We start from the raw sequence: 57,671 nt of genomic DNA, 5'->3' as shown, positions 1-57,671 counted from the left end.
ACCGAAATAGAAGCGCTCGTTGATGGAAATTGCCATCTATTGCACGAATCTGGTAGTCTGTTGCCACTTTTTGTGCAAATTCTTGTCAACTTTTGTGCGAATTAGGCGATGAAAGTCTCATTCTTTCATCGCCCTGTTGTCAACTTTTGTGCGAACCGACAAGGCATATTGACAAATGCACTATAGTTATAAATTAGTACTTATATACCATAATCTATTTCCCCTAAAATCGTTCTATTGAAGATAGATGTGAGCGAAACAGAGATCCATCTATTAAGATGGGATTTTTATATGATTATCATTCTTACTAAACTTTTTTACGCGATAAGAGGTACTGACAAAAATCTATACATTGATACTCTGTCTCAACAGACAAACCTTCTCCTCATATCTTAAAAAGTATGATTTTGTCAATCTTTATTTAACAAAAAAACAGATTTACTTCTGCTAATTATCTAATAAATAATAAAATCAAAATATTTTTTTAAATAAAAATGCGTTTAGCATAAAAATAGGAAAATCAAATTCTATTTTTAATAGAAAATACAATATAACTAAACTACTCAGTATTAAGCCCTAGTAAAGCGGATATTTGGTTCTGATTTGCGGGAATTAATTATTAACAAACAAAACCTATATAATAGTTTTGATTAATGATATTAAAATTTTCTGTGAGAGGGTATGGCAAAAAGATGCGCACTTGCTCGAAGCAGCGCATAGTAGCTTGCAGGGGTACTATTGTACTGGACTAGAGTGAGAGCGATCGCCCATAGAGAGAGGCTAATTTTCGACTTAGCATTGGTTTAGAGTGAAGATGCTTGGCGAGAAAATTATATAATATAGTATCTAAGAAGAAATCAAGTATTTTTTACATAGGTGATACTATTAATACACATGACTAACGTAATTGAATTACCAGCAGTAAATACAGAGCAAAAGCCTAGTGCGATAGCATATTTTCTTCTTTTAATAGTCGCTTGCATCTATGGTCTAGCCCCAATACTTATTCGCATCTGTGAACAGGAAGTCTCTCCCAATGCTATAGTGTTTGATCGTTTTTGGATGACAGCTGCTATCATTGGGGTTTGGGAAGTTATAGTAAAAATTTATACTTGTGCATCTGATTCAGCGTCTGAGTCTGCTGAACCCTTAACTCTTACTGATGTTGGACTGTTTTTTCTTGCCGCTGGTTTCGGTGCATCTAATATAGCAGTTTGGACTTGGTCGCTAACTCAGACGAATATTGCCACTGCAAATTTACTCCATAATCTCACCCCATTTTTTGCAACCATAGGAGCCTGGTTTTTTTTTGGTCAACGTTTTGACAGAAAGTTTTTCCTCGGCTTAGTGTTAAGCTTAACAGGAGCAATTACCATTGGCATTGATGATTTTCAAATATCTGCAGATAACCTCATAGGTGATGGTCTAGCCTTACTCTCCGCTATCTTCTACGCTGGTACTGTGTTATGTGGGGAAAAACTAAGAGCGAAGTTTTCCACAACCAAAATTATGTTTTGGAGCTGTTTGTTGAGGAGTTTGTGGATGCTCCCAATCGTTTGTCTTTTTAAGATCAACATTTTCCCAATCTCAGTAAATGGGTGGTTGGCACTGATTTCCTTGGTAGTTTTATCTCAAGTAGTTGGTCTAGCAATTTTGCTTTACTATCTGAAACGCTTCTCGGCAGGGTTTGTCTCTCTTTTCTTGTTGTTTGATCCAATCCTTGCTGCAATCTTAGCTTGGCTCATATTTGGCGAGAAGTTAAGCATGATCAACTGGTTTGCTTTAGTTATTGTTTTACTCGGTGTATACTTAGCCAAGTCTAGTCAAGGACATGAGAAAACAACGAACGCAGCAGATCATAGAGCAGTGAATGAAACAGTAAGTGAGTCTTGATTTCTGTAATTAGAAGGATAAACTTGTTCTCTTTAAAAGTGAGTGGGTAGATCCCACAGTGCTTTACCCACTCACTTTTAGGATTTGGGTACAGTCTTCCTACACCAAAAGAAGAAGTCGAAAATATTACATAGCAGTTTCAGAGGGAATTCGACCATCCTCAACAGGCTCTTTATGGTGAGGAGGACGACGAGGGTTAAAGCGATCGCGAATCGTGTTAATTACAATATAGAGAATTGGCACGATAAACAAGCTTAAAAAAGTAGAAACAATCATTCCTCCAAAGACAGCCGTACCGAGAGACTGACTACTAGATGCACCTGCACCTTCAGCAGTTACCAATGGCCAAATACCTAAAATAAAAGCAAAGGAAGTCATAAGAATTGGTCGCAACCGTTCTTCTGCTGCTTGTATAGCTGCTTTAGTAATTGAAAATCCTCTCTCTCTTAGTTGGTTAGCAAATTCTACGATCAGAATCGCATTCTTACTAGCCAAACCAATCAGCATCACCAAACCCACTTGGCAAAATACATTGTTGGGAAAACCTCTCAAAGATTGCGCTACCAGTGCTCCAAAGATAGCCAACGGAACAGCAAGCATAATAATTAACGGGTCAACGTAGTTCTCGTACTGAGCAGCAAGTACCAAGAAAACAAACACAAGACCCAACCCAAAAATTAAAGGTGCTTGACCTCCAGATGCTAGTTCTTCAGCAGCAATTCCTGACCATTCGTAGTCAAAACTTGCTGGTAAAACTTGTTTTGCCAGTTGTTCCATTGCTTTAATTGCTTGTCCTGAACTCGTACCAGGAGCTGCAGAACCATTAATTTCTATAGAGCGGAAAAGGTTGTAATGGTTGATTGTTTGCGCAGCAGTAGTAGGAGTTACTTTTACTAAACTACTCAGGGGAATCATTTGATTATCGGCAGAACGAACATATAATCGGCCAATATCCGACGGATTAGAACGAAATTGTTGATCTGCTTGAACATAAACTCGGTAAGTTCGCCGCAAGAAATTAAAGTCGTTAACGTATTTTGAACCTAAGTAATTTTGTAAAGTGATCAAGATATCGTTTATGGAAACTTGCAAAGCCTTAGCTTTAGTGCGGTCTATTTCAATCAGATTTTGAGGCGTATTTGCTGTAAACGTGCTAAATACAGCTTGCAATCCTGGTGTTTGATTACCCCGTACCATTAATTCACCCATGATTTGCAGCATGGTATTTAATTCGTTGTTACCAGCTCTATCTTGCAGTTCAAATTGAAAGCCACTGAAACTACCTAAACCTTGAATCGCTGGTGGATTGACTGGGAACACATTGGCTTCTGTAATTGCTGATAGCTTCATTCTCAACTTTTTAATGATTTCCTGTGCTGACTGGCTGGAATCATGGCGCTGTTGCCAAGGTTTAAGGGTTGTAAAAATAGCACCACTATTAACAGTGTTACCACTAAAACCAAAGCCCCCAATAGCAAATGTACCCTCAACTTCAGGCAATTTGAGAATTTCTTTTTCTACTTGACTCATGACCTTACTGGTATAGTTAAGGGAAACACCATCAGGGCCTTTAATAATGGTGATGAAATAGCCTTGGTCTTCATCAGGTAAAAATGCTGTTGGTATGATCATGTAAAGCCATGCTGTCAGACCTAAGGACACGATAAACAGCAGAACTACGAAAACTTTTACGCGATTCAAGCTGATAAGCGATCGCTCGTATTGCCTGCGTGTCCAATTAATAGTCCGGTTAATGACTCTAAAAATCGATCCCAACCAACCACGTGGTTTCTGACCCCGACGCAGCATCAAAGCTCCTAAAGCAGGAGTGAGCGTTAGAGCAAGAAAAGTAGAAATTGCTACAGAAAAAGCAATTGTGAGAGCAAATTGTCGATAGATTTGTCCTGTAGAACCTGGAAAGAATGCTACTGGGACAAACACCGCCATTAACACTAGTGAGATCGCAATTACCGCCCCAGATAGTTCCCGCATTGACTCAGATGCTGCTTGCTGAGGTGGCATTTGTTCATCCTCAATTAAGCGAGCAATATTCTCAATAACGATGATCGCGTCATCAACCACCAGTCCAGTAGCTAAAGTCAGACCAAACATGGTCAAGGTATTGATCGAAAAACCGAAAACCTTAATAAAAGCAAAAGTCCCAATTAATGCTAGGGGAATGACAATAACAGGAATTATAGTAGTTCGCCAGTCTTGTAAGAAGATAAAAATCACAAATACGACAAGGGCGATCGCTTCAAACAACGTCTTGAGCACCTCTAAAAGAGATGCTCGGATAAATAGGGTCGTATCAAATGCTACCTGATAATTCATTCGTGGTGGAAAATTTTTCCGAAGTCGCAGCATTTCAGCTTTGACAGCCTTAGCAACATTTAAAGCATTACTTCCAGGAATAGGGAATATACCGATACCTACACCTTCCTGACCTCTAAATCTGAGAAAAGAAGTGTAATTTTCGGCTCCTAGTTCCGCCCGACCAACATCTTTTAGTTTAACAAGTGTACCATCACTACTGGTTTTGATTACAAGATTATTAAATTCATTAACACCCGTGATTCTACCCAAAACCTTCAAATCGATTTGATACATCTGATCTGATGGCCCTGGTGGTGTACCAATTTGCCCAGCGCCTACCTGGACGTTTTGTTCACTAACAGCATCAACAACATCCTGAGCAGTGAGGTTACGGCTAGCAAGGCGATTTGGATCGAGCCACAGACGCATAGCGTAACGGCGTGCACCAAAAATTTGTGCATCACTTACACCAGGAATCCTTTTGAGCGAATCTACTATATATAATTCCGCATAATTACTTAAAAAAGTGGTATCGTACTCTTGCTTTTCACTGTACAAACCCATTGCTAAGAGGATATTACTGTTCTGCTTAGTAACAGTAACCCCGTTTTTCTGTACAGGTTCTGGTAGCCTTGCTTGAGCTTGAGCAACACGATTTTGAACATCCGCTGCTGCAATATCTTTGTTACGTGATGCGTCAAATGTAATTGTAATTGTGCTTGTACCACTATTACTACTGCTCGAAGTCATATACTTTATGCCTTCGACACCGTTAATTTGCCGCTCTAAAATACTTGTGACTGTATCTTCTACAACTTCAGCACTAGCGCCAACGTAATTAGTAGTTACGTTAATTGTAGTGGGGCTAATTTCTGGATATTTATCTGTAGGTAATGTGGGGATACTAATTGCCCCTGCGATAAGAATAATAATGGCGCAAACACTGGTAAAAACAGGTCGCTTAATAAAGAAGTCAACGAACATAGAAACTATTTTCAGAGGGAACGGGGAACGGGGAACGGGGAACAGTGTGCTCGCATAACACATCTGTGGGATTGAAACAAGGACGCCGTTTTCAAAGCGCTACGCCAGAGCGAAAAACATCTTTTTCAAAAAGTGGTTAAGCCCACAACTGAAGTTTTTTCCTGTTCCCTGTTAAGAGTTCCCCGTTCCCTTTTTTTGTAACTAAGACTGAGGAACCACAGGAACACCATCTCTTAGATTAAGCAGACCTGAGACAATTATTTTCTCGCCGGTTTGTAATCCTTCAAGGACTTCATAATTATTACCTTGAATATTGCCTAATTTTACACGTTTTTGCTTAGCTAATATTTGGGGCTTTCCATCTGGAGATTGTTGTGTTTGGGTTACGTAAACAAAATTTTCTCCAGCAACACGTGTTACTGCTGTAGTTGGAATTAACACTCCTACACCTTGATGCCAAACCACTCTAGCATGTGCGAATTGATCTGCCCGCAGCTGATTTTTGGAGTTATTAAACAACGCTTTGATTAGTATAGATTGATTACTAGTATTGACACTTGGAGCAATAAAAAATACTTTACTAGTACCTAAGCTTTGGCCTTTTGCATCCATTATCTCTACTACCATTCCCTTACGCAATTCTGATGCTCGCTCCATTGGTACAGAAATATTCACTTCTAAGGGTTGGTTCTGAGTGAGGGTTGTTAGCGGTGTTGAAGTATTTACGAAATCACCTACTTTCACTGGTATCTCACCAACTGTACCACGAAACGGAGCAGTGATTTTGTAGTACTGAAGCTGAACTTGTTGTTGGTTAGTATTAGCCTGTGCTTGCTGTAAGGATTTTTCTGCCTGAGCAATGCTCGCTTGCTGTGCTTGAATCTTACCAACTGTTGCACGGAGTGCAGCCTCTGCTGTGGCGATTTTATTTGCGTACTGATCCCTAATCTCTTGAGATACAGCTCCTTGAGCAGCTAGACTAGAATACCTTTGGTATTGTTGCTGGTTCAATTTCACATCCGCTTCGTTAGATTTTTTGTCAGCTTCCAAAGAAGTAAGCTGAGCGCGAGCATTTGCCAGCTGTGCGCGAGACCCCTCAGCAGCAGCTAGATTACTATTAACTGATGCTTGCTGCTGTCTGGGGTCTATTAGCATAATCGGGTCTCCTTGTGCAACTTCAGTTCCTACTCGAACGAATATCTGAGAGACTTGACCCTGAATTCTCGGTTGTAGCTTGACTGATTGCCGAGACTCTAAACCAGCAATAAAATCTGAACTATCTTCAGTGGTAGCTGAACGGACTGTGGATAGTTTAACTTGCGCTGGTGGTGGACCACTAGCAGCAGACGGTGGTTTATTTCCAGGATTTAGAAACCGCCAAAGGAAAAATCCTCCTCCTGTTAGTAGTAGTAAAGCCAACAGCCACCAAAGCCAATTTTGCTGTCCATGTGGTTGCTCTACTACAGTTTCTGGTAAATTTTCTCCAAAGTCCGTTTCCGACTGAGACGATTTCATGGCTTACATAACAACTAACAAAAAACTAGGTCAAAGCAAAACAGGATTTTGCTTTGACATACTGACACACGACAAATTATTTATTCAGAATGAGGCTCATCCTCAAGTTGTGAATTAGCCTCATTTATAACTTGGTGTATAGAGAGTAAAAGATACTATATTGTGTTACTTATCCGAATCTACCTTAAGTGGAAGATTAAAATAAGCTTACAAATAAGATTGTTATCTTGTCTTTTCAATTCTTGCTAAAATTTTTCTAATCTTGCTCTTAATAGGGTGTAAAGTCTCCAAACTCTTTTAAAATTTAGGGATTCTGTCTTTTACTGACCTTCAAAATATAATTAGACAACTCACAAAATCCCTCCCCCTCTCTAGCTGAAGTTATAAAAGCAGGTTGATACTTTAGTTGATTCACGTAGTCTAGGACATTGGCTACACCTATCGATAGAGGGAAATGATTGTGATCGAACAAACTTTCATCATTGGGACTATCACCTACAGTCAAAACTTGCTCTGGTGAGTACTCGGGAAAGCTTTCACGCAAGACCTTTAACAACCCTACACCCTTATCTTGTCCTAAAGGTTTGATATGACACTGTACATTACTGTAAGTAAATCCCCAGTTCATTTGCTGGCAGAGATCACCAAGAATTTGTATTTCATTTATACTTAATCCTTGCACATCAAAAGTCCAATCAGTAATGCGAAAGCGATTATCAGCAGATTCCCGAAGATGAGGAAATTGAGTTTGTAATTCTTGAAAAGCAACAGCCAATTTTTGCCGATGGATAACTAAATGAGGAATGAGCGTCAAGCCTACTGGAATCTCACTACCAGATGGGTAAAATAAACCACCGTTTTCTGCTATGGCACCAGCAATTGATAGATAACTTACTAGTCCACTTACCCAGCCTGATGACCGACCAGTAACAATTAATACTTTAAACCCGGCAAGTGCTAAATCTGTTAAAGCTTGCAACAAAGCAGGGGTAAATTTTCCTTTCGTAGTCAGAGTTCCATCCATATCTGTAGCAATTAGACGAACATTGCTAAAGGAATTAGCCGATGAAACGTGAGATAAAGGTAGCAGTCTATTCATAGAGAAGAGGGGGTAGAGAGCAGAGAGCATCCCTGCTCCCTTTAATTTATCCGAGATCGAAAAGCAAAATTTCAGCACCGATGTCGGTGGTAATGGTCAGTTCTTCTTCACCAGTTAATTCTACTCCATCACCTGCTCTAAGTTCTTCTCCATTGAGAGTCGCAACTCCTTTAGCCATTTGCAACCAGGCATAGCGGTTAGCTGGAACGTGATAATTTATAATATTACCAGGTTCGAGAATAGATGTATATAAATCCACATCTTGATAAACAGTAACAGCACCATCACGTCCATCTTTAGCCGCAATTAAGCGCAGTTTTCCACGCCGTTCGTCTAGAGAAAAAGCTTTTTGTTCATACCTTGGTTTTAGTCCTTTTTGGTTAGGAAGAATCCAAATTTGTAATAGATGAAGTGGCTCGGTTGGAGAAGGATTAAATTCACTGTGCATTATGCCGGTACCAGCACTCATAATTTGTGCTTCCCCAGGACGGATTATCGACCCGTTACCCAAACTGTCTTTGTGTTCAACGGCTCCTTCCAACACATATGTTAAAATCTCCATGTCCTGATGACCGTGAGTAGGAAACCCAGCACCAGGAACAACGCGATCGTCATTAATCACCCTTAGAGACCGAAATCCCATGCGGGTTGGATCGTAAAAATTACTAAAAGAAAATGTGTGGTAACTATCGAGCCAGCCTGTCTTGCTATGACCACGCGCATTCCTATCATGAATCAAGTGAGTTTTAGTGTTGTTCACCATGGTTGATATTCCCCTTTAATGAAAATTCCTTAGTGGAAAGTGTGCAGCAAAGTATACGGACGACTCTCAAATTTATTTGCTGTTCTAAATTCTGTATGCTACGCTTTGCACAATTGAAAGTAATAATTTAGAACTGCTCTACATAAATCAATTGTAATGTTTGTTTGAATAAAAAGAAAAGTACGCACTAAAAAGTAACGTACTTACTAAAAAGATACTTTGATGATGGTGCGTATTTAGTTATCTGGCAACTGCCGGTTGTTGAGTCTTAGCAGTGGCAACCGCACCGTTTGTTGCTGATCCTTGTAAATGAGCTTCTAAGAACCAGAGCCGCTTATCTATGGTGCGAGAAACTTCGGTGTAAAGATCAGCTGTGTCAGCATCTCCTAGCTCATTGGTTTTGTCGATCGCTTCTCTAAGATGTTTGGCGTAGGGTGCAAAGCGGTCTGCTAGGGCTGTCACATGTTCTATTCCTGCTAAAATGTCAACAGGATACTCTGGCAGTATGGAATTAGCAACCGCCATGCGCGCAGTTCCCATGGCGTAACCGCCCAAAGCAGTAACCCGTTCAGCTACCAGATCAATAAACTCTTCAAGCTCACCAGCAATTTCATCAAATAGTTCATGCAACTGGTAAAAGTCAGTTCCTTTGACATTCCAATGCGCTTGCTTGACCTGAGTTTTGAGATCTAAAGTAGCCGCTAAAGTTTGGTTAAGAAGCACAACGATTTTAGAGCGTGCTTCAGATGGAATATCGATACGAGTTGGATAAAGGCGTGATGAAAGATTGCTTTCAGTCATAATCGTAGCTCATCAGGATGGCCAGACTTAGTATACAGATAGTCAGATATTGTTGGAAACCGTCTATCGGCAGATGGAATTATGGGATTGTTTAATTATAATTTCTATAATTATTGTTTCCTAACTGATATCATCAACCGCGTTAAAGAGTAAATTATATAAGCGCGATCGCTTATTCTGTCTTCCTTTTGATATTCCTTAAACCTAAAAGGGTGTAGCATTTTTTGGAAAATAGCAAGCACCGCGCTTCTCTTCTCAAGAGGGGAGATGCTTCTCGCTATTCGGAAAGGCTGCGCCCGACGCGCAGCTATGCCCGCAGGGCTTTACACGAACGAGACGCTTCACCATCTTTTTTATAGGTAAGATCCAATTTTAATATATAGTAACCAACTCTTTTTGGTAAGTTGGACTAAAGATGAAACTGAAAAAAATGGCTAGAGGAAGGGTTAATGCCAAAATCAACCGAGGTTAAAACAGAAACGTCCGCGCAAGAATTACCTAAACTTTCCGAGAAGGTTCCTCAAAAGGTTTCTGAGACTGAAAATAAGGTAGCAATTACAAATTCTCATTCTCCTGAACCAGTGGGGGCTATCCAGGATATAGATGATGTCTTGAACTCTCTAAAAACCTTACTCAGTAGTCTAGAAAAACTTCAAAAAGTTCGGCAAGAAGTCGGTAACATTAAACCTTTGCTTGGGCGGATACTTGATGGAGAACTACTTGCTGGAGAAGAACTTGAGCAAGTTAAGACTGGTGTAAGTGGTCTTGTTCGCCTTGTTCGTGCTTATAGTGACCATCAAACAGCATTAGAGAAAGCACAACCTGCAAGAAACCTTCTAGATCAAGTCCTCAAGGAGCATCAAGCTAATTAGCTGGCACACTAAAGATGAACCTGTTAGAGCCATAGTTGCAAATATAAAAGTATCAGTTTTCAGGGTTTTGAAAAATCAAAGCTATTTTACCGGCCATCCGATCCGTTTTTACGGATCGGATGGCCGCGTTCAATTAAAACTGTGTTTTAACTGCTGCTTCTAGGTGTAGTGTCTTCAGGTCCAGTAGTGACAATCACTAGTTTCTCTGGATGAATTAGCTCTTGAATTGCCTGTTGTACCTGAGCCATACTTACGGCTTCAATATGCTTAGGAAATTCTCGGATTTCTGCTGGAGAAAGCCCGTAGATAGCATTATTCAAAATTAGGCTGGCTACATCACTAGGACTGGATAAATCGACTGGGTAATTGCTAGTAATTGAGCGTTTCGCGTTATTCAATTCAGCTTCAGTGACTCCTTGTTCTCGCAACTGTCTAAGTAAAGCTAGGGTGCTAGAAATTGCCTTTTGCGCATCACCTGGAGAAGTTTGCATTTGAATTAAGAACGGACCAGGATAAACCCCAGCGGCAAAGGCGCTATAAATACCATAGGTTAGACCTTGGCGATCGCGCACCTCTGTACCCAAGCGACTAGATAAAGTATCGCCACCCAAAATCTGGTTTAGTACTAAAGCAGAATAAAAACGGGGGTCTTTACGTGATATACCGTTGTAGCCGATATATGTAACAGCCTCCGACTTACCAGGAATCACTTGGTTAGAACGTGTTGTAGTTTGTGGCAATGATACTGAAGGTACCTTAATAACTGGTGGCTTTCCTTTAGCCTCCCATTTGCCAAACGCTTGATTGAGTAAAGTTTTTACTTGAACTGGGTCAAAATCACCTACTAAAGCAAGCGTTGTTGTATCCGGACGGTAGTGTTCCTGATAAAAGCGAACTAAATCATCACGAGTAATGCTTTTTAAGCTTTGTTCTGTGGGAAAGCTATGGAACGGATGATTTACTGGGTAAATAGCTTGCTGGAATAATCGTCTTCCTAATGCACGAGGGTCGTCTAGCACTAATTTTAGGGAGATTAATGCCCTTTGACGGCTGAGTTCTAACTGATCTGTTGGGAATGTAGCATTTTGCATAACATCTGCTAGAGTTTTCACTAATCTTGGCAAGTTAGCAGACAGACTGTGTGCAGCAACACTAACTCCCTCACGACCAGCACTGAAGCCCAAGCCAATTCCTCGGTCTTCGAGACTTTTCGCTAAAGTCAAAGCATTTTGAGTTTGTGTCCCATTTATTAAGTTACCCGCCGTCAGACTCGCTAATCCAGCTTTTTGATTAGTATCAAATTCAGTACCAGCATCAATTTGTCCACTTAAATTAACTGTAGGAACACTGTGGTCAGCTAGCAGAAGAACTCGCAAGCCATTGTTAAGCTTAAATTCCTCTGGTAGCGTTTGTTTTGTAGAAACAGTGGATGTTGTTGCAGGTGGCAAGTATTTAGCAAGTTCTGCTGGATTGACAGGCTTACCAGGGCTGAAATTTTCGGCTGTGCGACCAGTACCAGCACTGGAACTTCCTGCTTTACCAGTTGCTTGGGTTGGTTCAAAGAAGCCGATAGTTTGTGATCGTGGATTAAGGTAAGTTTTTGCCACTCTCAGGACATCTGCTGGAGTAATTTTGGCAACTGCGTCTAAATAGCGTTCAGCATACCGATAATCTCCTGCAACAGTTTGATTAAACGCTAGTTGGGTTGCCTGACTAGCGATATCTTGGTTACTAAGTATAAAGGAAGCTTGTAGCTGGGTTTTCGCGCGATTTAGTTCCTCTGTCGTAACTTGTTCCTGTTGTAGTTTGCCTAAAGACTGTTGTATTACCTGGGCAACTGTCGACAAGGGTTTACCCGCAGCAGCAGTTGCACTAACGTCGTACCAACCTCCAGCCCTAAGTTCCGAGGCACTACCACCAACTGAACTTGCTAGCCCTGTTTCTACCAAAGCTTGGTAAAGCCTCGAACTACGTCCACCTGTAAGGATAGCATCCATTACATCAATTGCTGGGACATCGGGATGATTAATATCTGGTAAGGGATACACAACTTGCAATAGTGCTGCACTTCCCGGTTGTTTTAAAACAATAGGTGCTTTTTTCACACCGGAAGGAGCTTTTAGATCAGGAGAAATTGTGGACGACGAAGCTCCCGCTACAGCACTTGGTTTCTTATCTTGAGATACTTGGTTCTGTAATTTTCCAAAAATTCGGTTAATGCTTTTTAAAACTGGTTCAGTGGCAAAATCTCCTGTAATCACTAAAGTGGCATCTTTAGGGCTATAGTAGGTGCGGTAATAGTTGCGTACCTGCTCCAATGTAAATTTTTCTACATCTGCTTTTGTGCCTCCTACAGGTAAGCCATAGGGTTGGTTAGGGAACACTGATCGCATCACAGCCCGATTTAACCGATAGCCTGGTGAATTTTCGTATCCTTGTAGCTCTGAAATAACAACCCGCTTCTCACTTGCGAGTTGCTCAGGTTCAATCAAAGCACCCTGCATACGATCAGCTTCTAAAATTAACAGTGCTTCTAATTTATCGCGCTCTACTGTGTTAAAGTAGGCAGTCTCGTCATAACTCGTAAAAGCATTAAACTGGCTACCCAAAGCACTAAACAATCGCCCAAACTGCACTGGACGGTCATGAGTTCCTTTAAACATTAAATGTTCTAACTGGTGGGAGATTCCATTCACTCCTGGTCCTTCGTTGCGTGAACCAACTCGATACCATATTTGAACACTGACTACTGGTGCCGTGTGGACTTCTTTAGTTAGTACGGTTAAACCATTATCTAATACTGTTTTACGTACACCTTGAGTAAGAGTAAAACCAGAGACTGGTGTAACGGGTGTTGGGGTTGCAGCGTTGGTGAAATTACTTGGCAACAGCACCCCATTCAGGAAGAAGCTCAGTAATAAGCCTAAAAGAAGCGAACGACGCAACTTGAACAGAAAAGCCATGATAGGTTACAAAAAAAGCGTAAATATATAATGTACTATAGGGGATTGGGCATTGGGCATGAGGTCAGTAAACAGTTATCAGTGACCAAAGCCTATGATGCAGTGTTGCGCGTTACGATAAGCACAATATTCTTGACTGATAACTGAGTAACTGATAACTGATAACTGAAAATGCCCTGGACTCCCCTTCATGCGAAAATACACCGCACTATAAGATCGCGCCAACTATTTAGACGCGATCAACGGCTATTAGTTGCAGTTTCAGGTGGACAAGATTCTCTATGTTTAATTAGATTATTGTTAGACTTACAGCCGAAATGGGGATGGGATTTGGCAATTGCCCACTGTGATCATCGCTGGCGTTCTGATTCCCAAGCAAATGCTAATTACGTAGAAAATCTTGCTAAAAGTTGGGGAACATCCTTTTATCTACAGATAGCTAATACACCTTTAAATAGTGAAGCAGCTGGACGCGACTGGCGGTATCAAGCTTTGAGTGCGATCGCCGTTGAAAATCATTATGATTATGTTGTTACAGGTCACACGGCAAGCGATCGCGCAGAAACCCTACTTTACAACTTAATCCGTGGCACAGGTGCAGATGGTTTGCAAGCATTAAGTTGGCAACGTGAATTAACCAAGAGTATTGTGCTGGTGCGTCCGCTTTTAGAAGTCACTCGCTCACAAACAGGGCTTTTTTGTCAGGAGTCTGATCTACCAATTTGGGAAGACTGCACAAATAAAGATTTAAAGTATGCCCGTAATCGTATCCGAGAACACATAATACCGTATTTGCAAGAGAATTTCAACCCTCAAGTTGAAACAGCATTAGCCCAAACAGCAGAACTTTTACAGGCAGAAGTTGAATATTTAGAACAAATTGCTGACGAATTAAAGCAAGAGGTAATATATCTACCTAATGATAGATGTGTTGGTATCAATCGTCGTAGATTAAAAGAATCACCAATTGCTATACAACGGCGTGTTATACGTCAGGTATTACAACAAATATTAAATATTGCTCCTAGTTTTGAGCATATCGAGAAACTAGTAGCCCTAATTACAGCACCAAACCGTTCTCAAACAGATCCGTTTCCTGGTGGTGTGAAAGGAACAGTAGAAGGAGAGTGGATTTACCTTGAGTAGGCAAGAGTTTTTTGGGTGGCTCTTGTAATTTTAAATATTTCAACACTTGTTTCTTCTACTGCTGGAGTAAACTTGCGATTTTAGGCACTAAACTAAGGTAAGAAGGAGCAGCAAGCATGTCTCAACACTCACGACTTATAGCGGTGGACTTTAGGGGAGGGTAAAGCACACAAGCTTCGGTCAGGGTTGTCGACAATTGATACGACATTGCTCTTCTTAATTGCCTAAAGAATAGATTCATCAAAACCATTTATAGTTAAACGTTTAAACATCGTCGCTCTGTAAAATTGGCACTGATTACTAAATGACTAGTAAATAAAAGCCTATGAAAAAGATTATGCGCCCAGAATTGAATCAAGAACTACACGTTACAGCTAACGCAACTTTAGGGCGTACCAGTGAGGAAATTTTAGCAGAGATTAAGGCTAAATTTGGTTTCATCCCACCTTTTTTCCAACCGGCGATAGAAACTCCACAGGTGTTGGAAAATCTATGGCAACAGACACTTTCTGCTTATGTAGATAATCCGCTACCAAATCTATTTAAAGAAAAACTTTCTGCCTATTTCTCCAGGTTTTGTGCTGTTCCGTACTGTATGGTTTGTCACAGCTGTAGCTTACGTCCCCTCGGGATGGACGGACAGCAAGTTTTGGACTTACTTGAATCTCCAATTCCAGATCCAGTAGAAATTGATCAGCATCTTAAAATACTACTAGCACAGGAGCTAGATTCCTTAAGTGTGTGGACGCATTTAAATTCGACAATAGAAAGCAGTTTATTCTATTGTGCAGTGTTTATTGCCTTAGCACCAGAGGAAGCAGAGCATTGTCGTCAAGAACTGCGCCGAATTCTCAAACCTGTAAATTACCAACATTTAATTGCGTTGATTGCTTATGTGAAGACATGTAATATCTGGATGGAAGCCAATCCTGAAGTTCAATACGAAGCAGATCAACGAGTCATTGCTCATCTACCTTCCTTACTGGAGGAAGAACCTAAATTGGGTGACTTTTTCCGTTACTATCAAGACAAAGTTAGGCAAGAACGCCAAAGTCGAGCAACAAAAATTGTTGAATTGACTGCGCGTCAGCGTCAAGAAGAAGTGTGGCGACAACAAGCTGAAAGAGAAAGACTCGTGGGCGCGATCGCGGGGCGGATTCGTTCCTCTCTTAACCTAGGAGAAATTCTCAGCACTACAGTGTCTGAAGTGAAAGACTTTCTTCAATGTGAACGAGCATTCATTTACCGGTTCTGCGAAGATTGGAGTGGTTATGTAGCAGTCGAATCTGTTACTCCTGGTTGGTCTTCGATACTAGGAGCAAAAATCACAGACTCCTTTTTTGCTCAAGATGCTTGCCGTGAACTGTATAAGCAAGGGCGAAATCAAGCTGTAGAAGATATTTACACAGCAGGTTTATCGGAATGTCATGTTAACTTATTAGCTGAGCTTGAGGTTAGGAGCAATTTAGTTATCCCCATTGTGCAAGGCGAACAGTTATGGGGATTGCTAGTGGCTAACCAGTGTTCGGAACCACGACAATGGCAGCAATTGGAGATAGATTTACTAACACATTTGGCAATGCAGGTAGCGATCGCGATTCAGCAATCCCTACTTTTTGAGCAGATCCACACTGAACTTATCGAGCGCCAAAAGTCAGAACAAAAAATCCGTGAACAAGCAGCCTTACTTGATATTGCTACTGATGCGATTATTGTGCGCTCACTAGATAATGATATCCGATTTTGGAACAAAAGTGCCGAAAACCTCTATGGCTGGAAGGCAGAGGATGCTTTGGGCAAAAATATCCATCAACTTCTTTACAAAGAAACTTCGCGTGAATTTCAACAAGCTCAGCAGTGTGTGATTGAGCGTGGTTCTTGGCAAGGGGAGTTGACTCAGGTACGAAAAGATGGTAAGGAAATCATTGTTGAAAGCAGGTGGACATTAGTACGTGACCTAGAAGGAGAACCCCAATCAATACTTATCGTTAATACTGATATTACAGAGAAAAAACAATTAGAAACACAGTTTCTTCGCACTCAGCGTCTAGAGAGTATTGGCACACTTGCGGGTGGGATTGCTCACGACTTAAACAATGTGCTCACACCAATTATTATGTCATCTCAACTCTTGCTGAAAGCACAAATTAAAGGCAACAAGCGTCAGCAATTGCTGACAACAATTGAGAAAAGTGCTAAACGAGGAGCAGCTTTGGTCAAACAAGTTCTGTCGTTTGCGCGTGGAATGGAAGGTCAACACACTATCTTACAAGTTAGCCATTTGCTGTGGGAGATTAGGCACATTATCAAAGAGACATTCCCAAAATCAATAGCACTGGAAGTCGATATTCCACCAGATCTTTGGGTTGTTAGTGGAGATGCTACACAATTACATCAGGTTTTAATGAACTTAGTTGTAAATGCCCGCGATGCAATGCCGAATGGTGGTATGCTCCAGCTTTCAGCGGAGAATGTCTTTATAGACGACAACTATGCTCGAATGAATCTTGACGCGCAAGTTGGTTACTATTGCTGTATTCATGTGTTAGATACAGGAACAGGGATGACTCCTGAAATCTTGACGAGAATTTTTGAGCCTTTTTTTACAACAAAAGAGCACGGTAAGGGTACAGGGCTTGGTTTGTCAACAGTTCTAGGTATTATTAAAAGCCATGGTGGTTTTGTGACTGTAGATAGTAGTGTTGGAAAGGGAACTGAGTTTCAGGTGTATTTGCCAGCTGTGTTAGGCACAGAAACACCACAAGCTTTAAACAAAGAATTGCCAAGAGGACAGGGAGAGTTAATTCTCGTTGTTGATGATGAAGCCAATATCCGTCAGATAGCTAAAACATCACTGGAGACATCAAATTACAAGGTACTTGAAGCAAGTGATGGTATAGAGGCGATCGCACTTTATGTACAGCATAAGAATGAAATCAGTGCTGTGTTAATGGATATGCTTATGCCCGAAATGGACGGGTTAACCACTATCCGAATGTTAAAACAAATTAATCCAGAGGTCTTAATTATTGCTATCAGTGGACTAACCGAAACTGCTAATGTTAATTCTGCTTTGGCAGTCGGTGTTCAAGCCTTTTTATCCAAGCCCTACACATTACAGGAATTACTTAATACCTTACAGACAGTACTAAGCGCAAAATAACCCTCGTCTGATTATTATGCTGGTGCCTATGCCGCCCTAAACTATTTCGACGCAAACTGCACCAAGAAAATTATAGCAAGGGCGGGATTCTTAAGCGGCAAGGTGGAACGGTTACACCCTTTGGGTTCCGCTCTGGCGATTATGTCGAGGCTTCTCAAAAAGGTGGCTTCAAGCGCGGTTGGATTGGTGGATTCACCGATACCACTAAAACTAAGAATATTTCGCTTTATGACCATGATTGGTCACGGTTGGGGCAGTTCAATCCTAAAAACGTCCGCTTGCTTCAAAGGAGTCCTAAGCTATGCGTTTCCCGATAATTAGTTTGGACACCTCCATTCTTCCGGTGTCCCGCTATCCCTCCCCAGGCTCTGCGAAGCAGCCTGGGGACTCCCGCGATTTTGTTGAAGAAAGGGTACTGGTTAGTGGTGCAACTGGTGGAGTCGGACAGCTTGTAGTAAGCAAACTGCTGTCAGAAGGTTTTAACGAATTCGCGGAATTCCCCATCCGCCTTGCGGTGGGGATGGATAGCGGGAAAAATTAGGAAATTTTTCCAAGCTCTGGGAACACTCTTACTAGAACTATCGTCATGTAGTAAAATAGCAGAAACAGGGAGGTGATGTTGAGTGTTGCGCAAAGTCGTTAAAGTTCGCATATATCCAGATGAACAACAGCAAATCCAGTTAGCGCAAGCTTTCGGGTGTGCGCGTTGGTGGTGGAACTATGCACTAAATAAGTCAATTGAGACTTACAAAGACACTGGGAAGGGTTTATCTCAGTCAGCACTCAACGCACTCCTACCAGGACTCAAGAAAGCTGAAGAAACAAAATGGTTAGGCGATTGTTATAGCCAAATATTGCAGGCTACAACACTTAACCTCACCACAGCTTACAAGAATTTCTTTGATGGTCGGGCAAGGTTTCCGCGCTTCAAGTCAAAGAGAGATAAGCAGTCTATTCAGTACCCTCAAAACGTCAAAGTTGAGAATAATATCGTCAAGCTTCCCGGTGGTATCGGTGAAATCAAAGCTGTTATTCATCGACCAATTGAGGGGAAAATCAAGACTGTTACTGTGAGCAAGTGTCCCTCTGGCAAGTACTTTGCAGCTATTTTATTTGAGGTAGAGGGGGAAGCACTCTTAACCTCATCTGAAGGAAATGTGATTGGGATTGACTTGGGATTAAAGCACTTTGCAGTAGTGAGCAATGGTGAGAAAGTATCCAAGTTCAGCAACCCCAGACACATTGCTAAGCACGAGAAAAACCTCAAGCGCAAACAGAAGAAATTAGCCCGTAAAAAGGACGGGAGCAAATCAAGATTCAAGGCTAAAAGAATTGTTGCTAAGGTTCACGAACGCTTGTGTAATTCACGGCAAGATTTTCTACAAAAGCTGTCTACTAAGCTGGTCAACGAAAACCAAGTTGTTGTAGTGGAGAATCTAAATACCTTGGGTATGGTTCGTAATCACAACCTAGCTAAATCAATATCCGATGCAGGATGGGGGATGTTTACCAATTTCTTAGCTTACAAGCTAGAACGTAAAGGCGGCTTGTTGGTTGAGATTGATAGGTGGTTCCCTTCGTCCAAGCTTTGCTCTAACTGTTTCTATCAAATGGGTGAGATGCCCTTGGATGTCCGGGAGTGGACTTGTCCTCATTGCAAAACTCACCATGATAGGGATGGGAACGCTGCACACAATATCAGAGCAGAGGGTATTCGGATTCTAAAACTGGCTGCTAGCCCGTCTAGTCAGCTTGTTGGCGGAGGGAACCCCGTCATTGCTGTAGGAGGGGAGGTAAGACCAACGGGAGGTTCGTCCAAACAGAGGCACACCCCTATGAGTACAGAAGCCCCATCCGCCTAGCGGTGGGGTAGTTCACGAATGATTATTGTCAAGGAAAAGTTTTTGAGATAGTAAACAAGGGAGCAAGACCATCGGTGATTGATTGGAATACACTTTTTCTGTCTTTATGAGTCAACGATTTTGAATCCGACAGCATTCAGAAGTTAAAAAAATTGATAACTAACAGCCTTTAATTGGGTTTTACATGGTTTTTTACCACAGCAAATATTACATCATGATCTATTAAAAAATGATCGATAGAATTTCTACACTTAGATAGATCTACGTCTATCTTTGGAAATAGAAACTCTTATATTTGGAAGCCCTTATATATATCGTTGGAAATATTGACAAATTTGAACCATTTTTTATTTTTACCAGTGACTTGAGTAGGTATTGTTGTTTAGTAAAGTTTTTTAAACAAATCCATGATCCTAGCTAATTCATTAAATACTAAGAAATTGTTCTAATATTACTCTCAGTCTTTCGATGAATCCTCTTGAAAACGAAGAAATACAAATCGGTGTTGATTCAGAAAAATTGGTACTCCGGATTAAAAACTACATTCTTCAAAAACTAGAGTTGCCAGAGATTTTATCTCTCACAGTAAATGAGTTACGTTCTTTTTTGGGAACAGATAGGATCAAGATCTATAAATTCCATCCGGATGCTAGCGGTCAGGTTATTGCTGAGTCTATTAAAGATAATCGCTTACCATCCCTATTGGGGTTAAATTTTCCAGCCGATGATATACCCCCTCATGCACGTGAACTATTTATCAAGTCCCGTGTACGTTCAGTTGTTAACGTTGACACTCAAGAGATCGGTCAAAGTGCTGTACTTGAGTTAGAGAATGGTGATCTTATTTCCGAGGAGATTCGTTACCGCCCTGTTGACCCTTGTCATGTAGAATATTTAACCGCTATGGGCGTGTACTCTTCTGTTGTAGTACCCATTTTTCATCACAAAGACTTGTGGGGATTACTAGTGTCTCACAACAGTGAGCCATTGGTGCTGTCTGAAGAGAAATTAGAACTTATGCAAAGAGTCGCTAATGATCTTGCGATGGGCATTTCCCGACACGCCTTCATTACTCAAGGGCGTGAAAGAGCCAAAAAGGAAAACATCCTAAATCATATTAACACTCTTCTACATTCATCGTCTACGATCGAGTTACAACCAGCTTTAGAAGAAACTGTTGCTGTATTCAACGGTTCTGGTGGTAGACTCTACATTAGAGACAACGTATTTAATTTCGACACCTCTAGTGTCATTAATTCAGTAGCCCATAGTACCAACTCTAGCAATTACTATAATATTTATACCTGTGGCAATCAACCGGTAATACCGGAAACAGCAAGATATCCACTAATGGAGCAATATTGCGTCTGGCAAGATCACTATAAGTCTAGTGAATATGACGTATGGGCAATTTCAGATATTTATCAAATTCCTGAGCTACGAACTCTACAAGTTGCTTTCAAACCGACTCAAATTCGTGGTATATTAATCATCCCATTGCAGTATCGTCACCAAATGTTGGGATACCTTAGTGTTTTCCGTGACGAAGCCGAAAAAGCTACTCTCTGGGCAGGGGAGTTTGATCCAGATCAACGCCAACTATACCCGCGTCAATCGTTTGAGATCTGGCAACAATCCAAAAAGGCACAGGCTCAAGACTGGACTCGCGAAGAAATTGAATTGGCGCAACAATTGGGTAAACAATTTGCCTTAGCAATTCACGAGTATAAGCTGACTCAACAAATAGATCTACTCAAAAATAATTTGAATACTCAGCCTCAAGAGTCTGTCGAGACAGCACAACAGATCACACAGCAACAGCAGATCCTATTAGAAATGGTTACAACCATGGCCCAATCGGTTGAGGTTGATGCTATTTTTACTAACATAACCCGAAAACTCCGCCAGTTTCTTCATGCTGATCGTGTTGTTATTTACCGATTTAAGCCCAATACTGATCTTGCTGAGGGCGAAATTGTTGCAGAGGATGTGTTAGCAGATTTTGTTGGTGCTTTTTCATTACAGATTCAAGATAACTGTTTCCAGAAAACGAATATAACTCAGTATCGTCAAGGACGTGTTCGAACAATTCCTGACATTTATAATGCTGGATTGAGCGATTGCTATCTTGAGATGCTTGCCCGACTTCAGGTGAGAGCCATACTAGTTGTGCCGATAGTGAAAGATAATGATTTATGGGGTTTGTTGTGTATTCACCAGTGTAGCCAAGCTCGTAACTGGAAAACCTCTGAAATTCAATTCGCTTTATTGGTAGGTAATCTCCTTAGCTTAGCGGTTCAAAAAACTGACGCGATCGCTCAAATGCAATCCCAAGCAGTTGATTTACGTGCTGTAACAGCACAAAAGCAAGTATTATTCGATATTCTCTCTAAAATTGGGCAATCGATGAATTCCTCAGTACCTTTAAATACGAATAACTTTCCCAATCATTAAAGGTGCGATAGTGAAGCGATCCGCCTAATGGCAGATCGCCCTACTTCTAATAGTATTCCCACGAGTTTTATTACTGTTGAAGCCTAGATAACAAAGCCTCACGCATTTGAGTAACCGATTGAAGTTGATAAGCTCCAGTTTCCTGTATTTGAGTTAGTGCTTCTGCAATTCCTTGTAGCTTCTGTTTTAGACCATCTAGAGCATCTTGAATTGGCTGTAGTGCTTCTTGATATAGCTTAACCCTACCCAAAGATTCTGCTGTTAGTGTTCGCAACGATAGCAAATTTTCTTGAATAGTTTGCAATTCTTGACGTTTGATCTCCTGCTGTTGCATTTGATCTTCAAAGGATCTTTGCGCTTGGTCAATACTAGCACTGATTTGTGAAATCTCAAATTCTAAATTTTGTAGTTCCTCTGAGTGTTGTTTTCGCTGCGTTTCAATTTGTGACAAAATTGGGCTAAAAAGAACTTGAGGATCATTTAGTTCATTATCAATAGTCTTTCCTTGCCGCCTAAATAATATGATTTTGTGTTGTTTAAGAAGCTGTTGATGTTGAAACAAATTACGGCGTTGTCCTACCAAAGTTTCGTTGAGCATTTGGTATAAGTCTTTTTCCTCAGCCAACTCCGCTTCTAATTCAGATCTTCCTGAATTTGGGTTCTGGTTAATCTTTTGTTGTAGTTGTTCGATAATTTCTTGCTTGTATTTCAGTTCTTGTTCCTGATCATTAACAAAGCTAGAATCAATATTTAACTTAGCATCTAAATCTTGTATAATCCTTTCCAATTCTTCTGGCGGCATCTTCTCCAAAGCTTCAACATTAATCTGTTGGCTAAAAACTACACTGCCAGGTGTTGGTGTTAAAGATTGTAGTTGCTGATATAAATTTTCTAATGAGCGCAAATGCTCTTTTAGCATCGACGCATACTTTTGCTTACTATTAAGATTCGCTATATTAACTTTTAACTCTGCTGCTTCCTGCTCCAAGGAATTTTGGGATTGCTGCAATTGGTCTTGACGTTCAACTAAAATTTGAGCTAACTGATCGATTTCCAAAAATTGCTGATCTACCGCGGTTCTTTGCTGCTCTAGTTGTTGCCAATGTGGGTTAAGAAGATCTTGCTGACGGTTTGCCATTTCAAAGGCAAGATTTAGGTATTCCTGCACTTTGTCTGTAGGAGCATCACTACTAGAAAGGCACTCTAGCAAGTTGGTTAGTCCCTGAGTTTGCTCCTTATCCAACACAGTTCCTTGCTGAGAAAGGGCTTGAAGCTCCTCTAGACGGTTGCGTTCACCCCGCAAATGCTCCCACGCTCCTTCTAGTTCTTGTCGCTGTCGCAAAACTTCTGCACGGGATGTTTTAACTTCTTCTTTTTCCGTTTCTAGGCGTTGAAAGTCTTCCTCCATTTTTTGCAGCTGTTCCAAACGCACTTCCATATCCATTTCGCGGTGATTCAACTCTTGCGCTTGAAACGTTAACGACTGCTTCCACTGGTCAATTTCTTCTTCTTTGACTTTAAATTTCTCTAACTGACGGGAAAAATTCTGGAGGATGTTAACTAGCGGACGTCCAGCTTCCTGAATCCTCTGTATTTGACGATTTGGATTCACATCAACTAGTACAAGCGCTCCATCATTTAACTTGCTAGCGTCTTCAGCGGTCATAACTTCTTCCGACACCGTAGTCCAACTCTGGTCAGTTTTCTGACAAGCTAGCAATTTCAGTTCAGTTTTGCTACCACCACCCAGTAGGCCGCCTTTCTGCTTTTGTACTTCTGCTAAATAGAGCACACCCTTAATCCTTTTGATGGACTTGATGCCAGTGTTTCAGGCTATACATTAAATATATTACTTTCATTTTTCTTTTTTTTTAGCTATTTCTAGGAAAATAAAACAACTAAATGCAAATTTGTACGAGACATCTCGTGTTTTATAAAGTAAAAAATATTATATTGCACTGTTTTATCTTGTCTCTATTGTAGTGGGAATGTCCACCGTGTTTTTACTAGGTTTATTTAAGTATGCTAGAAAAGGTTGATACAATTGGAAGGAGCGCTTTCTAGCTAAATGCAGGGAAATTTACATGAAATCGATATTGCCAGTATCCTGCAATTGATTTCGTTGGGGCAACGAACTGGAGTACTCTTTGTCGAAGCCTACAGCGGTAACCGCAAATGGGGCATGGGGCATGGGGCATGGGGCATGGGGCATTGGGCATGGGGCATGGGGCATGGGGCATGGGGCATGGGGCATGGGGCATGGGGCATGAGTCTTGGGTGGTGTTTTTTTTCAACGGCGAAATTATCTATGCCCAAAAAGTTGATAAAAATAAAAATTTATCCCAGATCAGTGACAATTTGCGTCATCACAACGTCAATCTACAAATAGAGGAAATACCATTTGCTGCCTTGGGTTTACTGAATTTACCAGAGTATGATTATCTGTGGGTGCTTTTAAAAAAGAATGTTATTAAACCATCACAAGCTCGTCGTATCATCCACAGTTTGGTCTATGAGACTGTTTTTGACCTGCTAAATCTACGCTATGGTAATTTTATTTTCCAGCAAGGTTTTGCTCTTGCGCCTCATCTGACTACTTTGAAGATTGCCCCTACTCTGACCAAAATTATTAAACAGGTTCAAGAGTGGAAGCTATTGTATCCACATATCCAGTCTGCTGACCAGTTTCCTGTACTTGCTGATCTAGCAGAGCTACGTTCCTCACTACCGGCAATAACACTGAATAAGCTACAGCAGTGGACAGATGGCAAAACATCACTGCGTCAATTATCTCGCTATCTTAACCGAGATATATTGACTGTTGCCAAGGCAATATATCCGTATATACAACAGGGTTTGATGGAACTAGTTTACCTTGACACAGACGAACAAGACTTGTTGCTAGATCGGGACACTAGCCAAAAGGCAAGCATAGTGTGTATTGATCACCAAACGACATCTTGTGAAGCTATCAAATCTATTTTGCTCTCAAAAGGGTACGACGCGATCGCCATCCATAACCCGTTAGAAGCGCTTGGTGTTGTGTTTCAAATGAAACCTGATTTAATTTTATGCAACGCTGCCATGCCAGAATTAGACGGGTACGAGATTTGTGCAATGCTTCGGCAGTCTAGAGCCTTTCGGCTAGTACCAATTATTATGCTTACTGGTGAAGGGGATTTGCTCGAGGAAGCCAGAGCAAGAATGGTAGGCGCAACAGATTATTTGACAAAACCTTTTGACGAGACACAGTTACTCGTACTAGTAGAGAACTATCTTGACAAAACGTATTATCCAGGTGAAAAACCAAACACTTGTTGATCCGAGGTTATATGGAGTAAAAAGTATTATCACAAAACCAACGTTATGAAGGGATAGAATTAATTTATACAATAAATGCTGGCAGAGAAATCAGGGAACATTCCTATATGGAAGATCTACATCAGGAGGTATATAAACATTGTATGAGTACAGTTCTGATCGTGGAAGACAGTATTGCACAACGGGAGATGATTACAGATCTCCTAAAAGCGAGTGGTCTAACAGTCGCCCATGCTACCGATGGAGTAGAAGCACTAGAAGCAATTCAAACTGCACCTCCAGATTTGGTTGTATTAGATATTGTCATGCCTCGGATGAACGGTTATGAAGTTTGCCGTCGGTTAAAATCCGACCCGAAAACCCAAAATGTCCCCGTAGTTATGTGTTCTTCCAAAGGAGAAGAATTTGATCGTTACTGGGGGATGAAGCAGGGTGCAGACGCATACATAGCAAAACCGTTTCAACCCACCGAGCTGGTAGGAACAGTCAAACAATTACTGCGAGGATAAGGATGAACATAAAATGACTAGCAAACCGGACTTTTTTGGTGGTAGTGGACAAGACCACTTCCGTCCTGAACTACGAGTAGAAAGTCCAGAAGGTGAGTTATATTTGAGGTTTTACATTCCTTCTAATCAGGAGTTTGCACTACTAGCTACCGGTATTCGAGAAGTTATTCAACTAAGTCCTGATAGAATCACTCCTATTCCTAATGCTTCGCCTTTACTTTTGGGTACCCTAAATTTACGAGGTCGAGTTATTTGGGTGGCTGATTTGGGTCAATTTTTAGGAGAAGCAACTGCTTTAAACACTGATCGAGCAGAAATTTCAGTGATTGCTATTCAAGAGCAAGACACTACAGTGGGCTTGGCAGTAGAAGAAATTGGGGGAATGGACTGGTTAGATGTACAGCATCTGATACCATCAACTCATGTGCCAGATGCGATGGCTCCCTTTTTAAAGGGAGAGTGGTTAGTAGATGCAAATAAAAATCAGTATCTACGACTGCTTGATCAGACAGCAATTTTACGAAGTGCGCGGTGGGCAGGATAAAATTGGGAGACAGGAAATGGCAGCAAGTATAGATGATTACGAGCAGACATATCAACAGGCTTATAAAGCCTACATACAAAGAAACTACGAACAAGCGGCGGCCTTAATTAACCAGGCAGTGATTTCTTTGCCCAACGATCCTAATACCCATTTATTAAGGGGTCACATCTACAACGTTTTACAGCAGTATGACACAGCCAGAGAAGAATATCAAAAAGTTCTGGAGCTAACAGCAGATCCAGAAATTAGTGATTTTGCCAAAAATGGATTGGAGAACATTAGCCAATACGAAGCGCAATTCAGTAAAGTTGATGAAGTAAGTGATTATGAGGAAGTCAATTCACCAGATATCACTGAAACTCTATTTACCAAAGAACAAGAATCGCAAGATTTAGGAACCATTAATGGCAAAAAAGATGTCAAAAAAATTGATGATGTATCTAGTCAATTTGATATGCCCACAGACATTACTGTGGGACCTTTAATATCAAAATCTGGAGAAAATCCTTTTGTTTTACATCAATTGGATGAAACTAATAACGGGCATGCAGCAGAATTAGAGTTTCCACATTTTCTTGAAGAAGATATCAGAGGTACTGCTTTTCAAGAATCAAAAAACGATGATAACTTCGTAGCACCATTTTCTCAGAGCGAAAATCATCTGTCTTCCACAGAACAAAGCTTCTCGGAACAAAGTTATGAAGATTTGAACTCAAATTTTGAAGATGAAACTTTAGTGATAGAAGAAAAGGCAACAAAGACTCTTTTAACCGATCAGCAAGAGTTGTCTTTTGAACAAAACAGCTATTTATCGCAAGATGTAGAGCATTTAGAGGAACCTAGAGAAATTCAAGATTACGTTTCAGAGGAGCAGGACTTCAAAAAAACATCTAATTCAAGGATGTATATTGAAGATTCTTCATCTTTAGATACCGATTTTTCATGGCAACAACAGCAGAGATTCTCAAAGTCTAGAAATAACCACACTAACTTCGATAGCGACGACAGTTTAAGTTTGAAAAGATTTGACTCTGGTTTCATATCACAAGAGTTATCTCACGATGAAGACACAAGCAGTCTAATAACTGAAAATCTTTCTCAGAGCAGCAATATAGAGTTTTTAGAAGACTTCGACGAATTTGACGATTTAGGACAAATTCCTGGATTTGATATTACCGGCGATTCTTCGTTTGGTGACTCACAGCTACACTCTAACTCTCGAGCAATCAAAGAGAGTAAAATTTTACAGAGTGAAGCGAGTGACTATCGTGATGCAGAACTGTTCAGTATAACCGGCTCACAAGAAGCGGTTCCGGTTTTTACTCAACCACCCCACGTCTCGAAAATAGAACCTCAAGTCTCAGTTGAACAAGGGCTGCTGGCACCACTGGAAAATGCTCCTCTCGAGAAAAAACAATGGTTGGTCGCTGGTGCTGTAGGCATCGTCTCAGCGATAGTTGTAGCTACAGTCAGCTTTATCTCAGCTAACTTGTCCCCACCCCATCAACGTGAGTCAGTGCGGAATACAGGGTGGGCAATGGCACTAGCAGCAGGATTGAGCGGTTTTGCTACCACAGGCTTAATGGGTAGTGTAACAGTACGGCAAATTCGCCGCACAACTAAAGATCTGCAAGCACAATTTGATGCTGTACGTCAAGGCAATCTTAATGTCCAAGCCACGGTATATTCAGAAGATGAATTTGGGCAGTTAGCAACTGGCTTTAATGAAATGGCTCGTGTTATTTTTACAACAACAAATGAAGCAACACGTAAAGCCCAAGAAATGGAGGAATCGAAAGAAAACCTTCAACGCCAAGTGATTCGCCTATTAGACGATGTAGAAGGAGCCGCTAGGGGAGATTTGACAGTGCAAGCAGAGGTAACAGCTGACGTACTTGGGGCTGTTGCTGATGCTTTTAACCTGACAATTCAAAACCTGCGAGATATCGTGCAACAGGTAAAAGTAGCAGCTAGAGACGTAACTAAGGGGGCAACTAATTCAGAAACCTTTGCTAGGGCTTTATCTAGTGATGCTTTACGACAAGCAGAAGAGTTGGGGCTAACGCTTAATTCAGTACAAGTTATGACTGACTCGATCCAAAGGGTAGCCGAAGCAGCGCGGGAGGCAGAAGCTGTAGCTCGTGATGCTAGTGCGTTTGCTCTTAAGGGTGGGGATGCAGTGGAGAATACAGTGGCAGGGATCTTAGAAATTCGGGAAACTGTTGCTGAAACAACACGCAAAGTAAAACGGCTGGCAGAATCTTCCCAAGAAATCTCTAAAATCGTCGCATTAATTTCTCAAATAGCTTCTAGGACAAATTTGTTAGCACTTAATGCTAGTATTGAGGCGGCACGTGCTGGAGAAGCTGGACGAGGCTTTGCGATTGTCGCAGATGAAGTACGCCAGTTGGCGGATAAATCTGCTAAATCGTTGAAGGAAATTGAACAAATTGTTATGCAGATCCAGAGCGAAACAGGTTCAGTAATGACCGCTATGGAAGAAGGCACACAACAAGTCATACAAGGTACAAGATTAGCGGAAGAAGCTAAGCGATCGCTAGAAAATATCATTCAAGTAGCAAAGCGCATTGATATTCTAGTTCGCTCAATTACCACGGATACAGTCGAACAAACTGAAACTTCCCGCGCTGTGGCGCAGGTAATGCAATCAGTGGAACTGACTGCCCAAGACACATCTCAGGAAGCACAAAGAGTTTCCGGTGCTTTACAACACTTAGTAGGTGTGTCCCGTGACTTGATTGCTTCCGTAGAACGTTTCCGGGTAGAAACTGCGGAAACAACAAGGTAACCGCCCGCCCTGCGGGAAGTCAAAAGTCAAAACAACGGTAAGCTTAATTTATCACTGACTTTTACTAATAGCGCTTTGCTTTAATTAAACAGCTAATAACTTAACAACTAACTTTGACTATGCTGCCACAACAACAACAGCGCATTTTAGGTTACTTTATAGAGGAAGCAAAAGACCACCTGAATACAATTGAACAGGGGTTGTTGAGTCTTCAGAGTACCCTGAACGACCCGGAGATGCTTAATGAAGTTTTCCGGGCGGCTCACTCTATTAAAGGAGGAGCTGCAATGCTTGGGTTGAGTAGCATTCAGCACACATCTCACCGTCTGGAAGACTGCTTCAAAGTTTTAAAAGAACACCCAGTTAAGGTTGACCAAAAGCTAGAGTCTTTGTTTCTTGGGGTATCTGATACCTTGAAAGCGTTGTTAGAACATTTACAGCAACCTTTTGGATTGACCGAACAAGCAGCTAACGATTTAATGTCAGAAGCAGAACCAGTATTCCAGTGGTTGCACGAGCATTTAGAAGAACTGGTACAACAAGGAGGTAGACAAGTATCAATAAGTACAGTTGCTGAGGAGAAAAAAACAAGCAATCAAGTGGATACGCCTTCCACAATCGTATCGTCTGTGAACGAGCCCGCACACCAATCTGTAGCTTCTTTATCTTCACAAACTGATACAAAGCAACAGGTTCAAGCTCAAGTTATACAAATACTTAGAGAAATGTTGCAATTGTTTAAGCAATCAGCAACGCCTGAAACACGACGGAACTTGGAAGAGTGTTGTCAAAAACTAGCTCAGCTTGGTGAAGAATTAAATTGGTTAAATTGGTCTAATTTGTGCCGTAAAGCTGCAAGTGCGATCGCGAATACTGAAAACACGTATCTCACCTTAGCAAAAACTGTTATTACAGACATCAAACAATCCTTAGAATTAGTTTTAGCAGACAAGGAAGGCGAAATTGTAATTAGTAAGCAACTCGAATCCCTGATCCCCGCACCAGAAATTGAATTGTTAGAGATTGATTTAGTAGAGGAACCGAGTCAGATTACAGCAGAATCTTTAAAAATATCAGACGAAACTCCACTTTTTAGCACAGCCGACTCTCTAACCGAAGAGCAAACCGTTTCTGAAACAAAGCAAGAAGAAGATGTCCTCGAACCGGCTGTTCCTGCAATCGTTATAGAGCTTGAACCAGAAGACTGTATTAGTAATTTAACGGAGCTATCCTTTACATTTGATACTGACAACACAGAAAAAGAAGACGAGCCACTTTTTGCTGGTATTATTGGTGATCACAATCCTCCTGAGGTGGGAAGAGATGAATTAAATAGTCTTGCTGATCTGTTTGAAGGTGAAACTCCAGATCTCGAGATAACCTGGGAGCAAGTGGAAATCCTAGATATGTCCACTGGTATGGACTTGGGGATTGATTTAAGTAATAGCGATACCAAAAATACTGATAGCGAATTTGAATTTTTATTTGAACAAGAAACGAATCCTAGTTCTAATAAAACAGATGAACAAAATAACGAGCTTACTCTTGTAGAGTTGTTTGGTGACGACTTCCTAGAACAAGAAGATTCGGAAAATGAAAATCAATCAGTTCCAGAGTTGGTTATTGAGTTTAGTTATGACAATCAAGTCGCTCAAGAAAAAGCGTCTTTGGTATTGAACAATGAAAACATTGAAGATAATAAATTACCCATAAAAGAAGTTGAACAGCAAGAAAAGAAAGTAGATAAACGTTCAAATTCAGACAATCTTATTGTTTCACCAAAAGATGAAATTTCTTCTTTAGATGATCTATTCGTTAAAAATCCAGAAGAAGACCTAGCATTGCTCGAGAGCGAGGTATCATCGACTAATCTATTGGATACTTTTGCGACAACAAAAGATCATATATCATCTATACCAGAAGATACTGAGTACCATTTTTGGGAGCAGCAAAGTCCACAAGAGAGTCAGCAAGAAGAGCTTTCTCCATTAATTGAGGAAGATGTAGCAAAATCTTTAGACGACATTCTGAATGCTGCGGCAGCTTATGACAATATTTTTGGTGATATTACAGAGCCTATATCTTCGACTGAACAAAGTTTGAACTTGGAACAACTGGATATTAACTTGCAGTCAGAAGAACAGCTAAATTTGATGTTCTTAGAAAATGCTGACCATGATCTATTTGGGGAATTAGCACCAACAGATTCAGAAATTACTTCAAATATTGAACATGGCGAACTATATCCTGATGTTCTTAACCTTCCCCAACAGCAAAGCAATCATCTTCAGTCTGGAAATGAGCCAACAGACTTCTCACCAGAAGCTTTAGAGTTGACGCCAGAGTTTACAAATTCGGTTAGTCTTCTTAAGGTAGAAAGCAAGCAGCCTTCGCCTGTCGTGGCTGAGGATACAGCGGCAGAACACTCAGATAATTTTACTATACACAGTCCTTTTATAGCCATAGAACGTGATCTCGCAGACGAATTATTTAGCACAGAAGCTTCATCAAATATAACTTTTACAGATGAACATCCCTTCCATGACCGTGAAGAGCTTGTAGACACAGAAACAATCAATAATTTGCAGGCAGTATTTGATTTCACAGAAACTACTGCTCCTGAAATTATCAAGCAATCACAAGATTTAAAACAGGATTTTCATGATGATTTATTGTTAGAAGACGATGAGATAAAAGCAGAAGAGGAATTATTTAATAATACGGATAATTTAGATACTTACACACAAGATTTTTCATTAAATGAATTTGACGAGTCGATAGAGAGTTTACTAAATCTTGTTGATGCTGAATCTGGTTCGCTGAATTTCTTATCGGAAGCATCAGTAAGTGAAGTTGCAAAAGTGGTCGAACCCGAAAATTACGATTCACCAAGCAATCAAACAACAAATTCAGAAATTGTAGAAAATGAAGATGCTGTATTGTCCTATCTAGAAGCACAAGCAGATAGAATAGAACACGGAGAACCAATAGACAATCTAGATGAATTTGCCAAACTGGATGAGTTGTTAAACTTAGAAATAGCATCACCTAAACGAGATGTTTCTTTACCAAATCAAGAAATAGCAGCTTTAGAAGAATTACTAAGTTTAATACCAAATCAAATTGAATCAGAAAACCAGGTTCAACCAACTGTTTCAAAAGGAGACATTAACGATCAATTTAAGGAATTGGTCGAGATGGTAAAAGGAGATTTACAACCACGTTCTCCTGCTAACCGGACTCCCAGATTTGAACAACTGATGAAGGTTCCAGTTAAGCATTTGGACGATCTCAGCAATTTGGTTGGGGAATTGGTTGTAAACCGTAACACCTTGGAACAGGATCAAGAACGCCTACGACAATCTCTAGATAATTTGCTCACTCAGGTGCAACAGTTATCGGACGTAGGCACAAGGATGCAGGAGTTGTATGAGCGATCGCTATTAGAAGCATCTCTACTAGCTAGCCGCAAAAATTATGGACTTGGAACTCACGCGGAAACAGACAGGGGTTTTTCTGAACTAGAAATGGATCGGTTTACTCCCTTTCATACCTTGTCTCAGGAAATGATTGAACTAATTGTACGGGTGCGTGAGTCAGCGAGTGATATAGACTTTGTTACTGAAGAAACTGAGCAAGTAGCACGACAGTTTAGGCAGGTGACTAACCAGTTACAAGAGGGAATTACGCGAAGTCGTATGGAAGCTTTCTCGGAAGTCACCACTCCACTAGAGCGAGGGGTACGGGAAAGTGCTATTAAGTATGGCAAGCAAGCACGACTGGTGATCGAAGGGCGCGATACCTTGATCGATAAAATGATTCTAGAACACCTGAAAAGCCCACTGACTCATTTACTTAATAATGCGATCGCGCATGGTATCGAACCACCAGAAGCTCGAGAAGCATTAGGGAAACCACCCTCAGGAGTTATCACTGTTCGCGCTTTTCATCAAGGTAACCAAACCATTATCTCTGTTCAAGATGATGGTCGAGGTATTGATTCTGAAAAGGTAAAGGAAAAGGCAATTAAGAAAGGTATCATGACAGCAGAACATGTTAAAAACATGTCTGATGTTGAAGTCTACGATTTGCTATTTCAAGCAGGTTTTACAACGAAAGACCAAGAAGATGAATTAGCTGGGCGTGGTGTTGGTTTAGACGTAGTGCTTACTAGAATCAGTGAAGTCCGAGGGACGGTTACCATTGATTCTACTCTAGGTAAGGGAACCACCTTCACTATTCGTCTACCGCTAACCCTAAGTATTTGCAAAGCACTCTGCTGCGTCTCAGATAAAGCACGTATAGCTTTTCCAATGGATGGGGTAGAAGACACTCTAGACATACCTGTAAGAAATATTCAGGAAGATGCTAATCAGCAAAAGTTTATTCCTTGGCGTGATACAGTGTTGCCATTGCGACCGCTGAAGGATCTTTTAACCTATAATCGCCAGCTTAGTCGTGGTAATGTGTATGGTGGGAATCGCGAAGATGACATGATTTCTGTTGTTGTTGTGCGATCGGCAAATACTCTTATTGCGCTACAAATTGACCAAGTACTGAGCGAACAAGAAATAGTGATCAAGCAATTTGAAGGACCAGCACCTAAACCAGTTGGTGTAGCAGGTGCGACAATTTTAGGTGATGGTCGTATTATGCCTATTGCTGACGTTCTAGAAATTGTTGATATTTTCCAAGGAAGAACCTCTAAACAACGTGGTGTTACCCTTTGGGAACAAAAAGGATCTTCCACCTTTGTAGAAGCTCCTGCTGTTAAAATTGATCCAACAGTACTGATTGTTGATGACTCCATCACTGTTAGGGAGTTGCTTTCTCTCTCGTTTAATAAAGCAGGTTATCGCGTAGAACAGGCGCGTGATGGTCAGGAAGCTTGGGATAAACTCCGTTCTGGGCTACCTTGTGATATAGTTTTCTGCGATATTGAAATGCCAAGATGTGATGGGCTAGAATTGCTTTCTAGGATTCAAAAAGATTCTAATCTTAACCACTTGCCCATCGCCATGCTCACTTCACGAGGTGCAGATAAACACAGACAAATGGCAATTCAACTAGGTGCTAGCGGTTACTTTACTAAACCCTATCTTGAAGAAGCTTTACTTGAAGCAGCAGCAAGGATGCTTAAAGGGGAAAAACTAGTGACTTCGGTTCCTGATAAAGAATGAACTGCAAAACCCACTTGACAAAATCTACCCCGTCTTAGATACTATTGATAGTCGTGCAAAATATAAAAAAATATCGACCGCCTTCGGCGGGGGGTAGGGAAAAAGAAAAAGTGTAGAGGACAAAGGGCAAAAGTGTAAAGAATTATGTCCTCGCGCCGGAAACAACAACCCGAAAGCCGATGAAGTTGCTCCTGTTGTCGGGACCGTCGTCATTGAGGCGACACGCCGAACGGCAATACCAGGGATTGAAGGACCAGGAGCCACCGCGCAGCATCCGGTGTTGAAAATCTTTATCATTAATTTCATGGCTTATCCAAGGGCCACCGTCTGCAGACGATTCTTTGTAATTTTCCTGCCAGCAGTCAGCGCACCATTCCCAGACATTACCGTGCATATCGTACAAACCAAAGGCATTCGCAACATTGAAGCTGCCTACTACTGTTGTTTTTTCACGATGTACTCCTTTTTGCGCAGAGCCATATGTATACTCGCCGTGGTAATTTACTAACTCCGGCGTAATTGTTTCGCCGAAATGGAAGGGGGTTGTCGTGCCCGCACGGCAAGCATACTCCCACTCTGCTTCACTAGGAAGTCGGTAGTGTCGTTTAGTATGTTTCGATATTCTATCACAAAACTCTAGCGCTTCATACCAAGAAATTTGTTCTACTGGTAAATTATCTCCTTTAAAGTACGATGGGTTCGGATTGAGTTCTCGATTAACTTGGGGGAAAGTCGCCACAGTCCGCCATTGTGCCTGAGTGACGGGGTACTTACCCATGAAGAAGGGGGGAACAGTTACTTCATGTTGGGGGCTTTCGGTGTCGTAACGTTCAGCTTCATCTTCCGGTGAACCCATGAGGAATGTTCCACCAGGAATGGCAACTATTTCTAGGATGACATTGTTACCCAGGTTTTCTGTGAAGTATTCGGCTTGACGACGCTCCCATTGAATTTCCTGTCCTTTGGCGTTGACGGTGACTACATTGAATGCAAACAAAGGTGGTGAACACTCTATCCCATAATGATGATGCTTTTGCACAAGAGCAGAGAAAATTTCTTTGCTGTTGCTAGAAGCATTTAACAACCACGAACAAGGTGAGCCTCCTGACGCCGACGTAAATTGTACCCAAAGCTGATAGATAGTGCTAAGACAGGATCTAGGAATTTTTTCTATCGCCGCAACATCAAACGCACCCTCGTCTTCTCGATTAGCTAATTTAAGCATCACTTGTACTGATTCCTGAGCAGCTTTCGCCCAATTTCCTGCTGCCAGTTCATTCACGATTTTAATGTAGTCTTGCTCAACTCGGTTTTTGACTAAACGAATGCTTTTCTCCCCTTGATAACCACCATCTATAGTCCAGCATCCTAAATCTTTATATTCTTTAGGCAAATAATTTTGAGTTTCAGCTAAAGTGGGTAGCCTGTAGTAGTACACGCCATTATCTTCGATACTATTCCTATTTAGGAAGTCAGCATTCAGATTAAGCCAACTACAAAAAGCCAAAGCATTTGTCCAACTAATTTTAGTGATTGGTGTTTTGGCATTCCCATCAGGAAACCTATTAGATAGCCAGTCTTGCGGTTTACAAGATTCATCTGCTTGTTGAAGAAATAATTGATATTCAGCACAAGTAACGTATGTGCTATCAATTTCTATTTGCTCATCAACTCGTGATAAACTACTCAATCTCCTTGCCAATTTTACTTGTACTGCTAATTTAAATATTTCTGACTCTTTTGACTCTAATCCTGCCTCTAATTTATCTGTTAGCTGTTGCCTTACTTCTGGTTCTACACTTAAACCCTCTTCCTGGCAATCTAAGGCTATTTTTAGAGAGTTAACAGTTGGAGTAGCCAAAGCAGCACGAATCAAACTAGTCGCATCAGTTTGAGCAGCATAAAGACGAATAGTTTCATCCCACCAAGAATTATTGATATTTGATATTAAGATCTGCTCTTGGTTTATTTTTCGAATATGAATGGCTGCTAAATACTCTTGAAAACTTTTATGGGCAAATTCATAAACGCCTTTTTCTCTCTCCACCAGTAATCCACTAATAGTTTCGATTTTTTTGATAAAATCCTGTGAATCTGAGTAACTACCTACTACTTTTGCTAACTCAGTAGCTATAATAGAACTGCCTAAATCAGGTGTAAATTCACGAGTTTCCCTGTGCATTAGCTCAAATGCCAGCACTTGCAGTACTACTTTCTTTTGGTCGGCTGAAAGTTTATCTACAATTCCTTTATCTTCCTGTCTCTTTCCTAATAGAACATCACATATTTCGGCATATAGTTCTACTCGACGCCCTGGTAAAGCACCGCGATAACAATGAACTGTAGCGATCATTGTCAACAGTAGTGGATTCAGCGCCATTTTTGTTAAAGGCGGATAATTTTTAATGCGATTAATCAAGTCCTGTGAATTATTCTGAGCTTTTTGTCGCACTCCTATATCATCTTTTCCCAGCCTGCCCATGACTTCATTTTGCAGATACCAATTATGAATAAATATCTGCATCTGGTCTAGATTGAAGGGTTGCACATTAACAATTGTTGTTATTGCTTGCACAGGCGCACTTTTATAACCAAACGGTCTTGAAGTCAGAAGAAAAATAGCATTAGGGTAATCTTGCATTTGCTGATTGATCCACCTACTTACTGACTTACGAATGTTAGAATCTGCTACTTCATCTAATCCATCCAACATTACTAAGCATTGCTGACGATGTAAGATATTCTCAAACCATCTAACCGAGGGAAGCAATTTCTGCTTTTCAAGCAATATCACTAAGCTTGGTTGCTCCCGTTCAATGATATACTGTACATCTCGTAGATATAAAAGTATAGGAATTAACGTTGGGGCTTGTGGGTGTTGTCGCCGCTGGGTATTTTTGGCATAAGTTAGCGTCAAATGTTCTAACAGTGTTGTTTTTCCCGAACCAGGCGAACCAATGATTACAATGCGGCGATATGCAGGCTCTTTTTTCCCTGCTACTAAAAAATTCCAAATACTGTGATTATTAGCTTGACCACTAGCCTGAATTATTGCTGCGGAAATTTTATCCAAGCTTTCTGGTGCGATTCTCAAAGGAACAAATACTTTCTCTAAATCGAGCGTGAATGGTCCTTTGGTTTTTAAACCCTGAGTACGAAAGTCACGACATTTATAAATTAAATTTTGGTAATACTGTTCCTTAAAGGGTGAGGTAAATTTCCAAAACAAAACTTCAGTCTCACTCCAAATTGCATCTGCAAAACGAGATGCGAGTTGCTCTTGCTCTAGCTCCCACTTTTTTAACAGTCGATTTAAAACCTGAGAAAAGAAGTTTGCTACAACGATAAACAGTGTCAAAATCACTGTTAAAGATAAAGATATGAATGCTTCTGGGAATTGACGAGAGATAGCAAAATGAATTGTTGCGAACAACCCCCCACCTACAACAAGCAATCCCAGCCAATAAATACTTGTTTTTACCAGATACACTGGGCTTATATTATTGGAAGTTGTTCCGTGATTTGACAATATTTCTTGGGCAATAGCTTGTAAACTAGAGTTCTTTGGTCTTTCCTTCTGTGCTGCACGGACTAGATCAATAAACCATCCCTCGGCTGCTGCTCTTTTTATTAACTCAGAAGTAATTTCTTCTAAATTGCTATCCTTAGTAATTTGGTTTAAGTTTTTATCTAGCCTGTAATCCAGCAGTTGTTCCAGGGATGACTTATCAGGAAAGGCATGGATTAAAGCATCTCTTAATTTTCTGCGCTGCTCAGGAGACGGCATTATCTTTATTAATAAAAGCTCAAATTATTTATTTTTATAAAAGAAAACAATAAGTATTGACTTTTTACTTGCCTGATCTATACCTCCGACCCTGCTATTCTTTTCAAGTTAAATCACCCTCTATCTTAACGTTACATGATCGTTCGCGGTATTGGTACCCCTTCACTGATATCTTGTACCAGGGTTGTCAGCCAGCCAGCGATTGAAATCGCTGGCTGATAGCTAAAGTCCTCTCAAGAGGACTGCTCAAGGATTTCAGTCCATTTCAATGGACTTAAGCTATTAGCCCAGAACTTCAGTTCTGGGCGGTATATCGGGCTGATTCACAATGGTGCAAGATGTCATACCAATTCAAAAAATGATTGATACAAATGTAGGTTGGGTTGAGGAACGAAACCCAACACATCAAAGCCTTGTCTTTGTTGGGTTTCACTTCGTTCAACCCAACCTACCCATCTTTTTCATTTTTTTCGTGAAATGGTATCAGTTCAGCGATCGCATCCACAGCAACATGAGTGGGATTTGCAACGATGCTCTACAATCATGCGATCGCACCCTATCACCGAATCCCATTACTCCTATACAAAACTTAAAGAATAAATCTGCCTTACTTTAGTCTTCAAGCGTTTTATATCATCAGGTCAACTTTTCAGTGTAACTTTTGTTTCAGCGTTGGTCAGTTTTTGACTGATGGTTGGGGAAGCAAAAAGCAATCTTTATTCGCTCATCTCCAATTGCCGAAAAGCTTATGATTCAAGCTAAACGGCTGATTGCAACGTTTATTAGCAAGCATCGGGTTAGTGGTATGATTACTAAGTAATGAAAATGATTTTACTTTTGTCAATTAGAAAATCTGCTGAAAATTTTATAAAAAAATGTATGAATTTGACTTATATACTGAGCTTATGAGTTAAGAATAAATAGTACGTATCAAAATTAGGCGGGAGCAACACTTGAGCAAAAATTGAGTTTCCGACGTTTCATCATATCCGGAAGAATCTGTAGCTTTGGAGTGTTGTCAAGACATGACTGAAACCTGGGTGTGGGCAGAAAAATCATTTTCCCACTCCGCCGTGTGAGTGCTTTTTGGCTTGTTTCTCTCTATTTCTCATTTTTTGCAATACTTTAAGCACTATTGCTTATTAACAGATAGTGTGGAACCTCTACCTACATATTTACAATTTTTTGTATCACGGAAGAAAATGACTAAAAAGATAGCATTATTAATTGGTGTAAGTGAGTATGAGTCCGAGTCGGAGTTAAAAAGCCTCCCAGCTGCCGTCAAAGATGTAAAAGCTATGCAGCGAGTGTTACAGCATCCAGAAATAAGTGGTTTTGATGAGGTGAAAACCCTTATCAATCCGGACACACATACAATGTGTCTTGAAATAGAAACTTTTTTCTCTAATCGCAAGAAAGAAGATATATTACTGTTGTACTTTTCTGGACACGGAATCAAGGATGAAAATGGTAGATTATATTTTGCCTCTCGAATTACCCAAAAACATTCAACGAATCAGTTAATTAAATCAACTGCGGTTCCTGCAAGTTTTATTCATGATCAGATGAATAACAGTTATCCTAGGCGACAGGTTATTATTCTTGATTGTTGCTTTAGTGGAGCATTTGAGCCTTCTTTGGTAGCAAAGGATGACGGTTCCATAGATTTACAAAGTCAACTTGGTGCTGAAGGGCGGGTTGTTCTTGCATCTTCTAGTTCGACTCAATATTCCTTTGAAGAACAAGGATCTGAGATTTCAGTCTACACCCGTTACTTAGTAGAAGGAATAAAAACAGGAGCAGGAGATTTAGACAAAGATGGTCAGATTACTGCACGCGAACTACATAAGTATGCTTGTCATAAAATTGAGCAAACTGCTGTTAATATGAAGCCGAAAATTATTGTATTAAAAGATGCCGGTTTCGACATTGTTATTGCTCAAACGAGTAATATAAAAACAAAACAAAATATTGAAAATTTTAAAAACGTTAGCCATGGAAAAATTAGCTTAGGAAAAGCAGAACCATCGGGAGACATCTACGAGATGGCTCCACAAACCTCTCAATTACGTAACTTTCTAGAACCATATGAAGATTTCATTACCAATTTAATCCAACAATTAGAAAAAATAGCAATCACTAATTTGGAGAAGAATTCTGATATTGATAATCATATTTTGAATGCGATTAGACACTCTTCCAAAGCAGACTTTGTATTTATTATATGTATCGATAAGCAAGAAAATTGGTATATTAAATCACAAAGTGATTATTCTCAGGACATAATAGATAGTGACATTTATCATAATACTTTAAATTCGCATATTTTACCTACTATTTCACGAATATCAATTTTTAATCCTGCTTATCATGGTATCTATAGACTCCATGAAGATAAAAAAGGTGTTACTAGAGCTTTTGTAATCATACCTTTAAAAAACTTACCAAAAGCTGAGGTTATAGTTGTTTGTGGTATACCTCAAGATTCTTATCTTTTGGGAGATGTATACGGGCGAATTTTATCAAGTTTTTATCACGCTTGCCATAAATTATTACTTAAACCTGCGCTAGTAGAAGCTGTTATTCTTGATGATTTAAAAAGAGATTTTGGATTTGTTGCAGCGTCTTTATATGAAAGGAGATTCAAATTATTTTGTGAGCGTCTTCAGAAGATGATTATTTATTTTGAACCTATTCTTAATTTGGATGCTGATGAATTGTTTATAAGTGGTTGGGAAGCTTTAGCTAGAGATCCTGATACATTAATTGCTCCTTCAGATTTGTTTCAAGCTGCAGAAATGTGGGGTCCAAGATTCAGTATTGAATTGGATCAGTATTTTCTCAAGACTGCTACCACAAGCTATCAAGAAGCAAGAAAAAAATCAAAACTTAATAGAGCTCAAGACATAGTACCACTATCAGTTAATGTCTACCCAGAATCTCTGATAAGAGCACCTTATTTTGACACAGTTCGTGAAGTTTTGAAAGATAAAGTTATTACTTCCAGAAACCTCATCTTAGAAATATCTGAAAAAGCAGAGTTACCACAGTACAAAGATGGTACTAGTTTGGATTCTCCTTTGTCTTTTTTTAAAAATAAATTGCTAGAATATGTTAGGCAATTTCAGATTAGGTTTGCAATTGATGACTTTGGCGTTGGTTACGCTTCAGTTTCTCGCCTAGCAGGATTAAACCCGTCTCATGTAAAAATTGATAGAAATCTTTTATATTATCAACCAAGTGACGTTATTATCCGCTTTGTTCATGAACTAGTTGGAGCAAATAATCTCAATCCATCTATTGTGATTGTTGAAGGTGTCGATGAGACTAGTCCAATGAGTTTACGTCGTCTCAAAGAACTTGGTGTTCATTACATCCAAGGGCATATTGTAGGTAAACCCAGTCCAGAAATCTACCGTTTAAGTAAAGAGAAGTATGATGACTTGAAGAAGTTATTCTAAAGGGTGTTTGAAAAGTGATTAGCTGTGATTTTCGTCACATTATTACTCCCCTTAATCCCCCCTTTACAAGGGGAGGGTTAGCTCAGATCTTGCACCTTTAAATATAAATACTGAATTAACGCCACAAAAGTATCAAAGATTGAACCATAAAACATTCGTTTCCATTCCTCTTATAGAGGAATTTAGCTCTTAGACAGGGATTTATAATCCCTGGCTGATTTAAATGCAGTCACACAATCAGTATCGTCGCGGTAGCATTTATATTTATCATTTTATTGGTGCAAGATATGAGTTAGGGTGGGGTAAAAAAATATTTGATACATCAATCATGACTTTTCAAACATCCTCTAAAGGGTGTGCGAAAACTTGCCAGTCAAAAATTTATTTCTGTGAGACTGGCATAGATTTGAGAAATAAACTAGATTCTACATGGAAAAACTCTCCCAGCTTTCTTGCTTGTTCTGTATTTATATTCTCTTGTCCGTTTAGTATATTATCTACTAGATTCTCATTTCCTAAAATCTCTATTAAGTCATAGCGATTTTTTCCAGTTTCTTCTAACAAGAAGAACAACATAGATAGAGGATTATTTTGCTGAATTGGCTGATAATATTCTTGCTCAAACTTTTCAATTAAAGTTATTAATAATTGATATACTTCATCCTCTTCAGGAGTACGTTCCCGATGCATTAAATCTTCCACTATTGCTAAAGCTTGCTCATTTTCAGCTTCAGTTTTTATCAACTTAGGAACATAAGCTATTAATAATTCTTTGTACTTTTCAGGATTAAAAGTAAGGGTCATTCTAAATTATCCTGTGCTTCTAAGCACTGGGAAAGTCAACCTTTATCAAACAGAATCCGGGAGTCAGGAGACAGGAGTCAGAATAAATGCTGCTTAAAACCTTGTCCCTTGTGGATGAGACAAGAGTTGAAACTTTTCTTAAAACACCACCCCTTTATGGGTGATCTATTCTGACTTCTGAATTCTGTCTCCTGACTCCTCCTTATTAACCTCCTGCAAGCGGGAAGGTTGTAACCTATCAAGCCACTTTTGTAGATAAACTCTATTAGCTTTTTGCTCTGTTGGATCTTCTGTATCCAATGAATAAGGCATCAAACCCAAAATTGCCGCTGTAGTCACACAGAACATTGATTTTTGAAAGGTTATACAAATTTGTACCCGTAAATCATCCTCTCCCCGACGACTACGGCGATAAATTTCGTGTAAATATTCTGGGAGATAATGACGCATGTCTTGCATGAGCAAAGTGGGAGGAATACCAGCACCACCAATAGGTAAAGGATCAGCATATAAAGCCCCATACTGAAACCGAGCTTGATCTGGAGGAATTTGATAAGCTTGAGCGTTGTATGAAACTGTGCCATGAAACGGCGTTCCTCTGAAGAAAACCGCTTCAACATAAGGTACTGCTGTATCTGCAAGGAAAGTTAACCCAACAGAAGCAGGAATAATATCATAAACTTTACCCCTGATTTTAACAGCGTACGTAATAGGCTTACTAGCAGCCTCCACCAAACCATTTTTTATATGGCTTACAACATCAGCAATCGTTTTGATTTTTCCTGCGTCATATAAGTCTGATAAGCTGAGAAAAATATCAGCCATGACTCGCCAGAATTGTCCTAATCCGCTGTAATAAGCACAGACACGCAACTGTTCGGTTAAGAAATCAGGAAACAGGTTATTTAGTCCTAAAATGATAGGATTATTTTTAAATTTTTCTGCGATAACTACGCTGGCTCTTTGGGTGAATTCTTTTGAATCCAAATATGTATCTAACCCACCACCACCATGCCATAGCATGGCTTTCATGCAATACTCTGCATATTCAAAGTTAATTCTATCGTGCCACCAATGACGGAGCAATTTTTTAAAAGTAATTTCCCCGTTAAAGTATTTAAAGAATGGAAAAAATTTTAAAAATTGATTTTCTGCAAAGTATATAAGATTCTTAGAGTAAGCATCCAAAACGACACCATAGCTTTTAAGAATGCCCACTACTTCTGGTACGTTTTCTGGCTTATCGGGGAGTAATGCTCCTCCTAATTCTAGACGAGTAATATACTCAGCCAATGGATGGTTATCAGGTTTGTTTGTGATGTTTACCATTTGTTGGAGATCAGGGGTTAGGGTTTGGGTGTTGGGGGATTCTCTTTTGGTTTAACGAGAGATACTGTTGCAACTGCATTGTGTGTACTAACCATTGCTGTGGTTGTTGGTTCAGTCCACCGTGCTAACCAAGAGGGTTGGATACCAAAAAGCACAATTAATAGCGCTAAAATGACAGCTGGCGATCGCTCAGCCCAAGATACGCGAGGTAAGTTAATAACTTGTGGAGACAACCGTCCAAAAAAGGCACGGTTGGTAAGTAGTAAGAAATAAACGGCGGTTAAACCGGTACCCGCCATACAAAGTAGAGTTTGGACAGGGAAAGTGCTAAAACTACCTCGAAAGACGATGAATTCAGCAATAAATCCTATTAAACCCGGTATACCAGCACTTGCCATGACTGCTAAAACCATTAACGAGCCAATAACAGGCATACCTCTTTCTGGGTTCAGCAGCCCTCGGATAATATCTAAATCGCGACTACCAGCTTTTTTATACACAATTCCCACTAGTAGAAACAACATTGCAGAAATTAAGCCGTGGCTAACCATTTGCATAACAGTTCCCAACAAGCTTAAAGGCGTAGCTGCAGCAGCACCTAAGAGTATGTAGCCCATGTGACCAATGGAACTGTAAGCCACCATTTTTTTCATATCTTTTTGAGCGATCGCGCAAGACGCCCCAAAAAGCACACTCACGACAGCCCAAGTTGCTAAAAATGGAGCAGCATAACTCCAAGCTTCTGGCAACAAGTTCATTCCAAATCTCAGCAAGCCGTAAGTTCCTAACTTCAATAGTACACCAGCTAGTAGCACAGAAATTGGTGTGGAAGCTTCAACGTGAGCGTCTGGTAACCAAGTGTGGAAGGGAACTAACGGTATTTTGATACCAAAACCGATCAAAAGCCCTAACAGTAATACAATTTGAACTTCCAACGACAAAGAACTAGTGTTCAAAGTTGATAGCGCAAAACTTTTTCCTCCGCTTAACCAAACCAAGCCTAAGAAACTTGCTAAAATCAGAATTCCGGAAACAGCTGTATATATTAAGAATTTAGTAGCTGCATAACCCCGCCTTTCACCACCCCAAATTGCTATTAGCAAATATAAGGGAATCAGTTCTATCTCGTAAAACAGGAAAAATAACAGCAAATCCTGTGCCACAAAGGCTCCCGCTACTCCAGCATTTAATAGTAACAGCAGGGAATAATACAATCTAGGACGCCCAATTGCTTTGTCACTACTATAAATAGCGATGCAAGTCAATAATCCATTTAAAATTAGCAAAGGTAAAGATAAGCCATCTATCCCTAAGTGATAGTTTAAGCCTAGAGCATCTATCCAAGCGAACGACTCAGCAAATTGTTGACTTACTTCACTTGGGTTAAACTGAATTGCTAGCACCAGTGTCAACAATAAACTGATAATCCCAAAGAACAAAGGTATTCCTCGGGGAGATTTTGCGAAGACACCAGATGGTAACAAAGCAATTAAAGCAGCACCAAGCAAAGGCAGGAAAATTAAAGCACTAAGCATATTTAGAACAGGAGTCAGAAGTCAGGAATCAGAAGTCAGAAGTCAGGAGTCAGAAGTCAGAAGTCAGGAATCAGAAGTCAGGAGTCAGGAGTCAGGAAAAATGTATTCAGTTGTAGACTTAAGGGATTCTCGAAGAGTGTGGTATGGTAATTTACGCGGCGCTGTAGTGGGTTGAAGCATGGGGGAGTCGTAAGTGGGTTTAAGTTACTAAGCTTTTCCACATTTAAGTTGCATTAGTCGCAAAAGCTTCAAATCCTATGCCCCATGCCCCATGCCCCATGCCCCATACCCCATCTTAACAACTCATTACCATTAAAAATGCCAGCTACTTAGCAAACCCATTGACCAACTCATGAGAAAAGCTATGACACTGACACATACAAGGATAGTTAATAAGTATCCTTGGGAGCGACCAGAAATACTATATTTTAAGCTTTGACCGCTCAAAATCGTTGCAAATCCGATTAAGTTAACGAAACCATCAACCAGATAGCGATCGCTCCAAGCTGCAATCTTAGAAACCAAAGCTACTAACCCAACAACCGTCAAGCGATAAACCTGATCAATATAAAAGTCATAACCTAACAAGTCTTGTAGAAATCTCCAAGCCAGCACAGTGGATCTTGACCAAGCTTTGTGTAGATAGATTGTAGATCCTATGAGTAAACCAGTTAAAGTAGAAAATACTAACAGCGACAACACAACCCAATTGATGCTTTCCCAACCGGGTAGTAAATACCATTGCTGTAGCATCAGGGGTACCAACAAAGTGAGAATTGTCAGAGCTACCATTGGTACTGCCATAGCCCAGCCCACTTCTGGAGTGCGGCGACTCTTTTGTTGCGGTTCGCCCCAAAATATTAACCGGAATACCCGTGTTAAATTCAAAGCTGTCAAGCCATTGACCACTAATAAGACCACTGTTACCCAAGGACTCACTATAGCCAAACCATCTGCCCAGGATAGCATTGCCCAAAAGCTGCCTAGTGGCAATAATGTTACCATTCCAGCCGAGCCAACCACAAAAGCAGAAGTCGTAGCGGGCATTCTCGACCACAAACCACCCATTTCTGTTAAATCTTGAGTACTTGTCGTGAAAATGACTGAACCAGCACTCATGAATAACAATGCTTTAGCGATCGCGTGAGTCAAAAGCAACATCAGCGCAACACCACCTTGCTGCAAACCCACGGCTAAAAACACCAATCCCATGTATGCACTAGTTGAATGAGAAAGTGCTCGCTTAATGTCAATTTGGGCGATGGATACTAAAGAAGCGCCAATAGCCGTCACCGAACCCATTACTATCAAAGCATTTGAAGCTAGTGGTGACAAGAACAAAACTGGCTGTAGTTTAAACAGCAAATAAGCGCCTCCAGCCACCACCATAGAGTTCCGCATAACTGAAGCTGGGTTAGGACCTTCCATGGCCTCATCTAACCATAAGTGTAGCGGAAATTGAGCACATTTACCCGCAGGTCCAGCGATCAATGCTAAACCCAGCAAACTTGATGTTAAGGGGCTTAGTTCAGCAGTTTGAGCCCATTCATATAAATTAGAAAAATTCAGACTACCAGCTAGCGTGGAAAGGGTTACCACTCCCATAAGCAGGAGCAAATCTCCTACCCGTTTAGTTAAAAAAGCATCTCGTGCTGCTGTCACCACTAACGGTTGTGCATACCAAAATCCCACCAATAAGTAAGTGGAAAGAGTCAAAACTTCCAAAAGGGCATAACTGAGGAATAAGGAATCACTAATGGCTAAACCGCTCAAGGCTGCTTCAAAAAATCCCATTAGGGCAAAGAAACGCGCTAGAGACCAATCCTTTTCCATGTAACCCAATGCATAAATTTGGGCTAGTAAACTTAATCCTGTAATTAAAACGGCTGCTCCAACACTTACTGGTGATAATTCCAAAGCAAATGATAAGTCAAGATCTGCTGCTTTCAACCAGGTAATCACAAGATTTTCTGGTTCTTTATTCCAAATCTCTTGGAATACAATTAGGCTGTGACCAAAAGCTAACACGGTCATCAACAAGTTGAAATAAGCTCCAGGTCTTGGTCCTGTACGCCGAATTAACCCCATTGCCCACGGTAAGCTTAAAAGCGCGCCTATTAAGCCATAAATAGGGATCCACCAGCTTGTGTCGAATAAAAAATCAGTCATTTGTTTTGCCCTTATTGACCCTGCTTTAAACTGTTTTTTGCAATTTTCAACTCATGATTTTCATCCTGAATTTTTTGAATGATTCTTATTCTATTATTCGATATAACGGTCCCTCATTTTTAGTACATTTAAACTCAGACAAAAAAACTTATACATTCTATAAATAAACATTTATTTCTTTTGAGACTTCTGGTGATAAAATAGATCTTTAAAAATTCACAACAAACCATTTATACATGGTATCAGTAAAACTTATAACCAACTTCAACGTGCTTCCAATGTAAATTGGCAAAACCCTGGAAGCAATGATCATACTGATTTCCATAGTTTTTCGCGTCTCCATAAAGATAGAATTCCATCTTTACAACCATGTAACTAACCGAATAGATTAAAAAAACGTTAAGTAACGCTTACTGCCCGAGTATTCTGTCAACTTTAACGCAGCAGAAGACGATGATGAAGTTGTGTTAAGTTTTTTTAAACCATTTAATCATAAACTATTATAGTAATTTATATTGCCAGATGCGCAAAGCTTTTTTATGCTTGATTTGGAAGTGCTTTTATAGCTTAAGATAAGCATTCCCGTCGAAATTTTGCGTGGAAGTTACGAATTGCATTAATTTTGTAGGAGTTTTGCGATGCCGATTGCGGTTGGGATGATTGAAACTAAAGGTTTTCCAGCAGTTGTTGAAGCTGCTGATGCTATGGTGAAAGCCGCTCGTGTAACCTTAGTAGGATATGAAAAAATAGGTAGTGGTCGTGTGACCGTCATTGTTCGAGGAGACGTTTCAGAAGTACAAGCTTCGGTAGCTGCTGGAGTGGAAGCAACGAGAAGAGTGAATGGGGGTGAAGTGTTATCCACTCACATCATTGCTCGTCCTCATGAAAACCTGGAATACGTTCTACCAATTCGTTACACCGAAGCTGTAGACCAATTCCGCACTTAAATGATTTTGGATTGCTTCTATAGGGAATTGCAACCGGTGCAACAGATATGGGATACTCGAATTTAGTCTCGGAAAACCCTAAAACAAAGGTCTAAAGTCTAAAGTTTTTAGAGTCTTACTTGTGTTGTTTTGTACAAAGCTGATTTTTAAGGATTAAAACTAATGTCGATTGCAGTAGGAATGGTGGAAACGCTGGGTTTTCCTGCAGTGGTAGAAGCCGCTGATGCTATGGTAAAAGCCGCTCGTGTAACGCTAGTGGGGTATGAAAAAATAGGTAGTGGTCGTGTGACCGTCATTGTTCGGGGAGACGTTTCAGAAGTACAAGCTTCTGTAGCCGCTGGAGTTGAATCAGTTAAGCGAGTGAATGGTGGACAAGTGCTATCCACCCACATCATTGCTCGTCCTCATGAAAACCTGGAATACGTTTTACCGATTCGTTACACCGATGACGTACAACAATTCCGTGAGAACGTGAACGCAATACCTCCTTACGGCGGCAGAAGACCGTAATACACAAATGCAAATTGCCAAAGTTCGCGGCACAGTGGTTAGTACCCAAAAAGATCCTAGTCTCAGAGGTGTCAAACTACTGTTATTGCAGCTAATAGATGAAGAAGGACGCACTCTACCAGAATACGAAGTGGCAGCTGATAATATTGGTGCTGGAGTAGATGAGTGGGTACTTATCAGTCGTGGCAGTGCAGCCCGTCAAGTTCTGGGTAATGAACAGCGTCCGCTCGATACAGTAGTGGTAGCGATTATTGACACAATTTATGTTGAAAATCGCTTGATTTACAGTAAAACAAACCAATAGCGATAGTCAATAGTTGGAGAAGTGAGGAGTGAAAAACCAGTTTAAAAAAGGAGTCAGAATTCAGAATTCAGGATTCAGTTGGTAAATAGAAATTCATACTGAACGCCAGATGCTCTATGAGGGAAACCCTCATGACCGCACTGGCTCCTCCTGACTCGTGACTACTGAGTTCTTTTATGAAATCTGGCAGTCAGAGTGAAAGGTAAAAACTTCTAGCTCATCACTCGTCACTCACAACTTAAATAGAGGAGGAATCTAGTAATGGTAGCCCGTAGCACAGCGGCTCCCCCGACCCCTTGGTCAAAAACTTTAGCTGAGCCAACAATTGACAGAAGCGCATTTATACACTCCTTTTCCAATATTATTGGGGATGTCAAGATAGGTGCAAACGTTATAGTTGCTCCAGGAACCTCAATTAGAGCAGATGAAGGCACACCTTTTTATATTGGTGAAAACACTAACCTGCAAGATGGTGTAGTGGTTCATGGATTAGAGCAAGGTCGAGTGCGTGGCGATGACCAAAACCAATACTCAGTATGGATTGGTAATAACGCTTCCATTACCCATATGGCTTTGATTCATGGTCCAGCTTATGTAGGCGACGATTGTTTTATTGGCTTTCGCTCTACAGTGTTTAATGCCAGAGTGGGGGCAGGCTGCGTCGTGATGATGCATGCTTTAGTTCAGGATGTCGAAATTCCCCCTGGTAAGTATGTTCCTTCAGGAGCAATAATTACTAATCAGCAGCAAGCTGACCGTCTGCCAGATGTACATCCAAATGATAAACAATTTGCCCATCATGTGATTGGAATTAATCAAGCGCTACGGGCTGGATACCTATGTGCGGCAGATAGTAAATGTATTGCACCGATTCGAGATGAAATAGGTAGATCTTATACAAGTAACAACGGATTTGAATTTGAAGAGTTAAGTGAAATGTCAAGCAGCAAATTAGGTGCAGAAACCATAGAACAGGTACGCTATCTGTTAGATCAAGGATATAGAATTGGTACAGAACACGTGGACGAACGCCGATTCCGTACAGGTTCATGGACAAGTTGCCAGCCGATTGACACTAGATCTTTAAATGAAGCAGTCGTCGCTTTGGAAGGTTGTCTATCAGAACATAGTGGTGAGTATGTTCGTTTGTTTGGTATTGACCCCAAAGGCAAGCGGCGTGTACTAGAAACCATTGTACAACGTCCAGACGGTATAGTAAAAGCAACATCAACTTTTAAAGCTCCTGCTAAGCAGGCTAGTACTAGCTATAATGGCAACGGTTACGCTTCTGGTGGTTCTAACAAACTTAGTGGCGAAACTTTAGAGCAAGTACAGCAACTGCTAAATGGTGGTTATAAGATTGGTTCAGAACACGTAGACGAACGGCGATTCCGTACAGGTTCGTGGCAAAGTTGCCAGCCGATTCAAGCAACTTCTGCAAGAGAAGTCATTACGGCTCTAGAACAATGTATAGATAACCATCCAGGGGAGTACGTGCGCTTAATTGGTATTGATACTAAGGCTAAACGCCGCGTTTTAGAAAGTATTATCCAACGTCCCAATGGCTCAGTAACGGCACCTTCTAATGGTAAAGCCTCTGTTAAGAGTGAGCCTTCTTCCTATGGAAGCACACAAGTTACTACTAATAGCCGGTTGAGTTCCGAAGTCGTCGAACAGCTAAGTCAACTCATGGCTGGTGGATATAAAATTAGTGCTGAACATGTAGATCAAAGAAGGTTCCGTACAGGTTCATGGACTAGCTGTGGACAAATTCAGGCTAACTCTGTTTCGGATGCGATCGCCACTTTATCCGGATACCTTGATGAATACCAAGGTGAGTACGTACGGTTAATTGGTATTGATCCTCAAGCTAAACGTCGAGTACTGGAGTTGATAATCCAACGTCCTTAACAGTTATCAGTAAACAGTAAACAGTTATCAGTGATCAAGGTCTATGGTGCAGTGCTAATTGATAACTGCTACTGAAACTGATACTGAAACTGATAACTGATAACTGATAACTGATAACTGATTGGCTTACGAGGTTAAATTTATATGTCTGTGCCGCCACTGCACTTTAGTCATTCCTTTGATTCTTATACTAGTGGCGAGGTGATTGTTCATCCGAGTGCAGTCATTGCACCAGGAGTCATTCTTTTAGCAGCTCCAAACAGTAAAATCATTATCGGTTTGGGGGTTTGTATTGGTACAGGATCAATCCTCGAAGTCCATGAAGGAACTATAGAAGTTGAAGCCGGAGCAATGCTAGGTTCTGGTTTCCTAATGATTGGCGAAGGTAAAATAGGCGCAAATGCCTGTATTGGTTCAGCCACGACAGTTTTCAATTGTTCTGTTGAACCAGGACAAGTCGTCCCACCTAATTCGATTTTAGGAGACACCAGTCGCAGTATTGCAGCAACCGATGAGACAACAGAGGCAACAGATAATTTAATTGTGGAAGCGGAACTAGAAAATAACTCATCTGCTACACCCACAACAGAATCTCCTGTTATAGAACCTCCTGTTGCATCCACTGCTACACCCACCATTCAGGAGACAAAACCGCCTGCTATTGAATCTCCAAATAATTCTGGTAGTGCTATCTATGGACAAGTAAATATACAACGGCTGTTAATTACATTGTTTCCACACAGGCAATCATCAACAACACCGAAGTCTGATGAACCATCTGAGTAAGTGATAATTAAATTAGTTAGTTGTGAATTTTCAATACAACTGGCTGTTAATTATCCTGGAGCATTTATATGCAGGCATACAATCAAAAATCTATGAGCATAATCCAGGCATCACGTCTTCAAGATGACTGGAAAGACACAGCTTTGGGCTTAGTCTCGACTCGCAGTTTTCCTGCAATAGTTGGGACGGCGGATATGATGCTAAAAACTGCTGGAGTCCACCTAGTTGGATATGAAAAAATAGGTGGCGGTTTTTGTACTGCTATCGTTAGAGGTGGGATTGCTGATGTACGTTTAGCAGTAGAGACTGGTGTTCAAACAGCTGAACAATTTGGGCAATTGATTTCTAGCTTAGTTATTCCTCGCCCTTTCCCGAATTTAGAGGTGATACTCCCGATTACAAGGCGGCTCAGCATGCTGGCTGAAAATAACTCTTACAGCCGTCTGTCTCGCTTAGCAGTTGGTTTGGTTGAAACACGAGGATTTCCTGCAATGGTGGGCGCTGCTGATGCTATGCTAAAAGCTGCTGATGTTCAGCTAGGAGCGTATGAAAAAATTGGTGACGCTTTGTGTACAGCTATTGTCCGTGGATCAGTAGCAAATGTTGCTGTAGCAGTAGAAGCAGGTATGTACGAAGCAGAACGTATTGGGGAACTAAACTCAGTAATGGTCATTCCGCGTCCTCTCGAGGAATTGGAAGAAACCTTGCCAGTAGCAAGTTGCTGGATAGAACAACGTCAACCGTTAAGAGTACCAGTGAGTATCAAAGAAAAAGAACAACTTGTCGAATTAGAAAGGGTAGAATTGCCAGATTTAGGGAAGTTACCTGCGAAAATTAGAGAGGAACCATAGATGCTCATAGGGCATAGGACATGGGGCATTGGGAAAATAAAGTATGTAATTAAATTTGTCTCTATGAACTTATAAACAAAGCAGATTTTAGGAAGGATGGTAGATGCGGGAAATTTAAAAAAACGTTATTCACACCTAGCAGTATAAGTAACATATTCTAAGGTGTGAAACGTTGAGAGCAAGGAGGAAGGTGTCTTACGCTTGTGTTCCTTTCATACTAACTTGCAAAACCTATAAGAGAAATACTAAATTTATAATAAAGATAATAGATGTTTATCTATAGTTTTTTGTTTTACAAACACTGTGAGGGATAACCCTTGAACCAGGCGACGTTACACCAGTTAAAGGTTTTTGAAGCAGCTGCACGGCACAGTAGCTTTACTCGCGCAGCCGAGGAACTGTTTCTCACCCAGCCGACTGTTTCCATGCAAATCAAGCAATTAACAAAATCTGTAGGATTGCCATTGTTTGAGCAGGTAGGAAAACGGATATATCTTACAGAGGCGGGAAGAGAATTGTTTGCTACTTGTAAGCAAATCTTTGACACTATAGCTCAGTTTGAGATGAAAGTGGCAGATTTGAAAGGACTCAAGCAAGGGCAGTTGCGCTTGGCGGTCATTACGACTGCGAAATACTTTATACCACGTTTATTAGGTCCATTTTGCCAACTGTATCCAGGAATTGAGATAGCCCTGCAAGTGACAAATCACGAAGGGATTATGGAACGTATGGCTGGAAATCAAGACGATTTGTATATTATGAGCCAAGTTCCAGAGCATTTGGATGTGACTTTCCAACCATTTCTAGAAAATCCCTTGGTGGTTTTAGCACCAGCGAATCATCCTTTGGCAAAACAGAAAAATATCCCTATAGAACGTCTTGCAGATGAGCCTTTTATTGTGAGGGAACCAGGTTCGGGAACTCGTCGCTCTGTGCAAAAACTATTCGATGAGCATGGGGTTATGGTGAAAGTTAAGCTAGAACTGGGCAGTAATGAAGCAATTAAACAAGCGATCGCAGGCGGTTTAGGTATATCTGTTTTATCTCGCCACACCCTAATACCAGAGACAGGAGATTTAGTAGTTTTAGACGTACAACACTTTCCAATTAAAAGAAATTGGTATATAGTTTATCCAGCAGGTAAACAATTATCCATTGTTGCTCGTACTTACTGCGAGTATTTGCTCAGTGCAGCAAAGCAAATTAATGAGCAAACTGCTTGTTAAGATATATCTCAAAATAATGAACTACAAAAAATGTTTGGGCTTGTTTGGTTTTTTGCCAATAGCAAGCCTTTTACTCTATAGTCAGTCAGCTTTAGCTGAAACTTTAAAAACCAAAACTTTCAGAATTACAATCACAAGAAGCTGTCCAGAAGGAAACATATCTTGCAATAAAGTTAGATACTACGGGAGAAATCTCAAAACAGGTAACTCCATTCACCTTGTCGGCAAAACAATTCACACAACCTGTGCCGACGGCGTCACCCCATGCCGATTTCTTGGCTACGAATTCCGCAACAAACAGTATCTTTACCGGGTGACACAAGACGGCAAACTTCAAATCTATGAAGGAAAAAAACTCATACTTGAAGAGAAAGGAAAAATGACCTCTTGAACAAGAATTCAGGAGTCAGAATTCAGAATTCAGTAAAAATTCAATTATTGTAGGGTGTGATCTTGCTCATTACCAGGTGTAACTGTTCACCAATTCACTTAGCCTTTGCGCCGGGGAACACCACTGTATTATCTTTACCTCCTATTTCCACTCTTGCATATCACTAAAATTGCTGGTATATTCAGGAAATTGGGAAAAACTGGTAGTAATTAATCTGGAAACATAGTCTGTGCGAAAAACAGTACAAAGTCAGATTGTTTCTGTTACAGTATATTGTGACCAAGCCCTAGTGACGCGGCGGGGTTCTGTGTCATTGACAGGAGAGGAAAGAGAATTAGTTATAGCGCCAGTACCAAACACTCTACAAACTGACTCAGTAAGAGTTAGTGGTACGGGTAATGTAGCAGTGCGCTTGCACGGGGCTAGAAATGAACGCATTTTTTCAACTGAACCAGTTACAGATAGGCTTGCACAACTAACAAGGCAAATTCAGCAGTTAGAATCAGAGTGCCTCAATTTGCAAGCTCAAGTTAATGGTCTAACATTGCAATCACAATTTATTGAAGGGTTGCGTGATAAAACACAAGAACCTTTTGCTCAGAGTTTGTCGCGGAAAAATCTTAGCCTGAGCGAAACTTTGGATTTCGTGAACTTTTTGGGAAGCCAGTACAGTGAGTACGCGATCGCAATAGGTGAGAGCAAAGCTCAACAAAAAGAATTAGAAAAACAGTTAGAAGTTCTTCGGCAGCAGGTACAGCAGATACAAACACCTCATCCTAAAGAAAGTTTTTGTCTAACTGTAGCAATTGAACCAGAAGGCGCAGGGGAGTTTGAGATAGAAGTGTCGTATGTGGTTCACAGCGTCAGTTGGACTCCTTTGTACGACTTACGAGTAAATACTAATAGCAGTTCTCTGACACTCAGTTATCAAGCAGAAGTGATTCAAAACACTGGCGAAGATTGGATCGGTGTAGCACTTAGTCTTTCTACTGCCAAGCCAGGATTAGGAACTCTACCACCGAAACTTGAGCCTTGGTATATCGACATACCACAGCCACCAGCTTTACCGGTAATGATGATGCGTACCAGAGCTATAGAAAGCTTTGGAGATGCTCAAAGCTCTCATGAGCAGAGCGAAGTTCTAGAAGACAATCTCATAGCAGCGCAAACAAGTCTAGCAGAAGTATCCACACAAGGAAGCATAGTCACTTTTAAACTAGGTAGAAACTGCGATATTGAAAGTGATGGCGTACCTCATCAAACAACTATTTTTAATGATGATTTTCCTTGTAGCTTTGAATATGTAGCTATGCCACGCCTAGTAAGCTTTGCATATCTACAAGCAAATGTAAAAAATAGCGCTAACCAAGCAGCTTTGTTACCAGGAAAAGCAAATATTTTTCGAGACAACATTTTTGTAGGTACAACAGAATTAGAGAACATTGCACCAAACCAAGAATTCAAAGTCAATTTAGGGATTGATGAAGGGTTAAAAATTGAGCGTGACTTGGTTGAGCGTCAGGTAGATAAAAAACTCATTGGCAACAATCGTAAAATTACTTATAGTTATAGGTTAGTTGTCACGAACTTACTCAACCAAGAAGCTAATCTAAAACTTACCGAACAATTACCAGTCAGCCGCAACGAGCAAATTAAGGTGCGCCTTATCCGAAGTAATCCACCAATTCAGCTAGGTGAAATGGGCATTTTGGAGTGGGCTTTAAATTTTTCCCCAGAGGCAAAAAGAGAGATATATTATCAGTTTACAATCGAGTATCCTTCTAACTTAAAAGTTATCGGCCTAGATATGTGACCAAAAGAGAATTCTAAAGTTTAATACTAAAGTAGGGAGCAAGATGCTCCCACTACAGTCTTTTTGCAAAATTGGGATGCTCCCTAAATTAACTGCACTGGTGTGGGGTTAAGTCCAAAGTCTGTTAATAATTGTAGTAATGTGAGTATAACTTGCGGATGTTCAGTTGTAACCATCTGCATATTTGCCATCAAAGCACTAGCTACAGGATTTCTCTGATTCACAAAATCCTACTAGGCAATAGTGAAGATATTGATTTTTGTAATATTTCTAAAGTAGAAATAACTTAAGAAAATACAAACAAATCTCTATTGTATACGGAGAATCTCACTCTTAAATTTTCTTCTAAAACATAGGGCTATGTTCTTTATCCCAACATTTATTATCATACCAATCTCTACCTGTATGCTGACATTCTGCTTTGCTTTCTATCCAAGGAATAGATGTCAGATACGGAGAGAAGCCCTTATCAGGAAAGAATATAGAATTAAAGCCAGATAGTATTACATATATTGTAGTCAAGCTACAAACTGGTAGTGCAATTAAAAACATAGTAACTATTACTGCGTTACTACGATTACGAAAAAAACTATTATTCTTAGTTTTTTTTAATTGTTTTTTTCCGGAGTTCAAATTTATAAGAACCAATTTTATCTCCTATGACTCTATCGCAAATCTCCCTGATAAAAAGGATTATGCAATAGAATTAATTTAAAGTAATAGGAGAAAAATACTGATTTTTTACTATAAATAAACAACATATATTTTGATTTCTTTAAAGCAGAAATCAAAAATAAGTTTTTGTGCTGAATGAATATAAAATTAATATGCGCTTTTTACATAAAATTTATGAAATAAAGTAGTACTTCTATAAGTAGCGAATGTAGAAATATTAGGTAAGTAGCTTGATAAAAGTAAATTAACTAACAGTTGTTAGGGTATTACTTGAGGTAAAGTACTGTTAAGACATCCCCTTTTTTTTAAGGAGGAGATGTCAAATTCAGGGCAAGACAGCTAAGTTAACGTTCCAGTTCTAGTTTTTTTAGCTAGAAGTTGCGATCGCCCAGAGCTATTTTTTTGTACAAGCTCGCTTCATGATGATGCGATTATTCCTATACACTTCTAAAGTTCCAGCGCTTTGACTATCGAGTGTGCCATCCCACACCCAGTATTGATAATTACCATTTTGAAACTTATAGACTTTAACTCCTTCCGTGTTTTGAGTTGTTCCACCATTTATACTCAACTTACCGTTGGGACTAGTTGCGCGGTAAAGAAGTTTACCTGAAGTTCGATTTTTCCAAACATTAACGTTGTACCCGCCACGACATCGTAAATCGAGTATGAGACTAGATGTAGAATCCGCTCTAGCGCTGAAATTGGTAGTACTCCCAACATAGGTTGATACAGCAATAGCCAACGTGATTTGTTTAAGTAGTGTTCTCATAATTTTCTCGGTAGAATCTCAGCACAATGGTAAAGTTTTTCTACTAATGTAGCTTAGTACACATACAACTTCTGCTCTCATAGTTCCCTTTTACATAGCCAAACATAGACAGGCTACTTTACAGGTCTTTAAGCAACACTGACGGAAGCATGTTCACGCTTAAAAGTCGGTGTTATTCGCCTCGGATGTACTACCAGACACCCTCT

At 40.4% G+C, this 57,671-nt stretch carries 37 protein-coding genes and 1 pseudogene (1 of these 38 running past the window's edge); 24 read left to right on the top strand and 14 right to left on the bottom strand.

Translation table 11 applies throughout. The features are described from left to right. Positions 1-10, top strand: the final stretch of a protein-coding gene (locus G4P69_RS03175) for a TniQ family protein (protein ID WP_208348392.1). Its footprint begins 1,388 nt before the window's first position; the window shows 10 of its 1,398 coding nt (coding positions 1,389-1,398); the start codon falls outside the window, past its left edge; its stop codon occupies positions 8-10. Positions 11-894: 884 nt separating this feature from the next. After that, positions 895-1,893, top strand: a complete 999-nt coding sequence (locus G4P69_RS03170) for a DMT family transporter (protein WP_208348390.1) — start codon at positions 895-897, stop codon at positions 1,891-1,893. 126 nt (positions 1,894-2,019) lie between these two features. Here the strand turns inward: G4P69_RS03170 and G4P69_RS03165 are convergent, their stop codons facing one another. The 5 genes from G4P69_RS03165 to dps all read right to left on the bottom strand — a co-directional run bounded on the left by G4P69_RS03165 (position 2,020) and on the right by dps (position 9,371). Continuing rightward, complete coding sequence (locus G4P69_RS03165; protein WP_208348388.1) at positions 2,020-5,193, bottom strand: efflux RND transporter permease subunit; 3,174 nt, start codon at positions 5,191-5,193, stop codon at positions 2,020-2,022. 201 nt (positions 5,194-5,394) lie between these two features. Then, positions 5,395-6,708, bottom strand: a complete 1,314-nt coding sequence (locus G4P69_RS03160; protein WP_208348386.1) for an efflux RND transporter periplasmic adaptor subunit — start codon at positions 6,706-6,708, stop codon at positions 5,395-5,397. A gap of 304 nt (positions 6,709-7,012) precedes the next feature. Further along, a complete protein-coding gene (locus tag G4P69_RS03155; protein ID WP_208345969.1) occupies positions 7,013-7,807 on the bottom strand; it encodes an HAD-IIB family hydrolase in 795 nt (264 codons plus the stop codon). A 46-nt stretch (positions 7,808-7,853) separates the two neighbouring features. Beyond that, positions 7,854-8,570: a pirin family protein gene (locus tag G4P69_RS03150; protein WP_208345970.1), complete on the bottom strand. Its 717-nt coding sequence runs from the start codon at positions 8,568-8,570 to the stop codon at positions 7,854-7,856. A 240-nt stretch (positions 8,571-8,810) separates the two neighbouring features. Continuing rightward, positions 8,811-9,371: a DNA starvation/stationary phase protection protein Dps gene (gene dps / locus G4P69_RS03145; protein ID WP_208348382.1), complete on the bottom strand. Its 561-nt coding sequence runs from the start codon at positions 9,369-9,371 to the stop codon at positions 8,811-8,813. Between the two features lie 449 nt (positions 9,372-9,820). On the opposite strand from dps, the gene G4P69_RS03140 reads away from it, so the two are divergent. After that, the gene (locus G4P69_RS03140) at positions 9,821-10,243 is read left to right on the top strand and encodes a hypothetical protein (RefSeq protein WP_208346002.1); all 423 of its coding nucleotides are present in this window, start codon (positions 9,821-9,823) and stop codon (positions 10,241-10,243) included. Between the two features lie 146 nt (positions 10,244-10,389). Here the strand turns inward: G4P69_RS03140 and G4P69_RS03135 are convergent, their stop codons facing one another. Further along, on the bottom strand, positions 10,390-13,206 hold the full coding sequence (locus G4P69_RS03135; protein ID WP_208348380.1) for a M16 family metallopeptidase: 2,817 nt from the start codon (positions 13,204-13,206) through the stop codon (positions 10,390-10,392). Between the two features lie 171 nt (positions 13,207-13,377). Between G4P69_RS03135 and tilS the strand changes: the two genes are divergently transcribed. The 4 genes from tilS (at position 13,378) to G4P69_RS03115 (ending at position 21,831) form a co-directional block, all read left to right on the top strand. Further along, complete coding sequence (gene tilS, locus G4P69_RS03130) at positions 13,378-14,352, top strand: tRNA lysidine(34) synthetase TilS (RefSeq protein ID WP_208348377.1); 975 nt, start codon at positions 13,378-13,380, stop codon at positions 14,350-14,352. Between the two features lie 1,066 nt (positions 14,353-15,418). Then, positions 15,419-17,515, top strand: a complete 2,097-nt coding sequence (locus tag G4P69_RS03125) for a hybrid sensor histidine kinase/response regulator (protein WP_310834068.1) — start codon at positions 15,419-15,421, stop codon at positions 17,513-17,515. Between the two features lie 623 nt (positions 17,516-18,138). Then, positions 18,139-19,377: an RNA-guided endonuclease InsQ/TnpB family protein gene (locus G4P69_RS03120; protein WP_208344817.1), complete on the top strand. Its 1,239-nt coding sequence runs from the start codon at positions 18,139-18,141 to the stop codon at positions 19,375-19,377. 468 nt (positions 19,378-19,845) lie between these two features. Beyond that, positions 19,846-21,831, top strand: a complete 1,986-nt coding sequence (locus G4P69_RS03115; RefSeq protein WP_208344818.1) for a GAF domain-containing protein — start codon at positions 19,846-19,848, stop codon at positions 21,829-21,831. A gap of 70 nt (positions 21,832-21,901) precedes the next feature. Here the strand turns inward: G4P69_RS03115 and hmpF are convergent, their stop codons facing one another. Beyond that, the gene (gene hmpF / locus G4P69_RS03110; protein ID WP_208344819.1) at positions 21,902-23,623 is read right to left on the bottom strand and encodes a pilus motility taxis protein HmpF; all 1,722 of its coding nucleotides are present in this window, start codon (positions 23,621-23,623) and stop codon (positions 21,902-21,904) included. Between the two features lie 276 nt (positions 23,624-23,899). Here hmpF and G4P69_RS40390 point away from each other — a divergent pair. From G4P69_RS40390 to G4P69_RS03085, 6 genes and pseudogenes are all read left to right on the top strand, one after another. Beyond that, a pseudogene (locus G4P69_RS40390) lies at positions 23,900-23,956 on the top strand (hypothetical protein); the annotation flags it as partial. A gap of 50 nt (positions 23,957-24,006) precedes the next feature. Then, entirely contained in the window at positions 24,007-25,152 is a 1,146-nt protein-coding gene (locus G4P69_RS03105) for a response regulator (RefSeq protein WP_208348364.1), read from the top strand. 143 nt (positions 25,153-25,295) lie between these two features. Continuing rightward, the gene (locus G4P69_RS03100; RefSeq protein ID WP_208344258.1) at positions 25,296-25,661 is read left to right on the top strand and encodes a response regulator transcription factor; all 366 of its coding nucleotides are present in this window, start codon (positions 25,296-25,298) and stop codon (positions 25,659-25,661) included. A 13-nt stretch (positions 25,662-25,674) separates the two neighbouring features. Beyond that, complete coding sequence (locus G4P69_RS03095) at positions 25,675-26,205, top strand: chemotaxis protein CheW (protein WP_208344259.1); 531 nt, start codon at positions 25,675-25,677, stop codon at positions 26,203-26,205. A 16-nt stretch (positions 26,206-26,221) separates the two neighbouring features. Further along, a complete protein-coding gene (locus tag G4P69_RS03090; RefSeq protein WP_208344264.1) occupies positions 26,222-29,014 on the top strand; it encodes a methyl-accepting chemotaxis protein in 2,793 nt (930 codons plus the stop codon). A 119-nt stretch (positions 29,015-29,133) separates the two neighbouring features. Continuing rightward, positions 29,134-34,194 (top strand): hybrid sensor histidine kinase/response regulator, encoded by a 5,061-nt coding sequence (locus G4P69_RS03085; protein WP_208344260.1) that lies wholly within the window; start codon positions 29,134-29,136, stop codon positions 34,192-34,194. 142 nt (positions 34,195-34,336) lie between these two features. On the opposite strand, the gene G4P69_RS03080 is transcribed toward G4P69_RS03085, so the two are convergent. Further along, on the bottom strand, positions 34,337-37,981 hold the full coding sequence (locus G4P69_RS03080) for an SUMF1/EgtB/PvdO family nonheme iron enzyme (protein WP_208344261.1): 3,645 nt from the start codon (positions 37,979-37,981) through the stop codon (positions 34,337-34,339). 328 nt (positions 37,982-38,309) lie between these two features. Between G4P69_RS03080 and G4P69_RS03075 the strand changes: the two genes are divergently transcribed. Next, on the top strand, positions 38,310-38,597 hold the full coding sequence (locus G4P69_RS03075) for a hypothetical protein (protein ID WP_208344262.1): 288 nt from the start codon (positions 38,310-38,312) through the stop codon (positions 38,595-38,597). 586 nt (positions 38,598-39,183) lie between these two features. After that, positions 39,184-41,442, top strand: coding sequence for a caspase, EACC1-associated type (locus tag G4P69_RS03070; protein ID WP_208344263.1), 2,259 nt, complete (start codon positions 39,184-39,186; stop codon positions 41,440-41,442). A 381-nt stretch (positions 41,443-41,823) separates the two neighbouring features. On the opposite strand, the gene G4P69_RS03065 is transcribed toward G4P69_RS03070, so the two are convergent. The 4 genes from G4P69_RS03065 to G4P69_RS03050 all read right to left on the bottom strand — a co-directional run bounded on the left by G4P69_RS03065 (position 41,824) and on the right by G4P69_RS03050 (position 47,279). After that, positions 41,824-42,246, bottom strand: coding sequence for a helix-turn-helix domain-containing protein (locus tag G4P69_RS03065; RefSeq protein WP_208345195.1), 423 nt, complete (start codon positions 42,244-42,246; stop codon positions 41,824-41,826). Between the two features lie 165 nt (positions 42,247-42,411). Next, positions 42,412-43,575, bottom strand: a complete 1,164-nt coding sequence (locus G4P69_RS03060; RefSeq protein ID WP_208345196.1) for a CO2 hydration protein — start codon at positions 43,573-43,575, stop codon at positions 42,412-42,414. 17 nt (positions 43,576-43,592) lie between these two features. After that, entirely contained in the window at positions 43,593-45,110 is a 1,518-nt protein-coding gene (locus G4P69_RS03055; protein WP_208345197.1) for an NADH-quinone oxidoreductase subunit M, read from the bottom strand. Between the two features lie 312 nt (positions 45,111-45,422). After that, positions 45,423-47,279 (bottom strand): NAD(P)H-quinone oxidoreductase subunit F, encoded by a 1,857-nt coding sequence (locus tag G4P69_RS03050; RefSeq protein ID WP_208348342.1) that lies wholly within the window; start codon positions 47,277-47,279, stop codon positions 45,423-45,425. A gap of 638 nt (positions 47,280-47,917) precedes the next feature. Here G4P69_RS03050 and G4P69_RS03045 point away from each other — a divergent pair. The 9 genes from G4P69_RS03045 (at position 47,918) to G4P69_RS03005 (ending at position 56,018) form a co-directional block, all read left to right on the top strand. Then, entirely contained in the window at positions 47,918-48,226 is a 309-nt protein-coding gene (locus G4P69_RS03045; protein ID WP_208348340.1) for a carbon dioxide-concentrating mechanism protein CcmK, read from the top strand. 162 nt (positions 48,227-48,388) lie between these two features. Further along, entirely contained in the window at positions 48,389-48,736 is a 348-nt protein-coding gene (locus G4P69_RS03040; protein ID WP_208348337.1) for a carbon dioxide-concentrating mechanism protein CcmK, read from the top strand. A gap of 7 nt (positions 48,737-48,743) precedes the next feature. Beyond that, positions 48,744-49,040, top strand: a complete 297-nt coding sequence (locus tag G4P69_RS03035) for a EutN/CcmL family microcompartment protein (RefSeq protein WP_208348334.1) — start codon at positions 48,744-48,746, stop codon at positions 49,038-49,040. 261 nt (positions 49,041-49,301) lie between these two features. Continuing rightward, positions 49,302-50,951: a ribulose bisphosphate carboxylase small subunit gene (locus G4P69_RS03030; protein WP_208348331.1), complete on the top strand. Its 1,650-nt coding sequence runs from the start codon at positions 49,302-49,304 to the stop codon at positions 50,949-50,951. A 144-nt stretch (positions 50,952-51,095) separates the two neighbouring features. Further along, entirely contained in the window at positions 51,096-51,737 is a 642-nt protein-coding gene (locus G4P69_RS03025; protein ID WP_208348328.1) for an LbetaH domain-containing protein, read from the top strand. Between the two features lie 68 nt (positions 51,738-51,805). Continuing rightward, positions 51,806-52,588 (top strand): BMC domain-containing protein, encoded by a 783-nt coding sequence (locus G4P69_RS03020; protein WP_208348327.1) that lies wholly within the window; start codon positions 51,806-51,808, stop codon positions 52,586-52,588. A 317-nt stretch (positions 52,589-52,905) separates the two neighbouring features. After that, the gene (locus tag G4P69_RS03015) at positions 52,906-53,814 is read left to right on the top strand and encodes a LysR family transcriptional regulator (protein WP_208348325.1); all 909 of its coding nucleotides are present in this window, start codon (positions 52,906-52,908) and stop codon (positions 53,812-53,814) included. A gap of 16 nt (positions 53,815-53,830) precedes the next feature. Then, complete coding sequence (locus G4P69_RS03010; protein WP_243902873.1) at positions 53,831-54,205, top strand: hypothetical protein; 375 nt, start codon at positions 53,831-53,833, stop codon at positions 54,203-54,205. Positions 54,206-54,434: 229 nt separating this feature from the next. Next, positions 54,435-56,018, top strand: coding sequence for a mucoidy inhibitor MuiA family protein (locus G4P69_RS03005; RefSeq protein ID WP_208348323.1), 1,584 nt, complete (start codon positions 54,435-54,437; stop codon positions 56,016-56,018). 83 nt (positions 56,019-56,101) lie between these two features. On the opposite strand, the gene G4P69_RS03000 is transcribed toward G4P69_RS03005, so the two are convergent. Together G4P69_RS03000 and G4P69_RS02995 are read right to left on the bottom strand one after the other, a co-directional pair. After that, positions 56,102-56,242: a hypothetical protein gene (locus G4P69_RS03000; protein WP_208348321.1), complete on the bottom strand. Its 141-nt coding sequence runs from the start codon at positions 56,240-56,242 to the stop codon at positions 56,102-56,104. An 845-nt stretch (positions 56,243-57,087) separates the two neighbouring features. Further along, entirely contained in the window at positions 57,088-57,465 is a 378-nt protein-coding gene (locus tag G4P69_RS02995; protein ID WP_208348318.1) for a hypothetical protein, read from the bottom strand. Positions 57,466-57,671 lie beyond the last annotated feature (206 nt).

Source organism: Aetokthonos hydrillicola CCALA 1050, assembly GCF_017591665.1.
Lineage (GTDB): Bacteria > Cyanobacteriota > Cyanobacteriia > Cyanobacteriales > Nostocaceae > Aetokthonos > Aetokthonos hydrillicola.
Note: the sequence above shows the minus strand (reverse complement) of the source record. Positions and strands in the feature narration are given on the sequence as shown.

Excerpts from the sequence above, each read along its gene's own strand:
- G4P69_RS03170 (WP_208348390.1), top strand. The coding sequence starts at position 895 with ATGACTAACGTAATTGAATTACCAGCAGTAAATACAGAGCAAAAGCCT.
- G4P69_RS03165 (WP_208348388.1), bottom strand. The coding sequence starts at position 5,193 with ATGTTCGTTGACTTCTTTATTAAGCGACCTGTTTTTACCAGTGTTTGC.
- G4P69_RS03160 (WP_208348386.1), bottom strand. The coding sequence starts at position 6,708 with ATGAAATCGTCTCAGTCGGAAACGGACTTTGGAGAAAATTTACCAGAA.
- G4P69_RS03155 (WP_208345969.1), bottom strand. The coding sequence starts at position 7,807 with ATGAATAGACTGCTACCTTTATCTCACGTTTCATCGGCTAATTCCTTT.
- G4P69_RS03150 (WP_208345970.1), bottom strand. The coding sequence starts at position 8,570 with ATGGTGAACAACACTAAAACTCACTTGATTCATGATAGGAATGCGCGT.
- dps (WP_208348382.1), bottom strand. The coding sequence starts at position 9,371 with ATGACTGAAAGCAATCTTTCATCACGCCTTTATCCAACTCGTATCGAT.
- G4P69_RS03140 (WP_208346002.1), top strand. The coding sequence starts at position 9,821 with ATGCCAAAATCAACCGAGGTTAAAACAGAAACGTCCGCGCAAGAATTA.
- G4P69_RS03135 (WP_208348380.1), bottom strand. The coding sequence starts at position 13,206 with ATGGCTTTTCTGTTCAAGTTGCGTCGTTCGCTTCTTTTAGGCTTATTA.
- tilS (WP_208348377.1), top strand. The coding sequence starts at position 13,378 with ATGCCCTGGACTCCCCTTCATGCGAAAATACACCGCACTATAAGATCG.
- G4P69_RS03115 (WP_208344818.1), top strand. The coding sequence starts at position 19,846 with ATGAATCCTCTTGAAAACGAAGAAATACAAATCGGTGTTGATTCAGAA.
- G4P69_RS03105 (WP_208348364.1), top strand. The coding sequence starts at position 24,007 with ATGGGGCATGGGGCATGGGGCATGGGGCATGGGGCATTGGGCATGGGG.
- G4P69_RS03100 (WP_208344258.1), top strand. The coding sequence starts at position 25,296 with ATGAGTACAGTTCTGATCGTGGAAGACAGTATTGCACAACGGGAGATG.
- G4P69_RS03095 (WP_208344259.1), top strand. The coding sequence starts at position 25,675 with ATGACTAGCAAACCGGACTTTTTTGGTGGTAGTGGACAAGACCACTTC.
- G4P69_RS03090 (WP_208344264.1), top strand. The coding sequence starts at position 26,222 with ATGGCAGCAAGTATAGATGATTACGAGCAGACATATCAACAGGCTTAT.
- G4P69_RS03085 (WP_208344260.1), top strand. The coding sequence starts at position 29,134 with ATGCTGCCACAACAACAACAGCGCATTTTAGGTTACTTTATAGAGGAA.
- G4P69_RS03080 (WP_208344261.1), bottom strand. The coding sequence starts at position 37,981 with ATGCCGTCTCCTGAGCAGCGCAGAAAATTAAGAGATGCTTTAATCCAT.
- G4P69_RS03075 (WP_208344262.1), top strand. The coding sequence starts at position 38,310 with ATGGTGCAAGATGTCATACCAATTCAAAAAATGATTGATACAAATGTA.
- G4P69_RS03070 (WP_208344263.1), top strand. The coding sequence starts at position 39,184 with ATGACTAAAAAGATAGCATTATTAATTGGTGTAAGTGAGTATGAGTCC.
- G4P69_RS03065 (WP_208345195.1), bottom strand. The coding sequence starts at position 42,246 with ATGACCCTTACTTTTAATCCTGAAAAGTACAAAGAATTATTAATAGCT.
- G4P69_RS03060 (WP_208345196.1), bottom strand. The coding sequence starts at position 43,575 with ATGGTAAACATCACAAACAAACCTGATAACCATCCATTGGCTGAGTAT.
- G4P69_RS03055 (WP_208345197.1), bottom strand. The coding sequence starts at position 45,110 with ATGCTTAGTGCTTTAATTTTCCTGCCTTTGCTTGGTGCTGCTTTAATT.
- G4P69_RS03050 (WP_208348342.1), bottom strand. The coding sequence starts at position 47,279 with ATGACTGATTTTTTATTCGACACAAGCTGGTGGATCCCTATTTATGGC.
- G4P69_RS03045 (WP_208348340.1), top strand. The coding sequence starts at position 47,918 with ATGCCGATTGCGGTTGGGATGATTGAAACTAAAGGTTTTCCAGCAGTT.
- G4P69_RS03040 (WP_208348337.1), top strand. The coding sequence starts at position 48,389 with ATGTCGATTGCAGTAGGAATGGTGGAAACGCTGGGTTTTCCTGCAGTG.
- G4P69_RS03035 (WP_208348334.1), top strand. The coding sequence starts at position 48,744 with ATGCAAATTGCCAAAGTTCGCGGCACAGTGGTTAGTACCCAAAAAGAT.
- G4P69_RS03030 (WP_208348331.1), top strand. The coding sequence starts at position 49,302 with ATGGTAGCCCGTAGCACAGCGGCTCCCCCGACCCCTTGGTCAAAAACT.
- G4P69_RS03025 (WP_208348328.1), top strand. The coding sequence starts at position 51,096 with ATGTCTGTGCCGCCACTGCACTTTAGTCATTCCTTTGATTCTTATACT.
- G4P69_RS03020 (WP_208348327.1), top strand. The coding sequence starts at position 51,806 with ATGCAGGCATACAATCAAAAATCTATGAGCATAATCCAGGCATCACGT.
- G4P69_RS03010 (WP_243902873.1), top strand. The coding sequence starts at position 53,831 with ATGAACTACAAAAAATGTTTGGGCTTGTTTGGTTTTTTGCCAATAGCA.
- G4P69_RS02995 (WP_208348318.1), bottom strand. The coding sequence starts at position 57,465 with ATGAGAACACTACTTAAACAAATCACGTTGGCTATTGCTGTATCAACC.